This is a genomic window from Microbacterium sp. JZ31, assembly GCF_016805985.1.
Classification (GTDB): Bacteria; Actinomycetota; Actinomycetes; order Actinomycetales; family Microbacteriaceae; genus Microbacterium.
The window spans coordinates 1749340-1803387 of the sequence record NZ_CP017661.1 but is presented as its reverse complement, the minus strand read 5'-3'; the positions used below and the strand labels follow the sequence as shown (position 1 = coordinate 1803387).

Here is a 54048-nt window from a genome sequence, read left to right as displayed (position 1 = left end):
GCTATCTGCTGACGATCGCCGACGCGTTCGAGGAGCAGGGGCTGGATGCGCGGGCGACGTCGCTCAAGGTCGCGATCTGCGGCGCCGAACCGTGGACGAACGAGATGCGGCGCGAGCTGGAACGGCGGATGGACCTCAAGGCCGTCGACATCTACGGCCTGTCCGAGGTGATGGGGCCGGGCGTCGGCCAGGAGGCCGTGGCGACGCAGGACGGGCCGCACATCTGGGAGGACCATTTCCTCCCCGAGGTCATCGACGACGACCTGCAGCACGTGGCGGACGGCGAACGTGGCGAGCTCGTCTTCACGACCCTGACCAAGGAGGCGTTCCCGGTCATCCGGTACCGCACGCGCGACCTCACACGGCTGATGCCCGGATCGGCGTTCCCCGCGATGCGCCGCATCGAGAAGATCACGGGCCGCAACGACGACATGATCATCCTGCGCGGGGTGAACCTCTTCCCGACGCAGATCGAGGAGATCGCGCTCGAGATCGAGCACCTCACGCCGCACTTCGTGCTCGAGCTGACCAAGCGCGGCCGGATGGACGAGCTCACCGTCAAGATCGAGTGCACGCCCGGCATCGAGCGCGCCACGAGCGAGGCGGCCGCACAGATCCTGCAGGCGCGCGTCAAGGAGCGGATCGGCACCACGATCGGCGTCGAGATCGTGCCCACCGGCTCGCTGCCGCGCTCGGAGGGCAAGTACAAGCGCGTGTACGACCTGCGCGCGCGGGAGTGACGCGGGCGCTGCGGCAGGATGGAGCGATGACCACCACGACGGACGCCGCGCCGGCGCGCCGGGGGCGCCCCGGCTACGACCGCGACGGCATGCTCGCGGTGATCGTCGCGGCGTTCAACGACCACGGCTACGACGCGACGTCGCTCGGGATCATCGCCCAGCGCCTCGGGCTGTCGAAGTCGGCCGTGTACCACCACTTCTCGTCCAAGGAGGAGATGCTCGAGCTCGCGCTCGAGAAGGCGCTCGGATCGCTGCAGGAGGTGTTCGACTCACCGGAGGCGAACGACGGACCCGTGGACCTGCGGATCCGTCACGTCCTGCGCGGGGCCGTCACGGTCGCGTGCGAGCAGCTGCCGTACCTGACGCTGCTGCTGCGCCTGCGCGGCAACACCGACGTCGAGCGCGAGGCGATGCGGCGTCGGCGCGAGCTGGACCTGCGCCTGCGCCGGCTGTTCGAGCTCGCGCGCGGCGAGGGTCAGCTCCGCGACGACATGGATCCCGGCGTCGCCGAGCGCCTGACCTTCGGCATGGTCAACTCGATCGTCGAGTGGTACCGCCCGGACGGCCCGCTGAACCCCGACCAGCTCGCCGACGCGGTGGTGGCCTTCGTCCGCAGCGGCCTGCGCGTCAGCGAGGACCGCGACTTCCGCTGATCCCGCCGCGGTGTCCGAGCTCGACGTGCCCCGAAGTGCCGCGATTCCGCGGCGGATTCCGGCACATCGGGCAGACCGCTCAGACGGCGACGGGCAGGGGGGACTTCGACACCAGGGTGAGGACGTCGTAGGTCGCCACGGGCTCGTCCCTCTGGTTCCGCAGGACGGCGTCCCAGTGCACCTCGCCGTACTCGTCGGTCTCGCGCGGGACGATCTGCTTGGCGGTCAGCGTGACGCGGATCCGGTCCCCGGGCGAGACGGGCGTCAGGAAGCGCAGGTTCTCGAGGCCGTAGTTGGCCAGCACGGGACCGGGCTCGGGATCGACGAACAGGCCCGCCGCGAACGACACGAGCAGGTAGCCGTGCGCGACGCGGCCCGGGAAGAACGGGTTCGCGGCCGCGGCGTCCTCGTCCATGTGGGCGTAGAAGGTGTCGCCCGTGAACGCGGCGAAGTGCTCGATGTCCTCGAGCGTGACCTCGCGCTCCTCGGACACGACCTGGTCGCCGATCCGCAGCTCCTCGAGCGACTTGCGGAAGGGATGCACGCCGTCGGACGTCGCCCGCGCGCCCGTGTGCCACACGCCGGTCACGGCCGTGAGCATCTCGGGCGAGCCCTGGATCGCCGTGCGCTGCATGTAGTGGAACACGCTGCGGATGCCGCCGAGCTCCTCGCCGCCGCCCGCGCGACCCGGGCCGCCGTGCACGAGCATCGGCAGGGGAGAGCCGTGCCCGGTCGAGGAGCGCGCGTCGTCGCGGTCGAGCAGCAGCATGCGGCCGTTGGCCGCCGCGGTGCGGCGCGTGAGGTCGGCGACGAAGGCCGGATCGCCGGACGCCACGCTCGTGACGAGCGATCCGCCGCCCCGCACGACGAGCTCCGCCGCCTGCTCGGGTGTCTCGTAGGTCAGCAGGGACGCGACCGGGCCGAAGGCCTCGGTGTCGTGCGCGCGCTCGGCGGTCGCATCGGGGAAGCGCAGCAGGATCGGGGACAGGAACGCGCCCTCCCCGTCCGGCGCCTCCGCCGAGCCGACCACGAGCTCGCCGCCCCCGTCGATGAGCGTGCGCACCTGTCGCAGCACCTCCTCGCGCTGCTCGAGCGATGCCAGGGCGCCCATCGTGACGCCGTCGGAACGCGGGTCGCCCACCACGACCTTGTCGGCGATCCTGCGCCGCACAGCCTCGACGACGTCGTCGGCGAGCGCGGCGGGGACGATCGCGCGCCGGATCGCCGTGCACTTCTGGCCCGCCTTGGCCGTCATCTCGGCGACGAGCTGGCGGACGTACGCTTCGAACTCCGGGGTGCCCGGCGCGGCGTCGGGGCCCAGCACGGACGCGTTGATCGAGTCGGTCTCGGCGTGGAAGATCACGCCACCGCGCTGCACCGCGTCGTGACGGCGCAGCGCGTCGGCGGTCGACGCCGATCCGGTGAAGGACACGATGTCGCCCAAGCGTGTGTGCGCGAACAGCTCGCGCACCGATCCGGTGACGAGCTGCACGGATCCGGCCGGGAGCAGACCCGACTCGACCATGATCCGCACGAGGTGCTCGGTCACGTACGCCGTGGGCGTGGCGGGCTTGATGACGCTCGGCATCCCGGCCAGGAACGCCGGCGCGAGCTTCTCGAGCGGGCCCCACACCGGGAAGTTGAACGCGTTGATCTGCACCGCGACGCCGGGCAGCGTGGTGCGGATGTGGCGTCCGAGGAAGGAGCCGTCCTTCGCGAGCACCTCGAGCGGGCCGTCCAGCTGCACGCGCGTGTGCGGCGACGGCGTGTTCGGCAGCTCGCGTCGGCCCTTGCTGGAGTAGGTGAACAGCACGCCGATGCCGCCCTCGATGTCGACCCAGGAGTCGTTCCTGGTCGCGCCCGTGCGGTACGACAGGTCGTACAGCTCGTCCTTGCGCTCCTGCAGCACGAGGGCGAGCCGCTTCAGGATCAACGCCCGCTGATGGAAGGTGAGCGCACCGAGACTCGCCTGGCCGACCGTGCGGCCGTGCTCGAGCACCGCGCCGAGGTCGAGACCGTCGCTCGACACCGTCGCGACCACCTCGCCCGTGGAAGCGTCGCGCACCTCAGCGCCGGTCGCGGCGTCGGCGGGCTGCCACCAGGCGTCCCGCACGTAGCTCTGCAGCATGCGGCTCATCGTCCGTCCTCCCATTCGTAGAATCCCCGTCCCGTCTTGCGTCCCAGACGCCCCTCGGCGACCATGTCGCGCAGCAGCCGCGGCGGGGCGAACCGCGGACCGAGCTCGCGTTCGAGCTGTTCGGCGATGCCCAGGCGCACGTCGAGGCCGACGAGGTCGGTCGTCTTGAGCGGGCCGGTCGGGTGCCGGTAGCCGAGTTCCATGGCGCGGTCGATGTCGGCGGGCGAGGCGACGCCCTCCTCGACCATCCGGATCGCCTCGATCGCGATCGCGACGCCCAGCCGGCTGGACGCGAAGCCGGGGGAGTCCCTGACCGTGATCGGCGTCTTGCCCAGCGCGCGCGCCCACCCCGCCACGGTGTCCGGCAGCTCCGCCGCGGTCTGCGCCCCCGCGACGATCTCGACGAGCGCCGATGCCGGAACCGGGTTGAAGAAGTGCAGCCCGATCAGACGCGCGGGGCGCTCGAGCGCCTCGGCGAGGAGCGCGAGCGGGATCGACGACGTGTTGGACGCGAGGACCGCGTCGGCCGCGAGCTGCGCCTCCACGCGGGCGAGCGCCTCCCGCTTGAGGTCGAGGTCCTCGGGTACGGCCTCCACGACGAGGCCGTGCAGCCCGAACGCCGCCGGGTCGGTCGCGACAGTCAGCCGGCTGAGCAGCTCGGCCGCACCGCCGGGGAAGCCGCGCGCGATCGACTGACCGATGCCGTGCCGGATGCGCTCCCGCGCGGCGTCCGAGGCCCGGCCGTCGCGCTCGACGACGGTCACGGCGGAGCCGGCCAGGAGGAACGCGTGCGCGATGCCGGCGCCCATGCGTCCGCCGCCGAGCACGCCGACGCGCGCGGGCGTGGTGTCGGTCACGTCGTCCTCCTCCGCTCGAGGAACGCCGTCATCCGGCGCTCCTTCTCGGGGCTGTCGAACAGCACGGCCTGCTCCTCCAGGTCGATCGCAGGATGCGCGTCGCGGGGCGCGAGCAGCGCGCGCTTGGTCGCCTGCGTCGCCGCCGGATCCAGCGCGGCGATGCGCGCGGCGATCCGCTCCGCCTCCTCGACGGCCTGTGCGGGCTCGAGCACGCGCGTCACGAGCCCCACCGCGAGCGCTTCGTCCGCCTCCAGCACGCGCCCCGCGAGCAGGATCTCCGCGGCGAGCGGCTCGCCGACGATCTCACGCAGGCGCCACGTGGCGCCCGCGGCGGCGATGATCCCGAGCCCCGTCTCCGGGTTGCCGATCCTCAGCCGCGGCGTGCCGATCCGGATGTCGGCGGCATAGGCCAGCTCGGCGCCGCCGCCGAGCGCGTAGCCGTCGACGACCGCGATCACCGGCATGGGGAGCGCCCGCACGCGTGCGAAGCAGTGCGTGTTGATGCCCTCGCGCGCGTCGGCGGCCCGCCTCTCGCGCAGCTGCGCGATGTCGGCCCCCGCGGCGAACGTCCCGCCCGCGCCGGTCAGGATCAGCGTGCGCGGGTCGCGCTCGAGCTCGGCGCAGAGGGCGTGCAGCGCGTCGATGAGCTCACGGTCGATCGCATTGCGCTTGGCGGGGCGGTCGAGCGTCGCGCGCACGTGCGTGTCGTGCGTCTCGACGCGCAGGGTCTGGCTCACCCGGGTGACCTCCTCGTCGTCCCGCTCGCATGCCTATTTCCTGACCGATCGGTCGGTTTTGATTCAGGATAGGCGGCGGGCGCGACGGGACGCAAACGCCGCGCCCTACCCTGGAGGCATGACCTCCGCGCGCGCCGGCCGACCGAAGGCCTCGTCGCGCGAGACGCTCGCCGAGGCGGCGAGCGAGCTGTTCCTCGAGAAGGGGTACGAGGCGACCTCGATCGCCGAGATCGCGACCCGCGCCGGCGTCAGCCGCTCGAGCTTCTTCAACTACGCCGCGTCGAAGGGGGCGCTGCTGTGGGGCGGGCTGGACGAGCGCCTCGACGCCCTGGAGCGGGACCTCGAGCACGCCGCGCCGCGCGTGGCGGTGTGCCGGATCGCGGACGGCTTCGCGCCCGATGCGCTCGCCCTCGCGTATGCGAACGCGGAGGCGATGGGGCTCGCCACGGAGCTCGAGCGCGAGGCCGCGCTGCGGCGGGCCCGCGTCGGCCGCGCGGTCGCGCGTGCGCTGCGCGCTCGAGGATCCGACCCGCTCGCGGCCGACGTCGCGGGTGCGGCGTACGGCGGTGCACTGCTCGCGGCCGTCGAGTGCTGGGCGCTGTCGGGCCCCGGCCGCAGCGACCTCTCCGCCACGCTCGTCGCTGCACTCGACGCGATCCGCGACATCCCGCTCGACTGAGGCGCGCGGCCGCTCAGACGGCCTGCAGGAAGCCGGCGTCCGCGCCCTCCGCGATGTGGGCGAGGTGCGGCGGGATCTGCCTGCCCTTCGACCGCATCGACTGCGCCCACAGGCGGCCCGCACGGTACGAGGAGCGCACGAGCGGTCCCGCGAGCACGCCGAGGAAGCCGATGCGCTCGGCCTCGGCCTTGAACGAGACGAACTCCTGCGGCGTGATCCAGCGGGCGACCGGCAGGTGACGCGGCGTCGGGCGCAGGTACTGCGTGATGGTGATGATGTCGCAGCCGGCGTCGTGCAGATCCTGCAGCGCCTCGATCACCTCGTGCGGCTCCTCGCCCATGCCGAGGATCAGGTTCGACTTCGTGATCAGGCCCGCCGCGCGCGCCTGCGTGAGCACGTCGAGCGAGCGCTCGTAGCGGAACGCGGGGCGGATGCGCTTGAAGATGCGCGGCACGGTCTCGACGTTGTGCGCGAACACCTCGGGGCGCGCCTCGAAGATCTGGCCGAGCAGCGCGGGGTCCGCGTTGTGCTCGTTCGCCAGCAGCTCGACGCCCGTGTTCGGGTTGAGCTCATGGATCCGGCGCACGGTCTCGGCGTTGAGCCATGCGCCGGTGTCCGGCAGGTCGTCGCGCGCGACGCTGGTCACGGTGGCGTAGCGCAGGCCCATCCGCTGCACGCTCTCCGCCACGCGGCGCGGCTCGTCCGTGTCGTAGTCGGCCGGCCTGCCCGTGTCGATCTGGCAGAAGTCGCAGCGGCGCGTGCACTGCGATCCGCCGATCAGGAACGTCGCCTCGCGGTCCTCCCAGCACTCGTAGATGTTGGGGCACCCCGCCTCCTGGCACACCGTGTGCAGCTCCTCGCCCTTCACGAGCGACTTCAGCGCCTGGTATTCCGGGCCCTGCTTGGCGACCGTCTTGATCCACTCGGGCTTGCGCTCGATCGGCGTCTGGGCGTTGCGCACCTCGAGTCGCAGGAGCCGGCGCCCGTCCGGGGCGGCCGATCGCTGATCCGTCATGTCGTTCCCTCGCTCGTCCTCGTCGTGTCGGTCCGGCGCGTCATGCCGCGACCGTGGTCTCGAATGCCGCGGTTACCGCGGCCGCCACGGGGCCGAGGAGGTCCCGTGGCGACACGCGCTCACCGCGCACCTGGCTGATCGTCGTCACACCCGCGTCGCGGATGCCGCACGGGACGATCGCGCCGAACGCGTCCAGCGCGTTGTCGCAGTTGATCGCGAAGCCGTGCATCGTCACGCCGCCGGCGACGCGCACGCCGATGGCGGCGATCTTCGCGGGGGCGAGGCCCGCGCGCTCGACCCACACCCCGCTGCGCCCGGCGACCTGCACGCCCTCGACTCCCGCCTCGGCCAGCGCGGCGATCAGCGCGCGCTCGAGGCGCCGCACGTAGCCGACGACGTCGTGCGCATCCGGCAGCCGGATGATCGGATAGCCGACGAGCTGACCCGGGCCGTGCCATGTGATGCGGCCCCCGCGATCCACATCGATCACGGGCGTGCCGTCGGTCGGGCGGTCCTCGGGCTGGGTGCGCACGCCCGCGGTGTAGACGGCCTCGTGCTCGAGCAGCAGCAGGGTGTCCGGGCGTTCGCCCGCGCAGACGTCGGCGTGCACCCGCCGCTGCTGCTCCCACGCATCGAGATAGGGCACGTACGCCGGCGCGAGGCCGACGGGAACGACGTCGAGCATGCGGTCCCCTTCGCAGAGTTTCTGAACTGCGTCCAACAATACGCCCGCCGCCCCGATGCGGGGCAGAGACGGCGCGAGCGGTCCGTTCGCCGGGCGCGCCGCGGGCGCCGGGTCGCGCCGGTAGAATCTGAGGATCATGGCTACCTTCGGCACGCTCTCCGACCGGCTCACAGAGACCTTCCGCAACCTCCGCACGAAGGGCAAGCTCTCCCCGGCCGACGTCGACGGCACCGTCCGCGAGATCCGCCGCGCCCTGCTCGACGCTGACGTCGCGCTCACGGTCGTGAAGGATTTCACCGCGAAGGTGCGCGAGCGCGCCCTGGGCGACGAGGTCAACCGCGCCCTGAACCCCGCGCAGCAGGTCGTGCAGATCGTCAACGAGGAGCTCGTGGGCATCCTCGGCGGGCAGCAGCGCCGCCTGCAGTTCGCCAAGAACCCGCCGACCGTCATCATGCTCGCGGGTCTGCAGGGCTCCGGTAAGACGACCTTCGCCGGCAAGCTCGCGCGCCAGCTCGAGAAGGACGGCCACACGCCGCTGCTGGTCGCCGCCGACCTGCAGCGCCCGAACGCCGTCAACCAGCTGCAGGTCGTCGCCGAGCGGGCGGGCGCCGCGATCTACGCGCCCGAGCCCGGCAACGGCGTGGGCGACCCCGTGCGCGTGTCACGCGACGGCGTCGCGTTCGCCACGCAGAAGCAGCACGACGTGGTCATCATCGACACGGCCGGACGCCTCGGCGTCGACGCGGAGCTCATGAAGCAGGCCGCCGACATCCGCCGCGCCACCAGCCCCGACGAGGTGCTGTTCGTGATCGACGCGATGATCGGTCAGGATGCCGTCAACACGGCGCGCGCATTCCAGGAGGGCGTCGACTTCACGGGCGTCGTGCTGTCGAAGCTCGACGGCGACGCGCGCGGCGGCGCCGCGCTCTCGGTCGCATCCGTCACCGGACGTCCGATCATCTTCGCGTCCACGGGTGAGGGGCTCGACGACATCGAGCCGTTCCACCCCGACCGCATGGCGAGCCGCATCCTCGACCTCGGCGACGTCCTGACCCTGATCGAGCAGGCCCAGCAGGCCTTCGACGAGGAGCAGGCGGCGAAGGTCGCGGAGAAGTTCGCGAAGGACCAGTTCACGCTCGAGGACTTCCTCGAGCAGATGCAGCAGCTCAAGAAGATGGGCTCGATGAAGAAGATGCTCGGCATGCTGCCGGGCATGGGCCAGATGAAGCAGCAGCTGGACGACTTCGACGAGCGAGAGATCGACCGCACGGAGGCCATCATCCGCTCGATGACGCCGGCCGAGCGCAACAACACCAAGCTGCTGAACGGCTCCCGCCGCGCCCGCATCGCGCGCGGATCCGGCATGACGGTGACCGACGTGAACCAGCTCGTCAACCGCTTCGAGCAGGCCGCCAAGATGATGAAGACCGTCGCGCGCGGCGGCACGCCGAGCATCCCCGGCATGGGCCCCACGCCGGGCATGGGCCGCCCGGGCGGCTCGTCCAAGCGCGGCAAGCAGGCGAAGAAGAGCGGATCGCGTTCGGGCAACCCCGCCAAGCGCGCTGCGGAGAACGCCGGTCTCGCGGCGTCCGCGCAGCAGCCGACCGGCTCGGGCTTCGGACTCGGCGCCCAGCAGGCGCCGAGCGAGGCCGATCTGGCCGAGATCCAGAAGCTGTTCGGCGGCGGTCGCTGACCGCGCGCACACGCACGAACGACGACGCCCCGGGAGCCGCAGCTCCCGGGGCGTCGCGCGTGCCGGCGGATCAGCGGACGTCGGCGTCGACCCAGTCCATCGACTTGGTGACGGCCTTGCGCCACAGGCGCAGCTGGCGCTCGACCTCCTCGCCGTCGAGCGACGGCTCCCAGCGCTTGTCCTCCTGCCAGTTGGCGCGCAGGTCGTCCAGGCCCGACCAGAAGCCCACCGCGAGGCCCGCGGCGTAGGCCGCGCCGAGCGCCGTGGTCTCCGCGACCACCGGACGCACCACGGGGACCCCGAGCACGTCGGCCTGGAACTGCATGAGCGCGTCGTTGGCCACCATGCCGCCGTCGACCTTGAGCTCGGACAGGTCCACGCCCGCGTCGGCGTTGACCGCGTCGATCACGTCGCGCGTCTGGAAGGCGACGGCCTCGAGCACCGCGCGGGCGATGTGGCCCTTGTTCGCGTAGCGGGTCAGCCCCACCAGCGCGCCGCGCGCATCCGGCCGCCAGTAGGGCGCGAACAGGCCCGAGAACGCCGGCACGAAGTACACGCCGCCGTTGTCCTCGACCGTCGTCGCGAGTCGCTCGATCTCCGGGGCCGACCCGATGAGCCCGAGCTGATCGCGTAGCCACTGCACGAGCGAGCCCGTGACGGCGATCGAGCCCTCGAGCGCGTAGTGCGTGGGGGCGTCGCCCAGCTTGTAGCCGACCGTCGTGAGCAGACCGTTCTTCGAGTGGACGATCTCCTCGCCCGTGTTGAAGATCAGGAAGTTGCCCGTGCCGTAGGTGTTCTTGCTCTCGCCGGTGTCGAACGCCGCCTGGCCGAACGTCGCGGCCTGCTGGTCGCCGAGGATGCCCGCGATGGGCGTCTCGCGCAGCAGCGAGGAGCTCTCGGCCGTGCCGTAGACCTCGGAGGACGACCGGATGTCGGGCATCATCGAGCGCGGCACGCCGAACACCTCGAGGATGTCGTCGCGCCACTGCAGCGTCTCGAGATCCATGAAGAGGGTGCGCGAGGCGTTCGTGACGTCCGTGGCGTGCACGCCGCCGTCCGTGCCGCCCGTGAGGTTCCACAGCACCCAGCTGTCGGTGGTGCCGAACATCAAGTCGCCGGCCTCGGCCTTGGCGCGTGCGCCGTCGACGTTCTCGAGGATCCACGCGATCTTGGTGCCCGAGAAGTACGTCGCGAGCGGCAGGCCCACGATCGGCTTGAACCGCTCGACGCCGCCGTCCTCCGCGAGCCGGTCGACGATGCTCTGCGTGCGGGTGTCCTGCCACACGATCGCGTTGTAGACCGGCTTGCCGGTCGTGCGGTCCCACACGACGGCGGTCTCGCGCTGGTTCGTGATGCCCACCGCCCCGATGTCGTGCCGCGTCAGGTCGGCCTTCGCGAGCGCGACGCCGATGATCTCCTGCACGTTGCGCCAGATCTCGAGGGGATCGTGCTCGACCCAGCCCGCCTTCGGGAGGATCTGCTCGTGCTCCTTCTGCCCGGTCGAGACGATCGAGCCCTTCTTGTCGAAGATGATGGCGCGACTCGAGGTCGTGCCCTGGTCGATCGCGATGACGTAGTCAGCCATGGGGATTCTCTCCTTCGGGAATTGTTCAGCTGAGGCTCAGAAGCAGGGGAGCGGCCAGGCCGGCGAGCGCGCCGCCGACGAGGGGGCCGACGACCGGCACCCACGAGTAGGCCCAGTCGCTGGAGCCCTTGCCGCGGATGGGCAGGATGGCGTGCGCGATGCGCGGGCCGAGGTCGCGTGCGGGGTTGATCGCGTAGCCGGTCGGGCCGCCGAGGGAGGCGCCGATACCGACGACGAGCAGGGCGACGGGCAGCGCCGTCAGCGGGCCGAGCCCGCCCGGGGTGCCGACCTCGATGTCCCCGTAGTCGGCGAACGCGAAGATCACGAACACGAGCACGAACGTGCCGATCACCTCGGTGGCGAGGTTCCAGCCGTACGAGCGGATCGCGGGGCCGGTCGAGAAGACGCCCAGCTTGGCGCCCGCGTCCGGCTCCTCGTCCAGATGCTGCTTGTACGCGACCCACGCCAGGACGGCTCCGAGGATCGCACCGACGAGCTCGCCCGCGGTGGCGACGAGGAACTGGACGATGTCGATGTCGCCGCGGATCAGCAGGCCGATGCCCACGGCGGGGTTCAGGATCGCGCCGGAGTACGACGAGACGAGCACGCCCGCGAAGACCGCGAGGCCCCATCCCCAGTTGATCATGAGGAAGCCGGTGCCGAAGCCCTTCGCCTTCACCAGGATCGCGTTCGCGACCACGCCCGCACCGAGCAGGATCAGCATCGCGGTGCCGACGAGCTCGGAAAGGAAGTAAAGCCCGAGATTCACATCTTGCATGTCTTCTTCGACCTTTCAGATTCACGCGACATCGCAGTCGCGCCGGGGATCCGAGACGGCGGCACCGCCCCGGAGGATCAGGAGGCTGCTTCGGGAACCGTACCGCCGTGACGCTCGACCAGCAGGGTCCTCGTGGCGGCGAGCTCGCGCTCGCGCGCGGCGTCGTCCCAGTCGAGGAGGGGCGCCAGCGCGTCGGCGAGCTCCTCGAGCGCGGCCGTGGTCGCCCCGCCCGTGAACGCGATCGCCGTCCGGCGCAGCACGACGTCGTGCAGGTGCACGACGTGCTCCCGCTCGACCATCCAGCGCAGCTCGCCCGTCGACACGGGGCTGTGCGTGAGCGGCTCGTCGCCGCCGTGCTCGCGGATGTGCGTCCACACCTGGGCCGCGCGCGTGCCGTAGCGCTCGAGCAGGGTGCCGGCGCGCTCGCCCGCGCCGTCGAGGTGCATCCGCACCCATGCGTCGCGGTCGGTCTTCGTGCGCGGGTAGTCGCGGCCGCCGCCGATCGTCCGGCCGGCGGTGCGCACCCGGCGCGTGCGTCCGAGCAGGCCCAGGACGGTGTCCGACAGCGCCTCGCCGAGCGCGCGGAACGTGGTCCACTTGCCGCCCACGAGGCTGACGAGGGGCGCGCGCGAGGAGCGGTCCACCTCGATCCGGTAGTCGCGGGAGACGAAGCCCGGCGCGGTGTCCTCGTGACGGGGGAGCGGGCGGATGCCGGAGAAGCGGAAGACGATCTGCCCGCGATCGACCGCGATCGTGGGGAACACGTGGTGGATCAGGTCGAAGAAGTAGTCGACCTCCTCCTCCGTGCACACCACGGTCTCGCCCGGCTCCGCGTCGATGTCGGTGGTGCCGACGAGGACGCGTCCCTTGAGCGGGTAGATCAGCACGATGCGCCCGTCGGAGTGCTCGAAGAAGATCTCGCGTCCGCCCGTCGCGGCGAGCAGCTCGGGGTGGTCCAGCACGATGTGCGACCCCTTCGTGCCGCCCATGAAGCGCGTCTGCGTGCCCAGGGCCTCGTTCGTCAGGTCGGTCCACGGACCGGACGCGTTCACGACCACGTCGGCCGTGACCGTGAACTCCGATCCCGTCTCGAGATCGCGCAGCACGACGCCGTCGTCCGAGCGGCCGACCGCCTCGACGTAGTTCAGCGCTACCGCGCCCTCGTGGGCGTCGAGCCCGTCCTGCAGGACGTCGAGCGCGAGGCGCTCTGGGTCGTGCATCGAGGCGTCGAAGTAGGTCGCGGTGTACTTGATGCGCGGATCGAGCTGGGGCAGCTCGGCGAGCGAGCGCTTCCTGCCCAGGAACCGGTGACGCGGCACCATGCCGCCCGCTCGCGAGAACGTGTCGTAGATCGTCAGACCGATCTTGATGAGGAACGCTCCGCGCTCGGTCGGCTTGCCGCTGCGGTGCGTGAGGAACCGCAGCGGCGCCGAAAGGATGCCCGAGAACGTCGAGTAGATCGGGATCGTGGTCCGCAGCGGCTTGACGTAGTGCGGGGCGATCTTGAGCAGCCCGTTGCGCTCCTGCACGGATTCGCGCACGAGGCGGAACTCGCCGTTCTCGAGGTAGCGGATGCCGCCGTGGATCATGTGACTCGAGGCGGCCGAGGCGCCCGAGGCGAAGTCGCCGCGCTCGACGAGCAGCACGTCGACTCCCTGCAGGGCGAGGTCGCGGAACGTCGCGATGCCGTTGATGCCGCCGCCGATCACCAGCACGGCCGGCCGGGCGGAGCGCGCCGTCGTGATCGCGGCTCTCTCCCGTGGGCGGGAACTCGTACTGTCCGTCATCGTGACCCCCTTGCATTGGCGACACGACCAGAATCGCCACGATGAGCACATCCGGTCAACCCGACTGCACAAATGTGCAGAATGGGGGTCTGAGCATGCGGACGGGAGAAGACGGGATGCGCGAGGACAGGGTCTCGGCGGCGCTCGCGGCCGCGCAGATGTACTACATGCAGGACATGACGATGGAGGCGATCGCCGCGGAGCTCGCGGTGTCGCGGTCGTCCGTGTCGCGGCTGCTGGCACTCGCGCGCGAGCGCGGGATCGTCGACATCCGGATCTCCTCGCCGCTGTCAGGCGGCACGGAACTGGAGATGCGCATCCGCGAGCGCTTCCGCGTCACGGCGCAGGTGGTGCCCATCCCGGAGAGCGTGAGCGAGGTCGACCGCCTCGAGCGCGTCGCCATGACCGCCGCGCGGCTGCTCGCGACGTACGTCGACTCGAACATGCTGATCGGCGTCGCGTGGGGATCGACGATCGGCGCCGTGAGCCGGCACCTCACGCCGAAGGAGCTGCACAACGTCACGATCGTCCAGCTCAACGGCGCCGGGAACATGCAGACGACGGGCATCGAGTATGCGAGCGAGATCCTGCAGCGCTTCGGGCAGGCGTACGGAGCACGCGTGCAGCAGTTCCCCGTGCCGGCGTTCTTCGACGACCCGGTCACGCGCGAGGCGATGTGGCGGGAGCGCAGCACGCGCCGCGTGCTCGAGATGCAGGCCCGCATGGACCTGGCGGTGTTCGGCGTCGGCTCACCGACCGCGGACGTGCCCAGCCGCGTGTACGCGGGCGGCTACCTGGATCGCGGTGACTTCCGCAGCCTGGCGGAGGACGGCGCGGTGGGCGACGTCGCGACCGTGTTCTTCCGCGGCGACGGCACGTGGCGCGACATCCGTCTCAACGCGCGCACGACGGGTCCCGCGCTCGACAGGATGCGGCGCGTGCCGCGACGGCTGTGCATCGCGGCCGGCGAGCACAAGGCGCCGGCCCTGCACGGCGCGATCGTGTCGGGCCTCGTGACCGACGTGGTCGTCGACGAGACGCTCGCGCGCGGGCTGCTCGCCGACGCCTGATCAGGCGCCGCCGGCGGTGTCCAGCCGGCCGAGGCCCACGCGCTCGCGCAGCGTCGGACCGTTGCGGAACTCGCGGATCAGCGAGCGCGCGACCTCGCGGAGGTCGCCGTCCGCCGCCTCGGCGACGGCCTGCTGGCGCTGGTAGCTGGCACCGCGATCCAGGATCTCGCCGATCTCCGCGAACTCCTTGGCGCACTTTAGCTCGACCGCGATCGGCGCGAGGCGCTCGAGCGTCTCGCGGACGTGCTCCCGCACCGGCACCTGTGTTCCCTCGCGGTCGACGATCACGTCGGCGTCGAGCCCGTACCGGGCGGCGCGCCACTTGTTCTCGCGCGTGAACCACGGCTGCAGCGCGGGCAGCTCGCGCCCCTCGTCGAGATCGCGCGAGAACGACTCGACGAGCGTCTGCACCAGGGCGGCCATCGCGGCCAGCTCGGGCAGCGTCGACATGCCGTCGCACGCGCGCACCTCGATCGTGCCCCAGTGCGCGGCCGGGCGCACATCCCATCGGATCTCCGTCGCATCGCCGATCACGCCGGTGCGCGTCATGTCGTCGATGTAGGCCTCGTACTGGGCCCAGTTCTCGAGCTGCCAGGGCAGCCCGGTGGTCGGCAGCTGCTGGAACACCAGCGCGCGGTTCGAGGCGTACCCCGTGCGCTCGCCCGCCCAGAACGGGCTCGAGGCCGACAGCGCCTGCAGGTGCGGGATGTACCCCGTGAGCGCGTGGATGATCGGGAACACCTTGTCGACGTGGTCGATGCCGACGTGGATGTGGATGCCCCAGATCATCATGTTGCGGCCCCACCACTGCGTGCGCTCGATGAGCTTCTCGTAGCGGGTCTTCTCGGTGACCTTCTGGTCGAACCAGCGCGCGAACGGGTGGCTGCCCGCGCACATCAGCTCGATGCCCAGCGGATCGGTCTGCGTGCGCACGGCGTCGATCGCGTCGGAGATGTCGTCCACCGCCGCGGCGACGGTGTCGCCGACCCCGCTCGTGAGCTCGATCGTGTTCGTCAGCAGCTCGGCCGTGACGGTGTGCCGTTCGAGGGCGGTCGCCTCCTCGAGAGCGGGGATGATCTCGGGGGCGCGGCCCACGAGATCCCCGGTCTTCTCGTCGGCGAGCATGAGCTCCCACTCGATGCCGACGGTGGAGCGGGCGGACTTGGCGAAAGCGATCGTCATCCGCTCAGTGTGCGGGGCGCGGTCGATGCCCGGCAAGCTGTTCGCGAGGCCCCTCGCGATCTGGCAGAATGGAGGGTCGGACCGGGTGCTCGACCCTCTATCCAGCGCCCAGAGTCCTCCTCTTGAGCTTCCGCCGGTGTGCACCCCACTACCTGGCGACTGGTTCGTCTCGCTTTACACACCACACAGGAGAATCGTGGCTGTCAAGATCCGTCTGAAGCGCCTGGGCAAGATCCGTGCGCCGTACTACCGCATCGTCGTCGCCGACTCGCGCACCAAGCGCGACGGCCGCGTGATCGAGGAGATCGGCAAGTACCACCCGACCGAGGAGCCCTCGTTCATCGAGGTCGACTCGGAGCGTGCGCAGTACTGGCTGTCGGTCGGCGCTCAGCCGACCGAGCAGGTGCGCGCCATCCTCAAGATCACGGGCGACTGGGGCACCTTCAAGGGCGAGAAGGGTGCCACGAGCACCCTGAAGACCCGCGAGGAGAAGTCGGGCTACGTCGCCGACGCCTCGAAGAAGTCGGTCGTCAAGCCGCAGGCCCCGAAGAAGGCCGAGGAGCCCGCCGAGGCTCCCGCCGAGGCCGCCGAGGCCGAGGCCGCCGAGTAATCGTGCTGGCCGCCGCGCTCGAGCACCTCGTCAAGGGGATCGTGGATCACCCGGATGACGTGCGCATCGACTCGTCCACCTCGTCACGCGGGGATGTGCTGGAAGTGCACGTCCACGCGGACGACCGTGGCCGGGTGATCGGGCGCGGCGGCCGTACCGCGAAGGCACTGCGCACCCTCGTCGCCGCGCTGGCGGACGGCAAGCGCGTGCGCGTCGACGTCGCGGACGACTGACGTGGCAGCCGCGAAGCCCGCGAAGAACCAGCTGCGCGTCGGCCGCCTCGTCAAGGCCCACGGGCTCAAGGGCGCCCTCAAGCTCGAGCTGTACACCGACGACCCCGACGGCCGCTTCGTGCCCGGGGCGTCCTTCACGCTCCAGGTGCCCGAGCACTCGCAGTGGCACCGCAAGACCATCACGGTGCGCGAGTTCCGCTGGATGAACCAGCACCCCGTGGTCTTCTTCGAAGGCGTCGACGACCGCAACGCCGCCGACACGCTCGTGCGCGCCATCCTCTGGATCGACGAGGACGAGGACGCGGTTCCCGAGCCCGACGCGTGGTACGACCACCAGCTCGTCGGCCTCGACGTCGTGCGCGACGGATCGGTCGTCGGCAAGGTCGCGCGCGTCGACCACTTCCCGGCCCAGGATCTGCTCGTCGTGAGGTCCGGCGAGGACGAGGTTCTCGTGCCGTTCGTCGCGGCGATCGTGCCCGAGGTCGACATCGAGGGCGGTCGCGTCGTCGTGACCCCGCCCGCCGGCCTCTTCGAGGAGCTGCCGGAGTCGGATCCTGCTCCCGAGGCGGAGACCCCCACGTCTGAGGACTGATCCGATGCGCATCGACATCGTCACGATCTTCCCGTCGTTCTTCGATGTGCTGGACGTCTCGCTGATCGGCAAGGCCCGTGAGAAGGGCCTGCTCGACCTGCGCGTGCACGACCTGCGCCACTGGACGCACGACCGTCACCGCACGGTCGACGACACTCCCTACGGCGGCGGCGCCGGCATGGTGATGAAGCCGGAGCCGTGGGGCGAGGCGCTCGACGACATCCTGGGCGACGACGCCGTGCTCGTGGTGCCCACGCCGTCGGGCGAGGTGTTCCGTCAGCCGCTCGCGCGGGAGCTGGCGCAGGAGGCGCAGCTGGTGTTCGCCTGCGGTCGCTACGAGGGCATCGATCAGCGCGTGATCGACCACTACGCGTCCGTCGGACGCGTGCGGCTCGTGAGCATCGGAGACTACGTGCTCAACGGCGGCGAGGTCGCGTCGATGGCGATGATCGAGGCCGTCACCCGCCTCATCCCGGGCTTCATGGGCAATCCCCAGAGCCTGCTGGAGGAGTCGCACGAGGACGGCCTGCTCGAGTACCCGATCTACACCAAGCCCGCCGTCTGGCGCGGGCTCGAGGTGCCTCCCGTGCTGCTGAGCGGCAACCACGGAGCGGTCGCGGCCTGGCGCCGCGAGCAGAGCATCGAGCGGACGCGCGAGCGCCGCCCCGATCTCCTCTCGTAGCCCGACGGCATGAGCCGGGTCCTCAGGACGGGACCCGCGTCGCCGTGACGACCGCGTGCTTGAACTCCGGCATGGAGGAGACCGGGTCCAGCCTCGCGCTCGTCAGGAGGTTGGCGCTCGCGCCGTCGGGGAAGTGGAACGGCAGGAACACCGTGTCGGGCCGGATGTCGCCGCTCAGCCCGACGCGGGCGTCGACCGCGCCGCGCGGACTCTCGAGCCGCACGACGTCACCGTCGGCGAGCCCCCGGTCGCGCGCGGTCGCGGGGTGCAGCTGCGCCACGAGCTCGGGCTTCGCCTCGACCAGCTCGGCGACGCGCCGGGTCTGCGCGCCCGACTGGTAGTGCTCGAGCAGGCGGCCCGTGACGAGGCTGAGCTCGGTGCCTCGCGGCGTCTCGGGCCCGCGCGAGCGCACCGGGACGAGGCGGGCGCGTCCGTCTGCGTGCGCGAACCGCTCCGCGAACAGCCGCGGCGTGCCCGCGCCGCCGGCGGGGTACGGCCAGTGCGCGGCGACGCCGGTGTCGAGCAGCTCGTGGCTCAGGCCGGAGTAGTCGGCCGGGCCGCCGGCGGAGGCCCGCGCGAGCTCATCGAACACGACCGACGGCTCCAGATCCCACGATCCCGGCGCCGCCATCCGGCGCGCCAGCTCGGCGAGGATCCACAGCTCGCTGCGGGCGCCGGCCGGCGGCTCGACGGCGCGGCGACGCCGCAGCACCCGCCCCTCCAGGTTCGTCATCGTTCCCTCCTCCTCAGCCCACTGCAGGACGGGCAGCACGACGTCCGCGACCCGGGCGGTCTCGGACAGGAAGAAGTCGCTCACGACGAGCAGCTCGAGGCGCGAGAGCGCGTCGCGGACGGACTGCGCGTCGGGGGAGGAGACGACGACGTTCGAGCCGTGCACGAGCAGGGCCCGCACGCCGCCGGGGCGTCCGCTCGACTGCAGCAGCTGCACGGCGGGGATGCCGGGGCCGGGGATGATCGCGGGATCGACGCCCCACACGCCCGCGACGTGCGCGCGTGCGGCGGGGTCGTCGATCCTGCGGTAGCCGGGAAGCTGATCCGCCTTCTGACCGTGTTCGCGTCCGCCCTGGCCGTTGCCCTGACCCGTGAGCGTGCCGTAGCCGCTGCCCGGCGTGCCGGGCAGACCCAGCAGCAGGGCGAGGTTGATCGCGGCGGTCGCGGTGTCGGTGCCGTCGGCGTGCTGCTCGACCCCGCGCCCCGTCAGGACGTACGTGGAGCGGGACGCGGCGAGACGGCGCGCGAGCGCGCGGATCGCCCCGGCGGGGACGCCGGTCGCCTGCTCGGTGCGCTCGGGCCACCACATCGACACCGACCGGCGCAGCGCCTCGAGGCCATGGGCGCGGCGCGCGAGGTAGTCGGCGTCGTGCAGGCGCTCGGCGAGCACGACGTGCGTCAGCCCGAGCAGCAGCGCGAGATCGCTGCCCGGGACCGGCTGCACGTGCAGGCCCGCGCCGTCGGACGTGAGGCGCGCGGTCGTGCTGCGCCGCGGGTCGACGACGATCAGGCCGCCCCGCGCACGGGCGCCCTGCAGGTGCGACACGAACGGCGGCATGGTGTCGCCGACGTTCGATCCGAGCAGCAGGATCGTCTCTGCCGTGTCCAGGTCGGCGAGCGGGAACGGCAGTCCGCGATCGAGGCCGAAGGCCCGGTTCGCGGCCGCTGCCGCCGACGACATGCAGAAGCGGCCGTTGTAGTCGATCCGCGACGTGCGCAGGGCGATCCGGGCGAACTTGCCCAGCTGATACGCCTTCTCGTTCGTCAGTCCGCCGCCACCGAACACGCCGACGGCGTCGCGTCCGCTCTCGTCCTGGATCGCCCGGATCCGGCTCGCGATCAGGTCGAGCGCGTCGTCCCACGTGGTCGCGTGCAGGTCACCGTCGGCACCGCGCACGAGCGGAGCGGTCAGACGGTCGGGCGCGACGAGCAGCTCGGTCGACGTCCAGCCCTTGCGGCACAGCCCGCCACGGTTGGTGGGGAAATCGCGCCCCTCGACCGCAACCGGAAGCCGTGCGCCCGGTGTGGCGGTGAGCGTCATGGCGCACTGCAGCGCGCAGTACGGGCAGTGCGTGTCGGCCGCGGCCATCATGCCGGCGCCGCCTCGCGGGAGCCGAGGAGCTCGGCGATGCGCGCGCGGCAGCCCCCGCACCCCGTGCCCGCGCGCGTGCAGCGCCCGACCTCGGCGACCGTCGCGCAGCCGTCGTCCACGGCGTCCTCGATCGCGCCCGCGGTCACGCCGTTGCACACGCACACGGTGGCGTCCCTGCCCGTGGCGGGCGGGCCGGCGTCCTCCTGAGCGTCGAGCCGCAGCAGCAGCGACCGGTCGGCGGGAAGCTCGGCCCGACGTGCGTACAGCACGCTCAGCTCGGCGGCCGTGCGCGGCAGCCCGACCGCCACGAAGCCCGTCAGCACGCCGCCTTCGGTGACCATCTTCACGTACGTGCCGTGCTGCGGGTCCGCCCACATCGCCACGCCCGGTGCGCTCTCGTCTGCCGGCACGGGGGCGAAGGGATCCGTCGACACGTCGCCCGCCGACACGAGGTCGACCTGCTCCGCCTTGAGCGCCACGACGGCGGGCACCTCCTCCTCGAAGGGCTCCGGCTCCATGCCGTCGAGCTCGGCCGACAGGGAGCGCGCGAGGTGCTCCGCCTGTCGCCAGCCGGGGCCGATGAGGCCGCTGGGGCCGCCGGGCACACGTGCGTCGTGCCGGTGCCTCGGGTCCGCGACGTGCGCGCAGTCGCCGATCGCGTGGATCGCCGGGTCGGTCCACGACCGCAGTCGCTCGTCGACGAGCACGCCGCGGCCGGTGCGCAGCCCCGCCGCCTCGGCGAGCTCGCTGCGTGCGCGCACGCCGCACGACAGCACGAGCAGGTCTCCCTCGATGCGGCGTCCGTCCGAGCTCACGAGCGCGCGGAACCGGCGCGCGCCGTGCTCGTCCTCGCGCGCGATGATCGCCTCGGCGCGGGTGTGCGGCACGACGTGCACGCCGGCCGACGCGAGCGCGGACGCGAGCACCGACGCCGCACCCCGGTCGAGCTGCCGCGGCATCGGCATGGGGCCGAAGTGCGCGATGTGCGGCACCGCCCCCGCGCGTGCGAGCAGCAGCGCCAACTCGATGCCGAGCACGCCCGCCCCCAGCACGACCACGCGCCCGCCGGCGGCGACGACGCGGCGCACGCGCTCGGCGTCCTCCGGCGTGCGCAGCACGCACACTCCTTCTGTCAGGGTGTGCTCCTGCTCCGCGGCGGCCGGCCCGGTCTGCGCGAGCCCGTCGAGGTGGGGGACGATCGCCCGGGCCCCGGTGGCGAGCACAAGACGGTCGTACGGCACGGCGCGCCCGTCGCTCAGCTCGACGACCCTCGCGGCCCGGTCGACGCGGGTCGCGGCGACCCCCGTCAGGATCTCCGCTCCGGCGGCGCGCAGCTCGTCGGGGTCGGCCATCACGAGGTCGTCGCGCTCGATCTCGCCGGCCGCGTACTCGGCCACCAGCACCCGGTTGTAGGGGGCGTGCTGCTCCGCGCCGACGATCGTCAGGAGGATGCGGCCCGCGGCGAGTTCGGGCAGCAGCTCCTCGGCGAAGCGCACGCCGACGGGGCCGAGGCCGACCAGGACGACGCGGACGGGGGCGAGGGGCGCGGACATGCGCGTGCTCAGATCCGGTGCCCGGCGAGCCCGGGGCGCGGCACGAGGTACACGATCGCGGTGATCGCGAGCATGACGGCATAGGCCGCGATGAAGCCCCAGAACGCGGTTGTGTACTCACCGGTCGCCGACTTCGACGCGCCCAGCACCTGGGGGATCACGAAGCCGCCGTACGCCCCGATCGCGGAGATCAGTCCGAGAGCCGCCGCGCCCTTGCGCTGCGAGCTGACCGCGTGCGGATCGCCTGCCGTGGCGGCGCCGCGGGCCGCGAAGATGCTCGGGATCATCCGGTACGTCGCGCCGTTGCCCATCCCGGTGGCGACGAACAGTACGAGGAAGCAGCCGAGGAAGACCCAGAAGCTGCCCAGCGGCAGGGTCAGGATGAGCGCGAGTGTCGCGATGATCATCACCGAGAAGGCCGCGACCGTCATGCGCGCGCCGCCGAACCGGTCGGCGAGCTTCCCGCCGTACGGACGGGACAGCGATCCGACGAGCGCACCGAGGAACGCCAGCTGCAGCGACGCGGCGCCCACCTGGAAGCTCGAGAAGTCGGGGAACTGGTCGGCGATGAGCTTCGGGAACACCCCGGCGAAGCCGATGAACGAGCCGAACGTGCCGATGTACAGCAGCGCCATGACCCACAGGTGCGGCTCGCGCAGCGCGGAGGCCGCGCCTGCGAGGTCGGCCTTGGCGGAGGACAGGTTGTCCATGAAGCGGAACGCGCCCCACATGGCGAGCAGGATGAGCGGGATCCACATCCATCCGGCCAGCTGGAGGTTGAGCGTGCCGGCGGCTCCGAGCGTGACGACGATCGGCACGGCGAGCTGGGCGATCGCGGTGCCGATGTTCCCCCGGCGGCGTTCAGGCCGAGCGCCCAGCCCTTCTCCCGCTGCGGGAAGAAGTAGGTGATGTTCGCCATGGAGCTGGCGAAGTTGCCGCCGCCCACGCCGCCGAGCGCCGCGATCAGCAGCAGCACCCAGAACGGCGTGTCGGCGTTCTGCACCGCGAAGCCGAGCAGTGTGGCCGGGATGAGCAGCAGACCGGCCGACACGATCGTCCAGTTGCGGCCGCCGAACGTCGCGACCGCGAACGTGTACGGGAAGCGCAGGGTCGCGCCCACCAGGCTCGGCAGCGAGATCAGCCAGAAGGACTCGGTCGTCGTGAGCGCGAAGCCGGCGGCGGGAAGCATCACGACGACGATGCTCCACAGCTGCCAGACGATGAAGCCGAGGAACTCGGCGAAGATCGACCAGCGCAGGTTGCGGCGCGCGATCGCCCGTCCGTGCGAAGCCCAGAAGGCGGCGTCCTCGGGGTTCCAGCCGTCGATCCATCGTCCGGGGCGGAGGGTCGGCGACGTCGGGGGCGTCGCGGTTTCGGGGGTGGTGCTCGTGGGGGCGGTGCTCAGGGTGGTGGCCATGGAACTCCTCGGACGGGCAGCGCAGCGGATGTTGCCTCGACCGTAGGAGCCGCGTGTTTCCCCGCCCGGCCGCGGTGGTTACCTCTCCATCACCGTTCGATCACCGGATGCGCGGGGCGCGCGTGGGGGTCCCGTCACACGCCCGAAACAAGCGACCCCGCCGCGCGACGTCCATAGACTCGGGGGCATGGACGAAGCAGGCATCCCGCTGCGGGCGGCGGTCATCACGGTCAGCGACCGGTCGGCGCGCGGCGAACGCGAGGACCTCTCCGGCCCCGAGGCCGTCGCCGCCCTGCGCGTGGGCGGCTTCGACTGCGACGACGCGGTCATCGTGCCGGACGGCGCCGAGAGCGTGGAGCGGGCACTGGTCGCGATGATCACCGCCGGGGCGAGCGTGATCGTCACGACCGGCGGCACGGGCCTCGGCCCCCGCGACGAGACGCCCGAGGGCACGCGCGCCGTGCTCGAGCGCGAGATCCCCGGCATCGCGGAGGAGCTGCGCCGCATCGGGACGGCGGAGAAGCCTGCGGGCATGCTCTCGCGAGGGCTCTCGGGCGTCGCGCGCGGCGCGCTCATCGTGAACCTTCCCGGCTCTCCCGCCGCCGTGCGCAGCGGCATGCCGGTGATCCTGTCGGTCGCGAGGCACGCGGCCGCTCAGCTCGCGGGCGAGGACCACGCGTGAGCGCCGCGCCGCCGGCGGACGTGAGGATCGCGCGGATCTCGGCGGATCCGATCCGGCTCGCCGAGCACGCGGCCGCGATCGACGACCCGCGGATGGGGGCCGAGACGTCGTTCGTCGGTCGCGTGCGCGATCACGACCCGGATGCGCGCGGCGCCGTCGCCGCGCTGGAGTACACCGCGCATCCGGACGCGGAGGCCGCGCTCGGCGCGATCGCATCCCGGGCGTCGGAGGCGCACGGCGCGCTCATCGCGGTCAGTCATCGCATCGGCCGGCTCGAGGTGGGGGAGCCCGCGGTCGTGATCGCGGTCGCCGCGGCGCACCGCGCCGAGGCGTTCGCCGCCTGCCGCGACGTGATCGAGGACATCAAGCGCGAGCTGCCGGTCTGGAAGCGTCAGCTCGAGGCCGACGGCACCGCGGAATGGAAGGGCCTGGGCGGCTGAGTCCGCGCGTCGCCTCCCGGCGTTCATGACGCTGCGCGCAAGAATCGCCGATCCTTCCGAGCTCCGGGTCAGCCGCCCGCGAACGGCGGCAGCACGTCGACCGTCGTGACGCCCGCGAGCGGCGCGTCGTCGTCGCGCCGCTCGCCGTCGACGAGCACGGCGCAGCGGGGCAGGATGCCGCCGAGGCCCGGATACTCCGACGCGAGCGCGGCGCGCAGCTCGCCCAGCGTGCCCTCGGAGCGGTGCTCCTCCGCGCGGCCCGCGGCCTCCTCGGCGGCCGCGAAGTAGCGGATGCGCGTCACGGCTCGCCGCCCCACGACCGGGCCAGCGCGACCACCTCGGCGACCGCGCGCTCGACGTCCTGCGGCGCGCCGCCGGCGCGTCCCGCGGCAAGTCCGGCCAGGAATGCCGTGAGCGGCGCGGCCGGGCGCGCGACGCCGTGCGCGACGTCGCGCGCGAGATCGAGGATCAGCGCGACGGGCACCTGATCCGCATCCAGCCCGAGCCGCTCGCAAGCGGCCACGGTCCACTCGTCCAGCGCCTCGGGCGGCAGGGTGCGTTCGTTGCCGGCCATCAGACCTCCCGTGTCCAGGACCCGCTGCGGCCGCCGGTCTTCGCGACGATCCGCGCGTTCTCGATCGCCGCCGAGCGATCCATGCCCTTCACCATGTCGACGACCGACAGCGCGGCGATCGTCACGGCCGTCAGGGCCTCCATCTCGACGCCCGTGCGGTCGGCCGTCCGCACCGTGGCCTCGATCGCGACGCCGCCGTCCTCGACGGCGAGGTCGACCGTCGCTCCGTGCACGCCGATCACGTGGGCGAGGGGCAGCAGCTCGGCGCACTTCTTCGCGCCCTGGATGCCCGCGATGCGGGCGACCGCGAGCACGTCGCCCTTCGGGACGGAGCCGTCGCGCAGGGCGGCGACCGTGTCGGCGGCCACGCGCACGAACCCGCGGGCGGTCGCCGACCGCACGGTGGGCTGCTTCTCGGTCACGTCGACCATGCGCGCGTGACCGGACGAGTCGAGGTGGGTGAAGCTCATGAGATCAGCATGACATCCACGAGTTCGCCCTCCGCCACGGCCTCGGTTTCGGCGGGGACGACCGCGTACGCCTCGGCGAGACCGAGGCCTGCGGCCAGGTGCGAGCCGGAGCCGCCGGGCGTTGCGGGGCGCACCGTCCAGCGCGCGGGATCGGTGCGGTCGATGCTCGCGGGGAGGAACTGGCGGCGACCGGGCGGCGTGCGCCATCCGGTCGCCGCGGGCAGCCGCAGGATGTCGCGATGCAGCTTGGTGCGGCCCTGCATCGCCAGCAGCGCGGGACGGACGAACGTCTCGAAGGACACGGCGGCGCTCACGGGGTTGCCGGGCAGGCCGAACATCAGGGCGCCGTTCGTCAGCCGCCCGAAGCCCTGCGGCTTGCCGGGCTGCATCGCGACCTTCGTGAACGCGATGTCGCCGTCCAGCACCTGCTTGACCACCTCGTACGCGCCCGCGCTGACGCCGCCCGATGTGAGCACCACGTCCGCCTCGGAGTTCTCGCGGAGTAGGGAGCGCAGCTCGTCCGGGTCGTCCGACACGCAGGTCGCGCGCATGAGCTCGGCGCCCGTGGCGCGCACGAGCCCGGCGAGCAGCGTCGTGTTCGACTCCGGGATCTGGCCGCGCTCGAGGTCGGCGCCGGGCTCGACGAGCTCGCTCCCGGTGGAGATCACGATCACGCGCGGCGGACGCGCCACGACGGCGCGGTCGACGCCCGTCGCCGCGGCCGCCGACAGCTGCAGCGGCCCGAGCTCCGTGCCCGACGGGATGACGACGTCGCCCGCATGCAGGTCCTCGCCGCGGCGCCGGATGTGCGCGCCGGGACCGCGCGGCGCCCGCAACACCGCGATGTCGCCGAGCGAGTCCGCCAGGCCCCCGGCCGTGTCCTCGAACGGCACGATCGCGTCCGCATCGCTCGGCACGGGCGATCCGGTCATGATGCGGGCGGCCTCGCCCTCGCCGAGCGCGGGGTCCTCGGGCGAGCCGGCGGGAAGGTCGGCGACGACCCGCAGGGTGACGGGGGCATCGGGCGAGGCGGCGGCGACATCGGCCGCGCGCACCGCGAAGCCGTCCATCGCGGAGTTGTCGAACACGGGCACGTCCACGCGCGCCCGCACCGGCTCGGCGCACGTGAGACCCGCCGCCGCGGCGAGCGAGAGCGTGATCGCGCCGGTCGGGGCGATGGCCGCCAGCACGTCCGCGAGGTGCTCTTCGACGGTGCGCATCACGATCGGACCGCCTGCACGACGGGGCCGGCCCACGCGAGCATGCCGCCGTCGACCGACACGGCGGGGATCCCGCGCGCGGACAGCAGCGCGGCGGCCTCGGCCGAGCGCACGCCGCTGCGGCACACGACGGCGACGCGGGCACCGTGCGCCGCAGCGCTCAGCCGCGCGGCGACGGCATCCGGATCGCTCCGGATCTCGCCCAGCGGCACATGGCGCGCCCCGTGGATCATCCCCTCGCGCACCTCGTCGTCCTCGCGCACGTCGACGACGAGCGGCGCATCGGACAGGGTCAGCGCGGCGGCGAGGTCCGACGCCGTGAAGCGCACGCGAGGGGCCGGGGCCGGCGCGTCGGCGGGCCGTCCACGCAAAGGCACCTCGTGCTGGCGCGCGCGCAGGCCGTCGATCACGAGGATGCGCCCGAGCAGCGGCTCGCCGATGCCGGCGATGAGCTGGATCGCCTGGGTCGCCATCAGCGCCCCCACCTGCAGGCACAGCGACCCCAGCACGCCGACCTCGGCGCACGTCGGGACGTCGCCGGCGCTGCCCGCGGGGTACAGGTCGGACAGCCGCACGGCCGGGAAGCCGGCGGGCGGATTGGACCAGAACACCGTGACCTGCGCGTCGAACGCCTGCACGGTGCCCCACACCAGCGGAACCCCGAGGTGCTCGCACGCCGCGGCGACGGCCTCGCGCGTGTCAAACGTGTCGCTGCCGTCGAGCACGAGGTCCGCGTCCGCGAGCAGATCGGCGGCGTTGGCGGGCGTGAGCCGCTCGCGCACCGCGTGGACGCGTGCTTCCGGCGCGAGATCGGCCGCCGCGCGCGCGGCGCTCGTCGCCTTGGGGGTGCCGACGTCGCCGAGCCGGTGCATGAGCTGGCGCTGCAGGTTCGACAGCTCGACGACGTCGTCGTCGATCACGGTGAGCGTGCCCACGCCGGCGGCCGCGAGGGCGAGGACGACGGGCGATCCGAGCCCGCCCGCGCCGACGACGGCCACATGGGCGGCGTTGAGGCGGCGCTGGCCGGGTTCCCCGAGCGGCGCCAGCACGTGATGGCGCGCCGTGCGCTCGCGCTCCGCCGCCGACAGCGACGCCGCGGGCTCGACGAGCGGGGGGAGGGCCGACATGCCGACAGCCTACGGCGGCCCGCGCCGTCCGAGGCGCCCGGTTTCCTCCACACGCACGGACGGGCGGGCGGCGGCGCGGTCGCGCGGTGGCCGCCGTGTCAGGATCGGGGAATGCGAAAGATCCGGGTCGCGGCGGTCGCCGCCGGTGCGGCGCTGCTCCTCACGGCTTGCGCACCGGCCGCGCCGGGAGGCGGCATGGCGGGGGAGCTGACCGTGTACGCCGCCGCATCCCTGGGCCCGGCGTTCGAGGACCTCGCCGCGCAGTTCGAGGCGGACAATCCGGGGATCGATGTGCGACCGCTCGTGCTCGACGGATCCCAGGTCCTCGCGACGCAGATCGCCGAGGGGGCGCCCGCGGATGTCTTCGCGAGCGCGGACGAGCAGACGATGGATCGCGTGACGGACCTCGTCCACGCGCCCGCCGTCTTCGCGACGAACACGCTCGCCATCGCGGTGCCGCCCGGCAATCCCGCGGGCATCGAGGGGCTCGCCGACCTCGCCGGAGCGGACGTCACCGTCGTGCTGTGCGCCGCGGAGGTGCCGTGCGGGGCGGCGAGCCGCGCGCTCCTGGATCGCGCGGGCATCGCCTTCGATCCGGCCAGCGAGGAGCAGAACGTCGGCGCCGTGCTGGCGAAGATCGACGCCGCCGAGGCCGATGCGGGCCTCGTCTACCGCACGGACATCCTGCGCGGTGACGTCGACGAGGTGGCGGCCGAGGGCTCCGACGAGGTCGTGAACCGGTACCCGATCGCGGCGCTGCGCGACGCGCGCAATCCCGACGCCGCCGACGCCTTCGTGGCTCTCGTGCGCGGCGAGACGGGACAGCGGATCCTCGCCGAGCACGGCTTCGGCGCGCCGTGACCGGCCTGACGGACGCGGCGCGCCGCCGAGATGAGGGCTCGCAGGTGCGCGCGAGCGCCGATTCACGCGAAGATCGGAAGGTGCAGGACGTGGGGACCCGACCGTGACCGCCCGGCGTGAGGAACGCGACGCGTCCGCGGGCAACCTGCCGCGGATCCTGGCGCTGCCGGCCGTCCTGGCGCTCGCGCTGCTCGTCGTCCCGCTCGCGGGACTGATCGCACGCGCCGACTGGCCGTCGCTGTGGACGGACGTGACGTCCCGCGAGTCGCTCGACGCGCTCGGGCTGTCGCTCGTGACCGGTCTGATCGCCACCGCCGTGTGCCTGGTCCTGGGGCTCCCGCTCGCGATCCTGATCGCGCGCGCACGGCCGGGGATCGCGGCGGTCCTGCGTGTGCTCGTCACCGTGCCGCTCGTGCTGCCGCCCATGGTCGGCGGCGTCGCGCTGCTGTACCTGTTCGGCCGGTCAGCGCCCGCCGGCGCGTGGCTCGCGGGCTGGGGGCTCGGCCTGCCGTTCACGACCGCGGCGGTCGTGGTCGCGCAGGTCTTCGTCGCCCTGCCCTTCCTCGTGCTCGCGGTGGAGGGCGCCGTGCGGGCGGTCGGCGTCGAGTACGAGCGCACCGCGGCGTCGCTGGGCGCCGGACGCTGGGCGACGCTGTGGCGCATCACGCTGCCGCTCGCCGCACCCGGCCTCGTGGCGGGTCTCGTGCTGTGCTTCGCGCGCGCGATCGGCGAGTTCGGCGCGACCGCGCTGTTCGCGGGCAACAACCCCGGCGTGACGCAGACCATGCCGCTCGCGATCTACACGGCCTTCAACGGCTCCGGCGTCGGCGAGGGCCCCGCCGTCGCGCTGTCGCTGCTGCTGCTCGTCACCGCGATCGCGGTGCTGCTGCTCGTGCGCGCCTGGCGCCCGGGGAGCGTCCGGTGAGCGCCTCCGTGCTGCGCGGCCGGCGCGAGACCGCCGGGACGGCGCTCCCGCAGGGCGTGGCCCTTAGCGCCGACCTCGCGGTGCAGCGGGGCGAGTTCCGTCTGGAGGCCGCGCTCACCGTGCCGCAGGGCGAGGTGACCGCCATCATGGGCCCGAGCGGGGCGGGCAAGTCCACGCTGCTGGCGGCGATCGCGGGGGCCGTCCGCCTGACGTCGGGGCGGATCCAGCTCGCGGACGGCGCCGTCGTGACGCGACGCCGCCACCTCCCGACCGCCAAGCGCGGTGTGGTGATGCTCGGACAGGACGCGCGGCTGTTCCCCCATCTGTCGGTGCGCGACAACGTCGCCTTCGGCCTCGTCGTCCGCGGCCTGGCGAAGGATCGCGCGCGCCAGGTGGCCGATGAGTGGCTGTGGCGCGTGGGACTGTCGGGCTCGGGCCCCAACCGCCCGCGCGAGCTGTCGGGCGGACAGCAGCAGCGGGTCGCGCTGGCCCGCGCTCTCGCGGTCGCGCCGCGCCTGCTGCTCCTCGACGAGCCGCTCACGGGACTCGACGCGGAGACGGCGGCGGACACCCGCGCCGTGCTGCACGAGCAGCTGTCGTCGACGCGCACGACGGCACTCGTCGTCACGCACGACGCGTTCGACGCGGCCGCGCTCGCACGCCAGGTGGTCGTGATCGAGGGCGGCCGGGTGATGCAGCGCGGCGCGGTGCGACGCGTCCTGGAGACGCCCGCCACGCAGTTCGTCGCGGCGGTCGCCGGCCTCAATCGCGTGCGCGGCGCCGCGCGGGACGGCCTCTGGCGCGCCGCCGGCGTCGACGGTGACGTCCGGGTCGCCGCCGCCGCACCCGTGGAGGCGCCCGATGCGACGCCGCTCGTGGCCGTGTTCCGTCCCGCGGATGTCCGGCTCGCCCGCGCGGGGGAGAGCACCTGGACGGGCGCGGTGCGCGTGGCCCACGAGGATCCGCACCCGGTGGGCGAATGGCTGGGGAAGGTGACCCGCCTCGAGCCCACGCCGGGCGGTGCTCGTGTGCACACCACGAAGCCGGACGTCGTGGCAGAGGTTCCCGCCGCGCAGCTGGCGGCCCTCGCGCTCGCTCCCGGGGACCCGGTGCGCCTCGCGCTGGATCCTGCCGACGTCCGGCTCCTGCCTGACGAGTGACGCCGGCCCCGCCCCATCCGGTCGCCCGTAGTCTGGATGGATGACGCAGGGGTGCGAGCCATGACCGCCGTGCCGGTCACGATCGGCAGGCGGGCCTCCGCCGCGCCCGTCGCCCCCGGGTCCGGTGCGCTCGTCGACACCTTCGGACGCGTGCATCGCGACCTGCGGGTCTCGCTCACCGATCGGTGCTCGCTGCGCTGCACGTACTGCATGCCCGAGCAGGGGAACGAGTGGCTCGCCAAGACGAGCATCCTCTCGCTCGACGAGATCGAGCGCATCGCGCGCGTGGCCGCCGCGGCCGGCATCACGACCTTCCGGCTGACGGGCGGCGAGCCGCTGCTGCGCACCGACATCGTCGACATCGTGCGCCGTCTCGCCCGCATCGAGGGCCCCGACGGGCCGGTGCAGATCGCGATGACGACGAACGGCATCCGGCTGCGGGAGTCCCTCCCCGGTCTGATCGACGCAGGGCTTGCGCGCCTGAACATCTCGATCGACACGCTGCGGCGCGACCGCTTCCGCGACCTGACGCGTCGCGACAGGCTCGACGACGTGCTCGACGGCATCGCCGCGGCGTCCGAGTCGGGCCTGCGGCCGCTCAAGCTCAATGCCGTCGCGATGCGCGACGTGAACGACGACGAGCTCGTCGACCTCGTGGAGTTCGCGGTCGCGCACGACGCGCAGCTGAGGTTCATCGAGCAGATGCCGCTCGATGCCGGTCACACGTGGTCGCGCGAGCGCATGGTCACGCGGGAGGAGATCCTGTCAGCGCTGTCCGCACGCTGGCGTCTGACCCCCGTGCCGGGGCGCGGGGGAGCACCCGCCGAGACGTGGGTCCTCGACGACGGCCCGCACAGGGTGGGCGTGATCGCGTCGGTCACGGCGCCGTTCTGCGGGGACTGCGATCGCCTCCGCCTCACGGCCGACGGCCAGCTGCGCAACTGCCTGTTCTCGACGAGCGAGTTCGACCTGCTGCCGATCCTGCGCGGCGCATCGGATCAGCTCGACCGCGAGCTCGACGCCATGCTGCGCACCTGCATCCTCCGGAAGCTTCCCGGCCACGCGATCGACGATCCGGCGTTCCTGCAGCCCGCGCGCGGGATGAACGCCATCGGGGGCTGACCGAGCGCGACAATACGCTGGACGCATGAGCACGCACATCGCCGCCCAGCCCGGTCAGATCGCCCCCATCGTCCTGTTCCCCGGCGATCCGCTGCGCGCCAAATGGATCGCGGAGAACTTCCTCGAGGACGCGGAGCTCTACTCCGAGACGCGCGGCATGCTCGGCTTCACGGGTTCCTGGCGGGGGCAGCGGGTGTCGGTGCAGGGATCGGGCATGGGGCAGCCGTCCATGGCCATCTACGCCAACGAGCTCTTCGATGCGTATGACGTCCAGACGGTCGTGCGCGTCGGCTCGTGCGGCGCGCTGACCGAGCGCGTGGGGCTGCGCGACATCATCATCGCGAACGGCGCCTGCACCGATTCCGCCATCAACCGGGTCCGCTTCCACGGGCAGGACTACGCCCCGGTCGCCGACTTCTCGCTCCTGCGTGCCGCTGTCGAGGCGAGCGAGGAGCTGCCCCTCCAGAACCGGGTCCATGTGGGGCTGCTGTTCTCCAGCGACCAGTTCTACAGCACCCGCCCCGAGCTGACGGAGCCGCTCGTGGCGCACGGCGCGCTCGCGGTGGAGATGGAGACGAGCGGGCTGTACACCCTCGCCGCGTACCGGCAGCGGCGAGCGCTGAGCATCTGCACGGTGTCCGACCACCTGGTCACGGGCGAGGAGACGACGGCCCTCGAGCGGGAGCAGACGTTCGCCGACATGATCGAGATCGCGCTGCGGGCGGCGACGGCCTAGGAGGACGCGCGGCCGGCGGCGAGCCTGATCCCGCGCCGCCGCCTATGCCGCCATCACGGCGGGAAGGGCCGCGCGGTAGCGCTCGGCGATCACCCGCGCGACGCGCTCGTCCGCTCCGAGCGGCGCGGTGACGACGTCCGCTCCGGACGCGGCGATCTCGTTCGCGAAGTAGCCGGGAGCCAGCACATAGCTCGCGGCGACCACGCGCCGCGCGCCGGCCGCACGGGCGGCCGACACGGCGGCGGGGATCCGCGGATCGGCTCCCGCCGCGTAGCCCACCGTGACGGGATGCGGCAGCCTCGGGGCGAGCAGGTCGCGCATGCGCTCGACGTGCTCGGCAGCAGCGGGGCGCGACGAGCCGGCCGCCGCGAGGACGACGTGATCGCCGTCGCGCAGGCCCGCCTGGTGCAGGCGCGCGACGAGCGTCTCGGCGAGCAGCGGATGCGGGCCGAGCGGGTCCGTCGCCACCACGTCGTCGCGCGTTCGCGCCGCACGGGCGATGTCGACGCCCGTGTGGAATCCGGCCGACAGCAGCAGCGGCACGATCACCCCGGGCCCCTCCACCCGCGCGACGACGTCGTCGATCGACGGCTCCTGCACGTCGACGAAGGCCTCGGCGATCTCCGCCTCCGGCAGCAGCTGCTGCACGTGCGCGATCAGGGCGTGGATGGCGTCGCGCCCCTCGGGGAAGCGGGTGCCGTGCGAGCAGGCGATGAGCGTCACGCCGGATCCTCCACATTCAGTCGATAGCCGCGCTTCACGACGGTCTTGATCACGTCCGCCCCGCCGAGCGCTTCGCGCAGCCGTGCGACCGCCATCTCGACGGCGTGCGGGCTCTGTCCCGAGCGCGGCAGCACGCGCTGCAGCGCCGCGCGCGACACCACGCCGCCACCCGCCGCGAACAGCGCGGCGAGCACATCGGCCCCCGTCGGCGACAGCGGGATGAAGCGTCCGTCGAGCACGGCGCCGGCGCTGCGCAGCTCGAGCCGGCCGGCGGCGGTGTCGTGCGACGGCGCGTGCCCGCCGCCGAAGTACGTCACGACGGCCCGCACGAGCGAGCCGAGGCGTCCCCGCTCGGCGATCAGCGTCTCGATGTCCGCGGCCACGAGCGGCTCGGCGGTGACGGGGCCGACGGCGGTCATCAGCAGGCGCCGCGACGCCGCGCGCGCGCGGATGTCCTCCAGCGCGTCCGCGCGTCGGGCCTCGGCGAGCCAGCCGGCCGCGCCGGGTGCCGAGGTGAACAGCACCGCGTCGTACTCGCCCCGTGCGGCCGCGAGCACCGAGCGGCGCACGACCGCCGGATCCGGCGGCGGACCCCAGCGGTAGACCGTCAGGCTCACGACGTCCGCGCCGTGGGACGAGAACAGCTCGTCGAGCCCGTCGGCGCCGGATCCGTGATGCTGCACGGCGATCCGCCTGCCCGCGACGCCCTCGGCCACGAGGTACTCGCCGAGCTCGGCGGCGGTCTCCGACTCGGCCACCCAGTCGGCCGTGAGCCCCGCCTGCTGGATCGCGCCCCGCGCCTTGGGCCCGCGCGCGACGAGCTGCGCGCCCGCGAAGGCACGAGCGAGGTCGTCAGCGAGGCCGGCCTCCTCGGCCGCCTCGATCCAGCCGCGGAAGCCGACGCCGGTCGTGGCGACGACCACGTCGGGCGGGTCGTCGATCAGCTCGCGCGTGCGGGCGATCAGCGTGGCGTCGTCGATGTGCGATTCGATGGTGAGCGCGGCCGCCTGCTGCACGGTCGCGCCATGTCGCTCGAGCGCCGCGGTCAGCTCGCTCGAGCGCCGGTCGACGGCGATCAGGATCGTGCACCCCGCGAGCGCGGAGGAGAGCAGACGCGGAGTCCCGGGCGGGGACGCGGGGGAGGTGACGGGCGCGGGGGTCATGGCTTCGCTAGCGGTCGGCGGTGGAGCGACGCGGCGGCATCAGCCCGCGGCGGCATGCTCCGGGGCAGGCACGGGAAGGAGCAGGTCGGGTCGCGCGACCTCGCCGATCACGATCACGGCGGGATTCCGCACCCCCGCGGCGCGCGCGTGGGCGACCGCGTCGGCGAGCGTCGTGCGGGTCGTGCGCTGCTGCGGTGCGTGCCCGCTCTCCACGATCGCGACCGGCCGCGAACCGGGAGCGCCCGCCGCGAGCGCGCCCGCCACGATCCGCTCGAGCGCGGCCACGCCCATCAGGACGACGGTCGTCACGGTGTCGTCGGCGAGGGCCGCGAGGGTTCCCGAGCCGAGCTCCGCCTGCCCGTTGACGACGTGCATCGCTCCCGACACGCCCCGCTGCGTGACCGGGATCCCCGCGGCCTGCGGCACGGCGACGGCGCTCGTCGGCGCGGGCACGACCTCCACGGCCACGCCGGCCTCGAGACACGCCGTGACCTCCTCGCCGCCGCGACCGAACACGAACGGATCGCCGCCCTTGAGTCGCACGACGCGGCGTCCCGCGCGCGCGTGCGCCACGATCAGCGCGTTGATCTCGTGCTGCGGCACGGGGTGCAGCCCCGGCTGCTTGCCGACGTCGATCACCTCGACGTCGGGGTCCAGCTCGCGCAGGACGTCGACCGCGCCCAGGCGGTCGGCGATCACGACGTCGGCCTCGGCGAGCAGCCGCCGGGCGCGCACGGTCATCAGGTCGACGGGGCCGGGACCGCCGCCCACCAGCGCGACGCGGCCGCGCGCGGTGTCGCGCACCCTGCGCACCGGCAGCGCACCGCGCTCGAGCAGGCCCGCGATCGCGTTGCGGACGCGCGCGGCCCGCCGCGGATCGACGCCCGCGTCGGAGGACACCGCGACCACCACGTCGCCCGAGCGCGTCTCCGCGGTCAGGCGCGCGGAGCCGTGCGCGCCGTCGGACGCGTTCACGCAGAAGACCCGCGCGCGCTCGCACCAGGCGGCGACGTCGGCGTCGACGCGGGCGCTGCCCGTCGCGGTGTGCACGAGCCACGCCCCCTCCAGGTCCCGCTCGCGCACGCCTCGCCGGATCCAGGCGAGCCCGTGCCGCTCGACGAGCGCGGAGGTCTCGGCGGACAGCGCGGGCGCGACGATGCGGATGGCCGCGCCCTCCTCGATCAGGCGCGGCAGGCGGCGCGCCGCGACGGATCCGCCGCCGACGAACAGCACGTCGCGACCGGCGAGCGTGAGACCGAACATCGTGGTCATCGCCTCTCCTCCCACTTGACGAGCACTTCTCCGTCGCGCACCGCGACCGGCCAGACGGCGATGTCGCGCGGGTCCCTGCCCTGCGTCTCCACGACCATTCCGGTGCGGAGGTCCCACGCCTGCTTGTGCAGGGGCGAGGCGATCGTGGGGATCTCCTCACGGACATCCGGATCGCGCGACGCGTCGTGCGCCGAGTCTGACAGCGGCGTGTTTCCGGACGGTTGTGACGTGTTTCCGAGTGATTTCGTCCCCACGATCCCGCGGGAGAGGACGTGCGCGCCGCCGTAGGGGTCATAGTTCGACACGGCGCGCACCGTGCCGTCCGCGAGGAGGAACAACGCGATCTGCGTCGTGCCGCCCATCAGCGCGGCGCGCCCGCGCTCGACCTCCAGGTCGGACACGCGGCACACGCGCACCCACCCGCGCGGCGCGCTCTGCCGTGGCGCCTCGGCAGCGGTGCCGGTGCCGACCGGCTGCTCGGCGATGGTCTGCTCGGCGATGGTCATCGGCGCACCTCCAGCGTGGTTCCGGCGATCAGGACCGCTCCGCTCGCGGCCGCCTCGCGCTCCTCGGGGAAGGCGGGGCGCACCTGCCCGCGCTCCGGCACGTAGGCGAGCGAGGGATCCGGCGCGTCGGGAGCGTTGACGAACGAGGCGAAGCGCTTGAGCTTCTCCGGGTCGCGCAGCGTCGCGGCCCACTCGTCCTCGTAGCCCGCGACGTGCCGGGCCATCTGCGCATCCAGGTCCGCGCAGATCCCGAGGCCGTCCTCGAAGATCACGCGTCGCAGCTCCTCGATGCCGCCCTCGAGCTCCTCGAACCAGGGTGCCGTGCGCTGCAGGCGGTCGGCGGTGCGGATGTAGTACATGAAGAAGCGGTCGATCGCCGTGATGAGCTCGTCGTCCGACAGCCCCTCGGCGAGCAGCTGCGCGTGGCGCGGCGTGAAGCCGCCGTTGCCGCCGACGTACATGTTCCAGCCGTTCTCGGTCGCGATCACGCCGACGTCCTTGCCGCGCGCTTCGGCGCACTCCCGCGCGCAGCCCGAGACGCCGAGCTTGAACTTGTGCGGTGCGCGCAGGCCGCGGTAGCGCAGCTCCAGCCGGACGGCCATGCCGACCGAGTCGAGCACGCCGTAGCGGCACCACGTCGAGCCGACGCACGACTTCACCGTGCGCAGCGACTTGCCGTACGCGTGACCCGACTCGAAGCCCGCGTCGACGAGGCGCTGCCAGATCAGGGGGAGCTGCTCCAGCCGCGCGCCGAACATGTCGACCCGCTGTCCGCCCGTGATCTTGGTGTACAGCCCGAAGTCCTTCGCGATCTGCCCGACCGCGATCAGGCCCTCCGGGGTCACCTCGCCGCCCGGCATGCGCGGCACGACCGAGTACGAGCCGTCCTTCTGCAGGTTCGCCATGACGTGGTCGTTCGTGTCCTGCAGCGTCGCGTTCTCGCCCTCGAGCACGTGCGCTCCGACGAGGCCGGACAGGATGCTCGCGATCGCGGGCTTGCAGACGTCGCAGCCGCGGCCGCGGCCGAAGCGCTCGATGATCGCGCTGAAGGTCTCGAGCCCGGACACCCGGATGGCGTCGAACAGCTGTCGACGCGACAGGTCGAAGTGCTCGCACATCGCGTTGCTGACGGTCTGGCCGAGCGACGCCAGCTCCTTGCCGACGAGCTTCTTCACCATCGTGAAGCAGGAGCCGCACGTCGCGCCGGCCTTCGTGCAGGTCTTGACCTGGGTCGCGTCCGTGCAGCCGTCCTCGTGCACGGCGCCGCGGATCCGCCCCGCCGTGACGGACGAGCACGAGCACACGATCGCGTCGTCTGGCAGGTCGCCGGCGGGAGCCTCGACGCCGTCCGCCGGCATCAGGTACGCGGCGGGGTCGGCGCCCAGCGCACTGCCGACGAGCGGGCGCAGCGAGCCGTACGCCGACGCGTCGCCGACGAGGATGCCGCCGAGCAGCGTCTGGGCGTCGTCCGACAGCACGAGCTTCTTGTAGACCCCGGACACCGGATCGGCGTAGACCACGTCGAGCGCGCCGGGGGTCGTCGCGAAGGCGTCGCCGAAGCTCGCGACGTCCACGCCCGACAGCTTGAGCTTCGTCGCATCGTCGTAACCCGGGAAGGCGGCACCGCCGCCCAGCAGGCGGTCCGCCGCGACCTCGGCCATGGCATAGCCGGGCGCGACGAGGCCGACCGTGCGGCCCTCGTAGGCGGCCACCTCGCCGATCGCCAGGATCGCCGGATCGCTCGTCGTGCATCCGGCGTCGATCGCGACGCCGCCGTACGGGCCGAGCTCGAGCCCGGCCTCGCGCCCCAGCTCATCTCGCGGACGCACGCCGACCGTGAAGACCACGACGTCCGTGCGGGCGTAGCCGCCGTCGCGGAACTCCAGGCCCGTCACGTGCCCCGACCGGTCCTGGTCCAGACGCGTCGTGCGGCTCTCGGTGCGCACGGCGATCCCGCGGCTCTCGATCAGGCGACGCAGGGTCGTGCCTCCGGCAAGGTCGAGCTGCGCGGACATCAGACGATCGGACGACTGCACGACGGTCGCGTCGACGTCGAGGCCCTGCAGCGCGCCCGCGGCCTCCAGGCCGAGCAGCCCGCCGCCGATCACGGTGCCGGCGAGCGGGCGTCCGAGCTGCGCCGAGCGCCGGCCGACGAACTCCCGCAGCGCGGCGACGTCATCGAGCGTGCGGTAGACGAACGTGCCGGCAAGGTCGGCGCCGTCCACCCCGGGCCGCGCGGCGTACGAGCCGGTCGCCAGCACGAGCGCGTCGTAGTCGATCGTGCGACGCGAGCGCGTCGTGACCGTCTTCGCCTCGCGGTCGATCCGGATCGCGGGATCTCCCGCGACGAACGACACGCGCTCGTCGTCGAGCGGTGCCGGCTCGAGCGTCAGGTCGTCGGGTGACGCCCCCGAGAAGTAGCTCGTGAGGCCGACGCGGTCGTACGGGCGCCGCCCCTCGTCGCCGATCACGGTCACGGCGAGCCGGGGCGCGTCGCCGGCTCGGCTGAGCAGGCTCTCGACGAAGCGGTGCGCGACCATGCCGGCGCCGACGACGACGATGCGGCGAAGGGATGCGAGCGAGGCGGTCATGCGCCCACGCTAGGAAGCGCGTGTTTCGACGCCCCGCGGCCTTCCGTTACCCCGAGCGAACGATTCCCTCACCACCCGGGGCGGCCCGATGTGAGGTCGCGGTTCACACGGGCTGCGAGACCTGATCCGCGCGGCGGGACATCAACGTGCGGCGATGACTCGCGACGCGCGTGAGGTCTCGCGGCGGCGGGGTGTCCCGGCGGTCCGGTGGTTCCGCGGTGCCGTCGACCGCGGCCTCGATGTCAGAGGCCGCTGCGGTCGGTGAGGACGATCGGGCCGTCCTCCGTGATCGCGATCGTGTGCTCGGAGTGCGCTCCGCGCGAGCCGTCCGCGCTGCGCAGCGTCCAGCCGTCCGGATCGGTGACGAGCTCGTCCGTCGTCTGCAGGAACCACGGCTCGATCGCCACCACGAGGCCCGGCTTGAGCGGGAAGCCGCGGCCGGGACGGCCGTCGTTCGCGATGTGCGGGTCGCCGTGCATCTCGCGGCCGACGCCGTGGCCACCGAAGTCGGTGTTGATGCGGAGCCCCTCGGCGTGGGCGACGGCGGCGATCGCGGCCGAGATGTCCCCCGTGCGGTTGCCGACCGTCGCGGCGTCGATGGCCGCGGCCAGCGCGCGCTCGGTCGTGTCGATCAGCGCGAGGTCCTCCTCGCGTGGCGTGCCGACGACGAAGGAGACCGCCGAATCGGCGACCCACCCGTTCAGGGAGACGGCGAAATCGAGAGTGACGAGGTCGCCGTCGCGCAGGTCGTAGTCGTGGGGGAGGCCGTGCAGCACCGCATCGTTGACGGACGTGCAGATCACCTTGCCGAACGGGCTCGCACCGAACGAGGGGTGGTAGTCGATGTAGCAGGACTCGGCGCCGGCCTTGCGGATCAGCTCGTGAGCACGTCGGTCGATCGCGAGGAGGTTCGTGCCGACCTTCGTCTCGTGGCGCAGGGTCTCGAGGGTCTCCGCGACGAACCGGCCGACGGGCCGGAACTGCTCGATCTCGGCGGGCGTGCGCAGTTCGATCATGGGGGTCCTCTCGGGTCGGCCTCCATTCTCACCGATGGAGCCCGATACCTTCCTCAACGCTGTGTCTTCTCTATGGTCTCGCCCACGCGGACGGGCCTCGGCATAGCATCGCGGTATGGCGCTTCGACGCATCTTCTCCCGCTGGCTGTGGCCCTCGGCCTTCCTGCTGCCCGTGTGGCTGCTGGTCGGATGGGGCATCTCGGGTGCCGGCGGCTGGGCGTTCCTCTGGGTGCTGTTCGTCGCGCTGCCCTCGGTGTTCATCGCGCAGTCGGCGTTCACGCTGCTCAACCGCGCACGACCGTCAGTGCGGCGCACGGGCGAGGTGTCCTGGATCGACTTCGCCGCCTTCGGCGTGTGGCACGTCCTGACGATCGCCGTCGGCCTGTTCAACGAGGCCTGGTTCGGACTGACGCTGGCGCTTGCGATCGTGGCGGCCCTCGGCGTCCTGTGGCTCCAGCTCTGGCAGCTGTGGCGCGAGGCCGCGCTCACGCGTCGCACATCCGCGAGCGGCGTGATCGTCGTCAACGAGCGCTTCTGAACTCGGCGCGGCACCCCGGACGGGCGTTTGGCGGCGCGTTCGGGGCATGGCATAATGGATCCTTGTGCCGTGGCCGGTGCAGCTGTCGCTGTGCCCGCTTCGCCGCTCTGCCTCAGGGGAGCCGAGGGTCATCAGACCTCACGACACGCGCAGACATATCCATGAACCCATCGCGGCCGACCTGTGGCAGCCGCAGGAAGTGATCAGACATGCACATCCTCGACGCCGTCGACGCGGCCTCGCTCCGCTCAGACATCCCCGTCTTCGGTCCCGGTGACACCGTCAAGGTGCACGTGAACATCATCGAGGGCAACCGCTCGCGCATCCAGGTGTTCCAGGGCGTCGTCATCGCTCGTCAGGGCGACGGCGTGCGCGAGACCTTCACGGTCCGCAAGATCAGCTTCCAGGTCGGCGTGGAGCGCACCTTCCCGGTGCACTCGCCGGTCATCGACCACATCGAGGTCGTGACCCGCGGTGACGTGCGCCGCGCCAAGCTCTACTACCTGCGCAGCCTGCGCGGCAAGAAGGCCAAGATCAAGGAGAAGCGCGGCTGAGCCCACGCCTCCTCCACGGAACCCCGCGACCGGATGGTCGCGGGGTTCCGTGTTTTCCGGCGTCCCGGGCGGCGAGGACGTCGGCCCTGTCTTCGGCACGCCGTGCATCCTTCGGGCCCGGATATGCGACCCTGGAGGGAGCGCTCCGGGACCGGCGCGCGCAGGAGAAGGAACCGATGAGCACCGATCCCACCGCGTCTGCGGCCCCATCGTTTCGACGCGGACGGCGTGAGGCGGAGCAGGCCGCAGCGGCGTCTCGCCGCTCGCGCGGCTGGGTCGCCTTTCTGCGGGACGTCGTGGTCATCATCGTCATCGCGGTGGTCGTGTCGTTCCTCGTGAAGACCTTCGTCGTCCGGTCGTTCTTCATCCCGTCCGCGTCGATGGAGGACACGCTCATCGTCGACGACCGGATCCTCGTCGACGAGCTGACGCCGGACTGGACCGGCTATTCGCGCGGCGACGTCGTCGTCTTCCGCGATCCGGGCGGATGGCTCGACCCCATGCCGCAGCCGGAGCACACGCCGTTCGAGGCAGCCGTCGACTGGGTGCTGAGCCTCGTCGGGCTGTCCGCGTCCGACTCGGATGACCACCTCGTCAAGCGCATCATCGGTCTGCCGGGCGACCACGTCGTGTGCTGCAACGCGCTCGGGCAGGTGTCGATCAACGGCGTCCCCGTCGACGAGCTCGACTACCTGAAGCTTCCGCCGGGCGACACAGAGGCGTCCGAGGATCCGTTCGACGTCACGGTGCCCGAAGGCTCGCTCTGGGTCATGGGCGACAACCGCGACAGGTCACGGGACTCGCGCTACAACACGGAACAGCCGGGGGAGGGCTTCGTCCCCCTCGACAACGTCGTCGGCAAGGTCTTCCTGCGCACGTGGCCGTTCGACCGCTTCGGCGGGATCGATGGGCGCCACGAGGTCTTCGCGGGCGTGCCCGAGCCGGAGGGGGCCGCGGGCTGATGGCCGTCGCGGTGCCGACGCTGTCGCTCGAGCGCAGGCTGCTGCGGGAGACGCCGCTGGTGTTCGCGTGCGACGAGGTCGGGCGCGGCGCCCTGGCGGGGCCGGTGGCGGTGGGAGCCTCCGTGGTCGACGCCGCCTCCGCACGCCGTCGTGTCCCTGTGGGGCTGCGCGACTCGAAGCTCGTGCCCGAGCCGCGGCGCGCGGAGGTGGCCGAGCGGGCCGCGGGATGGGTGCGCGCCAGCGCCGTCGGCTGGGCCGAGTCCGAGGAGATCGACGAGATCGGCATCATGCGCGCCCTCGGTCTCGCGGCCGTCCGCGCCCTGGCCGCCCTCGAGGAGCTCGGCTTCGCGCCGGCTGCGGGCGTCGTGCTCCTGGACGGCAACCACGACTACATCAATCCCGTCTCCGGGGCGCGGCTGCCCGTGCGTCCCGTGATCAAGGCCGACCGCGACTGCGCGTCGGCGTCCGCGGCGTCGGTGATCGCGAAGGTCGCGCGGGACGCCCGGATGGTCACCCTGCACGACGATCACCCGGCCTACGAGTGGCACAGCAACAAGGGCTACGCGAGCCCGACGCACCGCGCCGCGATCCGCGAGCTCGGGCTGAGCGCGCACCACCGTCGCTCCTGGGCGATCGCGGACGCGCCCACGCTGTTCTGACGCGGTGCGGCCGCGTCGTCCGGCGGTCATAGGATGGTCTCACCATGGATGACGAGGTCTTCGACGACTATGACCGCGAACTCGAGCTGGCGCTCTACCGCGAATACCGAGACGTCGTCTCGCAGTTCCAGTACGTGATCGAGACGGAGCGGCGCTTCTACCTGGCGAACGACGTCAGCGTCGTGCGCCACGACACCGAGCACGACTTCTACTTCGAGCTGACGATGACGGACGTCTGGGTCTGGGACATCTACCGCGCGGACCGCTTCGTGAAGTCGGTGCGCGTGCTGACGTTCAAGGACGTCAACATCGAGGAGCTGTCCCGCCGCGACTTCCAGCTTCCCGAGGAGCTCTCGCTCGACGGCAAGTGACCCTCAGTCGCGCAGCGGCGATCCGGCGACGTCGAATCGGAAGCCGCCGAACTCGCCCGACAGCAGCGGACGGGCGGACGCGATGGACGCCTGCACCTCCGGCAGCGCGAGCGATGCGCGATGCGCGTCGGCGCTCTCCCACAGCTCCATGACGAAGACGGTGTCGGGCTGGTCGTCGGACACCCCGACCTCGTAGAGCAGGCACCCGGCTTCCGCGAGCCGGTCGCTGCGCTGCGTCAGGATCGCGACGAGCTCATCGCGTCGGCCGCTCTCGGTTCCCAGTGTTCCCACGTTCGCGAAGGTCATGGCCGGAGGCTAGCGCGGGCCGTGGACGTCGGCCGCTGAGCCTCGTCCACAGCGACTCGGTCGGCGGACCTTGTTCGGGATCGGCGCGACGAGTGAGCGCCGGCACCCGGCGTCCCGACACGCTCGAGGCATGGCACGCAAGGACGAACTCGGACGGGCGGGAGAGGACCGCGCGGCCTCCTACCTGAGGGGCCGCGGCTACGAGATACTCGATCGCAACTGGCGCTGCCCCGACGGCGAGATCGACATCGTCGCGGCGTGCGGCGACCGGGTGGTCGCGGTGGAGGTGAAGACGCGCAGCGGCATCGCCTACGGGCATCCGTTCAGCGCGATCGACGACATCAAGCTCGCGCGGATGTGGCGGCTCGCGCTCGCCTGGGCCGCCGCGCATCCGGATGCCGTGCGGCGCGGCCGGATGAGCGTGGACGCGATCGCCGTTCTCGGGCGGGATCCCCGCAGCGGCACCCTCGAGCACCTCGAGGGGCTGCGGTGAGGGTCTCGCGGACCTGGGCGGTCGCGCTCACGGGGCTGCGAGGGAGCTCGTCGAGGTCGAGGCCGACATCACGGCGCAGAAGCCGGAGTTCCGCATCATGGGCCTCGGCGACAAGGCGCTCGGCGAGGCGCAGCGGCGGGTCATGAACGCGTGCGAGAACAGCGAGATGCGCCTTCCCGACGGCGCGTCACCGTGAACCTCTCACCCGCGGGGCTTCCCAAGCAGGGCACGTCGTTCGACGTGGCGATCACGGTCGCGTCGCTCGCGATCGACGGCTTCGTCCTGCCGGATTCGCTCGCGCGCACGGTCCACATCGGCGAACTGGGGCTCGACGGCCGGCTGCGCCCCGTGCCGGGCGTCCTGCCGGCCGTCCATGCCGCGGCGAGCCGCGGCTTCAAGCGGTTCGTCGTCCCGCACGCCAACCTCGCCGAGCTGGTGCCGGGGATCGAGGTGCTGGGCGCGGTGTCGCTCGCAGAGGTGGCGCGCTGGCACGGCGCCGACATAGAGGTGCCCGACCTCGAGCCGTGCCGGGCGAGGCGTGGCACGGGCGCACCGGCGATCCGCTCGACCTGGCGGAGATCGTCGGGCAGCCCGCGGCCGTCGAGGCGCTGATCACCGCCGCGGCGGGTGGACACCACCTGCTGACGTCGGGACCACCCGGCGCCGGGAAGACGATGCTCGCGCGCCGGCTCCCCGGCATCCTGCCCCCGCTCGACGACGAGGCGGCGCTCGAGGTGGCGTCGCTGCGCTCGCTGGCGGGCGAGACCGTCGTCGCGCTCGACCGTACGCCGCCGTTCGAGGCGCCGCACCATTCCGCATCGATTGCGGCGCTGGTCGGCGGCGGATCGCGTACGGCCCGGCCGGGCGCGATCGCCCGGGCGAGCCGCGGCGTGCTGTTCGTCGACGAGGCGGCCGAGGCCCCCGCCGGCGTGCTCGACGCGCTGCGCCAGCCGCTCGAGCAGGGGCGCATCGAGATCCACCGTGCGGGCTTCCGCACGGAGTTCCCCGCCCGCTTCCAGCTCGTGCTCGCGACGAACCCGTGTCCGTGCGGCGAATACGGCGTGCGCGGCGGCACGTGCGTCTGCGCACCGAGCGTGGTGCGGCGCTATCTCGCCAAGCTGTCGGGCCCGCTGCTCGACCGGATGGACATCGATCTGCGCCTGCAGAGGGTTGCGTCCTCGCGGATGGACGAGTCGCCCAGCGTGTCGACGGCGCAGGCGCGTGAGCGCGTGGCGGCGGCGCGGGAGCGCGCGGCGCGGAGGCTGTGCGGGACGCCCTGGCGGCTGAACGCCGACGTGCCCGGCGCGTGGCTGCGGCAGGGGCCGCGCCCGGTAGCCCGTGAGGCGCGTCGAGCCGTGGAGGCCGCGCTGCAGCGCGGCGCGATCACGCTGCGCGGGTACGACCGGATCCTGCGGGTGCGCAAGAGCGAGTTTTCTCGCTTTTCCAGTCTCGCGCGTGCTGAGGAAACGATGACGGAGAAGCTGAGCGGGTTTGAACGCTGCGGGGTCTGCCTCGCAATGGTCGAGTCGCCAAGATTGACGGTACGCCGGTCGGTTTTGAGCGACACCGAGCACCCGGCATGGGAGAGTGGTGCCGGAATGGCACCCAACCTGTGCAGAAGGGCAAGAAGGCCCACCGGGGTAAGTCCGTGCGGGCGAGCAGCGAAGGGTTGCCGACGCTCGGTAGGCGATGAGAACGCTACGCGTATGCGAAGTTCCCAGACGCGTGGCAACTCCTCTCGGTGCGCGCGTGAAGAGCGGCTGACTGAACAGCCGATTGATGCGGAGCAAGTCGCGCTGCACTGACTCGAGCGGCGCACGTGCGACGCTCTCCGTATGGATCTCGAAGTTGTGCGTGGGCTCGCGCCATCGGACCGGTGGATCTTCGTTCGTGGGCGTATCGCGACGGAAGCCGTGCATATGGATGCTGCGTTGAGTGGCGTGCATGCTGCTTTGAGGGATCGCCAGGACCGGGAGGCGCTACTCGAGGCGCCGGAGAGTTGGGGCTCCAAGATGCGGGAGTGCAACGCTCGTCTCTCCGCCCGCTCGGTGCCTGCGCCTCTGCACGCAGCGATGGAACATGCGTTGCAGGACGCCGCACTCGCCTGGTACGAGCGGAATCGGTACATGCATGATCTGTTGGTGGACCGCCTGGACGTCGATGACGCTCCTCCGGAGTTGGCGGAAACTCGGGCGGATGATGCTCGCTATCGGCTCCGACTCTCCCGCAAGAAGGATGTTCCCGAGAGCGTTTCAGTGTCGTTCGACGAAGCCGTCGAGTTGGTCTGCAAGCTTGTAGCCGCGACGTGGCGACTGCGCGCTACTCGATACTGCCTGTCCAACCTCTCGAGTGTCTGGCGGAGCATGCTGTTGGGCGCCGTGGAAGGGGAGTGGGACGGCACCGCGAGCTGGGTCTCTTCTTCGGACAGGGACGAAGAGCAGTGACGGCGACCAGTACGATCGCGCTCATGGATGCGATCACTCCTCGGGATCTCGCCAGGGAGCTCGGACACGTCGAGCAGCGTCGTGGAGCGAAGATCCGCAAGTACCTGCGCGCCAAGTATCCCGATCACGTGAAGAACCAACTGTGGGAACTGACTCCCGAGCAGGCTGATGATGTACGGCGACACTTCCGGCGCAGCTGACCTGTTCGATGCCGGCGCGCAGCCGCGGTGCCCGTCCTGCAACGTGATGATGCGGCCCACTGAGCGCGGCGACGAGTGCCCCGAGTGCGGACAGTTCGAGCCCTACGACGAAGTGCAGCCGCCGGCCGCTGATGGTCCCGCGATCGCCGGGTTCTAATGCCCTTCACCGTACGCAGCAGTGTTCGCCAAGTTGTCCACCGTGTGAAGGTGCCAAGTCGAGAGGTGGTGAGCCTCGCCATGACGACAGCTCTCTACGGGATTGCCACCAAGCCGATTCGAGTGAGCGCGGGTAACAAGTAATGGGGCGCCATCAGCGCGAGCTTGCGCTAGTTGCCGAAGCGAATTCAGCAGCGGATCAGTTGAGTGAGAAGCTACTGGGTCGCGCTGACGTCTGGCGCTGGTCCTTGCCGGTGGGCGAGCCGGACGCTCTCGCCCTGCGCGACTACATCGTCAGTACCCCCGAAGCGGTCAAGCGCAACCTGCGTCAGGCTGCCGTGTCATTGTCTCTCTACCGTGGGATGCGCACAGCTCAGGGCTCGGACATGGCGAACAGCGTGCGGCGCTCCGGCACCCCGTGGGGTGATCGGGATTTGGCAGTGCGCGTACGGGAGCGACTCGACGAACTCAACGTCCATCAACTCGCTTTCTTCGCGTCGCTCGGCGCGGCGATTGACGGCCTCGCCGCCATCGCGATTGGAGTGTCCGGAGTCGGTATCCCAGTGATTCGCGCGGATGTGGGAAGCATCTTCGCGCGGCCCTTCGAGCCCACGTGGGACACGAGCGACCGCCTGCGCAGGGCGCTCCGTCAGACTGAAGGCACGCCACTACATGACTTGCAAACTAAGGCCGTGTCTGGATTCCGTGTCGGGCTGAAGGGCGCAGGACCTTCGGGGTGGCTGGACTGGTTGCTTGACCAGCGCAACGCTCTGGTCCACCGCGCGCCTCGGACCGTCTTCACCAACACAGTCGTTGTGAAGGGACGGCACCGGTTCGACGAATTGCCGCCTCGGCGACCTGAACAATCAGACATCGAAGCATTGCGGCGAGCCAGCGATGGCGGGATCCCTGACTTCTACTTGACCGAGGACATGCTGACGACAGCGGAGGGGCTGCTCAACTCGGTAGCCCGAGCAACGGTGGCGAGCTGCGCAGTGTTCTGGTCTGCTTGGGAAAGGCGAGAAGTAGAGCATCCTGATATCGACTGGCGTAAGCAATGGCGCGAGTTCAGTTCCGACCCGAGATTCGAGGGGTACGCCCCGGGGACGTCAGTCCTGAACCCAAAGGGAGGCCAGTTGCATCTGAGCCCGACGCTGCTCCGCCGATTTCAGAACGCGGACATCTTGGACACTCGCCCTCCCGCCTAACCTCACGGGTCAGGGTTGCTTGCCGAAGGCGCCCGCCGACGGACTGCCGAGCGCCAGACGACCGTGTTGAGCGTGCCACGATCGCCATACCACTCGATCATGACCACGCGATCGTTAGACCCACGGGCGACACCTTCGACGCGCTCAGCGGCCTTGTGAGGCCAGGAGATCCACGCCCACACGGGTTGAGGGTCGCGGTGCCATTCGATCGACTGCGGGCCGTACGCCGCCTGTGGGAGGGTGCAGGGAGCGATTGCCGCCATCACCACGTCGAGCATCTGCTCGCTGACCTTCGCACTACCCATGGCCGGATCTCCACTTCTCCGGCCGATATGAGATTACACTTCCGCTTGTCCTGACGCCTCGTCGTGAGATTGTGGCGACGACGGGGTAGGCGATATGCCATAGTCGCAGCTATGAGCGCATGGGTGGACCAGTTCTTCGAGGCGGCACAAACCGCCGCGGGTGGAGTCATCCGGCGGAGCGTGGCTGACGTCGTTCGGCGCGGAGCGCTTCCCGAGATCATTCAGCGGGCAGAAGCTATGGGGTGGCATGTCATCGAGACTGGCGACCAGATAGTCGTGTTGTGCCACCCCGGGGCGATGCGCATCCACTTGTAGCAGATCAACGACGCGTGTCCGTGGTTGGCTTCGCTACCCGACGTCAGTGCTCGCCGCTGTCTTCTTTACGGTCGCTCCGGCGCGAGGTGACGACCAGAACTCCAAGCATGGCCACACAAGCCAACGTAAAGACCATGAACACCCAGACCGCGTCCAGCGGATTCGTCATGACGGGAGCAGGGGCCCGACCAAGCGCCGCGAGGATCGTTTGCGCGATGAGATCAAGCGTACCGAACAAGGTGAACGCGAGAACCACGAGCAAGGCGAGTACCATCCCGTAGAAATTGATGCGCCCGGCCTCAGTCTGCCACTCCAGACGGGCCGCGTCTTTCACCAATTCTGTGAGGGCGCCAAAGAATTGACTGAGCGCACCGGGTTCCTTCTCCGTCACGAGCGCTTACGTCGAATCCGGTCCCGCGAGCCAGCGGATACTAAAGTCGCGGCTAGCACCACGGTCCCCAGGATACCCATCAGGACTGCGGCGGGCGAAAGTAGGGTGCCGGTGCTGAGCGCGACGCCACTCATAACACCCCAAACAAGGGCTAGCATCAGGAGGCCGAACCAGAGCCCTCGATATGTCCTCGAGACGTAGTAGCCGCGCATCGTTTCCCTACCTGTCTCCTGATGCGCCCTCACGGCAATGCTGTCATTACGCGATGGTGAAACCTTGACATGGCGCGCCGCCGATCCCAAGTCGTTGATGTCAGCCTCGACCCACTGGCCGGCACGCATGGCCTGCATGAACAGTAGATGGTTCTCGTTCCACGAATAGTCCGACACAGACTTCCGTATACCCAACATGTCGGAAGCTTCGGGAGAGGGCGAAATCCATCGATATTCGTCATCGAAATGCGAATAGGCGGCGGTTGTGTGCGCATGGCGAAGAAGGTTCTTGCGCTGCTGGCGATCCGCTGACGAGGATTGAACACGGTGATCCGAAATTGTGCTCATTCGGGGGTCTCCTCTCGCTCTTCTTCTTCGGTCAAATTCCACATCAGGATTCCTGCCGACTCAAGCTTCTCCTGTAGCGCCTGCGCACGTAATAGCGCAGCGTCGACGGCGTCTCGTAGTGATCGGAGATCAGTGATGTCCAGAGCGACAGATACCCGCTCCTCGGTGTCGGGTGCGGTCGGAACGTAGGAATCGATCACCAGCGGAAATGTGGGCAAGACCGCGGCGCCCGGCCCGCCTGACCAGTCGATAGGAGTCAAGTCCAGGCCAATCGAAACCTGAGAGACGAACTGACCTCGGGTTTGAGCGGCGTGTAGCGCTCCTGCCGCCATAGAAATAGCAGGCCGTGAGATGAGTCGCCTGGCCTTCTCCCGCAGAGCGCCCTCTTCGTCATCCGGGTACGTGCGTTGGGCAGCCAGGTCTTCGATCGCCTGGCTTCCCGGGCTTCCAGCCCCTAGCCATCCACCGATGTAGCCGAGGATTGCACCGAGCGCTTCATTGATCAGTCGGCGGTTCAGGCTAGGCGCCGCCCCCTGAATAGCCGAAACGAGAGCGTCCCGTCCAAGCAGTGGCTCCCCGAGTGCCTGGATGACTGCCTCGATCTCCTCATCGGGCGCCCCCAGAAAGTGACGAACAGCCAACCATGGATCACGCTGTTGCACAGTAGGACCATCCCCGTTCGACATGACCACAGCATATGGGGAGTCGGCGGGGCATGGACGATGATTGGCGAGCGCGAAGCTTCCTCTTACGCGCCGCGCGGGGGACGGTGCGCGCCACCCGCCTCCGGTTCATCCTCTTCGATTTCCGTGGTCGCCACGTGGAAGCCAGTGAGAACGAACAGTCCGGCCACGCTCGCGCCGAACAGAGCCCAGGCCATCACGGCCGCCACGCCCGCGAGTCCCTCCCTCTGAACTCCGAAGATTGTGAGCGGTAGTCCGACGACCGCGGCCACGGCGGTCGACTGGGCGATTTGCCGGAACAGCCCGGACCGCCTCGCCTTCATCGTCAGGTTGCGTCGCTCCGCGATGAACGCGAGGAGCACGAGCGGGAATACCGCGCTCAAGACTGCGCAGGTCTCTCCAGACATCTCCACCGGCTTACTCCTGCTCAGGGATGTCGGACTGGCGCACGATCCGGATCGGGAAGTCCCGTGTGCCGCGCACCCGCATCCGCAACTCGAACATGTGCGTGATCGCCCGCAGGAACTCGTACGGGTCTACGTCGTGCACGAGGAACTCCGTCGCGGGGATCTCGCCGCCATTCGCCTCCGCGATGCGCGGGTAGACGTCACCCCCATCGAGCATGTCCTCGCGATGGACCGCAATGACGTGAAGCTCGTGCCGCGTCTCGCCCCCGCCGATGTCGAATCCAATGACGGACCACTCGTCGGGATCCAGCCCGACGACATGCTCTGGGGTCTTGCCTGTCATCTTTTCGTCTAGTTGAGCTGTGCCGTTCCAGTCCGGGTAGGTGACCTCGGCGTCACGCCAAATGAAGCCGTCGCTCATGACCCAGGCGCCACATCGTAAACGGCGCGCTCGACGCCCTCTATAGCGGTCTTGATTTCCTTCAAGAGCTTCGTCTGCTCACGCATCTCGTTGAGGATCTGCCGAACGTCGTAGTCGCTAGCCACCGATTGACCTTTCCTTGATTGTGCCGATGAGCCGAATGCTCGCACGAGGCTCCGACATAAGAGCCGCACCACCGGGCCGTTCAGTAGATGAGTCGCTGCTTACCGCGAGAAGGCGGAAGGCCCCGTAGTGCCCGGAGCGCGAGGGCTGCAGCGATGAGGGGTGAGACGTCGGCCCCGTCGATGCCGACGAGCTTCCATCCCTTCCCGTCGTCGAACGTTGATCGGGTCGCTGCAGCGGCAGCCGCGTCCAACGTGGGTCGTTGTGCACCGCGTGGCCCTCCCGGACCTGACGCACGAGCGCTTCGCACGCCAGCGTCAGGTCACGACCCGTGGCTAGTTCCACACGACGCCGGCGCTCGGCATCGCTGATACCTACTTCACGGAGGTCCGGAGTCAGGTCGCCGGTACGGGCCGGATCCAAGACGACCTTGATATGCGCCGTCTCTTCTCGAACCTCGCCGAGCACCCTAGCCACCCACTCGAGGCCGGGACCAGCATCGAGGACTCGTATGCCGACGCGGTTGCCCACGAGCGGAACCATCTCGGTGAGGGTGGTCATCTCGGCATTGAACGTGCAGTCGACGCCGATGACGCGCACGTCCCCGTGCTTGAACGAGTACGCCTCATCCCGCTCCGGCCAGTTCTCCTCAGGCAAATGCCCGGCAGCCCACTGCGACTCGTCGAGGGCGAGAGCTCGATCACCGGAGCGGCCCCACTCGCCGAGACGCTCACGCCGGAACACATCCGGCCGGGCCTGCAGCGCGTTCAACTCGTCAACAATCTTGTCCTCTCGGATCACCGTTCCCAGCGACGGATTGGTCTTCGCCCACACCGCTGATTCGGTCAGCGCATCCTCGCGCGACGCGGACCACTCGGATCCCTGAACACCGCGGGCACGCCGCCGCCCTCGGTCGCCCGCTCGGCGCGGTGCCGGGGCCGGTCACGAGCGCGACCTCGGAGGGCTGTCATCGCCTCATGCGCGAATTCGACGCGACGTGTGTGACGAGTGCGTCGGACGTGCGAGAGCTGATCGGGGAGTGGGACGCGCGGGAGGCGGGACGCCGGGGCGAGGACCGCCCGCGTCCGGAGACGATCCGCGTGCTCGACGGGCTCGGCACCCGCGCGTGGCGCACGCTCGACGACATCGCCCGCCGCTGCGGCATGTCGCTGTCCGAGGTGCAGGCCGAGCTCGGGCTGCTCGAGCTCGATGGCCGGATCGAGTCGTCGCTCGAGGGAGGGCGACTCGGACGGACGGGGTGAGCATGCGACGAGGACGCGGCGACGATGCATGCACCCACACCCGCAACGGCCCACGGATGAGCTCCCCGCGGCCGCCCCCGCCGATGCCTGAGCGCGCGCCGCCTGCGCCGGCGCGTTCGCGTGCGCCGCCTAGGCCGGCTGACGCGTGAACAGACCGGGGTAGTCGAGCACCATCCCGTCGGCGTCGACGAGGATCTCCCGCTCGAAGTCGCTGTCGAGCGACTCGTAGAGGTACCGGTCGGCCGTCAGGCGCGTGTAGCGCTGCGGGTCGGGCAGCACCGCGAGCGAGGGGCTGGCGACATAGGCGGTGACGATCTCGACCTCGCCGCCGACCGGGATATCCAGGCGCCGGATCGGCAGGGTGTTGGTGAACGGGCTGAACGACAGATCGATGTCGACGGCATCGCCCAGGTCGGGCCGCACCATCCGGTTCTCCGTCCACCAGCCCGATGCGTCGTGACGCAGCTCGAGGGAGCGGCCGTCGCCGGTCTCGACCCGCAGCGCGCGGAAGACCCACTCCGCATCCAGCACGGCCTCGTACTCGTAGGTCGTGTCCGCGAGCTCGACCCGAGCGCGCGCCCGCACGGATCCGTGCTGGGTGAGCGAGAGCCGCTCGAGGCTCGGCCCGCGCGTCCCCGACCAGACGTACTCGGTCGTCTCCATTGCGCCATCCTGCCCGCCGCGAGCGATCGCGGCCACGGGTTGACGGGCGGGTCGCGCGCCGGATCGCCCCGGCGCGCGCGAAGCTGGAGACGTGCTGATCTCCCGCGCGACCGAGGCGTTCGCCACGCACCTCGAGAAGGTGCGCCGGCTCTCGCCCGCGACCGTGCGCGCGTATCGCAACGACCTGCGCGGGCTCGTCCAGGTCACGGGGGACATCGAGCTCGCCGACATCGACCTCGAGCACCTGCGCGAGTGGCTGTGGCAGGCGACGAAGCGCGGCGACGAGCGATCCACGGTCGCGCGGCGCACGTCGTCGGCGCGCACCTTCTTCCGCTGGGCGCACGAGGAGGACCTGGTCCCGGTCGACCCCAGCCTGCGCCTCGTGGCCCCCAAGCGCGGCCGCACGCTGCCGCACGTCGCGACGGCCGATGCGCTGCGCGACGTCCTGGACAGGCTCGAGCGCAGGGCGCAGGACGGCGACCCGGTCGCGCTGCGCGACCACGCCGTGCTCGAGGTGCTGTACGGGTCGGGCATCCGCGTGTCCGAGCTATGCGGGCTCGACGTCGACGACGCCGACCTCGACCGCGGCACGGTGCGCGTGCTGGGCAAGGGGGCCAAGGAGCGCGTCGTGCCGTTCGGGGCGCCCGCCCAGCGCGCCCTCGGCGCCTACCTGACGCGCGCCCGACCGGCTCTCGCCGCTCGGGGCAGCGGATCATCCGGACCGGCGCTCTTCCTCGGTATCCGCGGCGGACGGCTGGGCGCCCGCGCCGCGTACGACCTCGTCACCCGCGAGGTGGGCCCCGCCGTGGGCTCGAGCGCCGTCGGGCCGCACACGCTGCGGCACTCGGCCGCGACGCACCTCCTCGACGGCGGCGCCGACCTGCGTGCGGTGCAGGAGTTGCTCGGGCACGCGAGCCTCGGCACCACGCAGATCTACACGCACGTGTCGTCCGAGCGCCTCGCCGCCGCCTACCGGCTCGCCCACCCTCGCGCCTGACCCCGACGCGTCAGCAGCACGGCAGCAGCACCGCGCGCGGCACGCCGCCGAGCAGCAGCAGCGGGTTGACGTACTCGCCGTTCAGCCGCACCCCGAGGTGCAGCGATCCGGGCGCCGCGTGGCCGCCTGCCGCCACCTGACCGACCACGTCGCCGCGCGAGACCGCATCGCCGGGGGAGAGGTCGGACAGCACGGGCTCCAGCGTCGTGACGAGTCCCCCGCCGTGGTCGATCGTGAGCAGCGGCCGGTCGACGACCGTGCCCGAGAACGCGACGGTCCCGGATGCGGGCGCGAGCGCATCCGATCCGACCTCGGCGGCCACGTCCACGCCGCGGTGGCCGGGGCCGTAGGCGTGCGCGGCGCGACGTACGGCGCCACGAGCCGTACGCCGCCCGGCACGGGCCAGATCCAGACCTCCGCCGTCTCGATGCGCGACTCCGGAGCGGGCGCAGCGGCGGCCCCCGCCGGCGCGACCAGCAGGATCGCGCCGGCGCGCAGGGACGTCAGGACGCGGCGGGCCAGGGCACTCATGCCATCAGCGTGCAGCCGCTGGCGCCATATGGCGGCTGGATCCCCCGGCGAGCGAGTCGCGGCGGGGTCGTCCGGGGCTGTGGACGACAGGACGAACGCCGGATGAACGCCGCTCGCCGCGG

The 54048-nt window shown here is 71.6% G+C and carries 61 protein-coding genes and 1 pseudogene (1 of these 62 only partly in view); 29 read left to right on the top strand and 33 right to left on the bottom strand.

The features are described 5' to 3' along the window. Together paaK and BJP60_RS08665 are read left to right on the top strand one after the other, a co-directional pair. On the top strand, positions 1–740 hold the 3' portion of the coding sequence (paaK, locus tag BJP60_RS08670; RefSeq protein WP_203135392.1) for a phenylacetate--CoA ligase PaaK. Its footprint begins 580 nt before the window's first position; 740 of the gene's 1320 nt are visible here — the last part of the coding sequence; its start codon lies off the left edge, out of view; its stop codon occupies positions 738–740. A 26-nt stretch (positions 741–766) separates the two neighbouring features. Beyond that, entirely contained in the window at positions 767–1393 is a 627-nt protein-coding gene (locus tag BJP60_RS08665; RefSeq protein WP_203135391.1) for a TetR/AcrR family transcriptional regulator, read from the top strand. Between the two features lie 79 nt (positions 1394–1472). Here the strand turns inward: BJP60_RS08665 and paaZ are convergent, their stop codons facing one another. From paaZ to BJP60_RS08650, 3 genes are read right to left on the bottom strand one after another with little or no spacing between them, the layout of a single operon-like run. Beyond that, positions 1473–3530 carry a phenylacetic acid degradation bifunctional protein PaaZ gene (gene paaZ / locus BJP60_RS08660; protein ID WP_203135390.1) on the bottom strand — a complete coding sequence of 686 codons (2058 nt, stop codon included), beginning with the start codon at positions 3528–3530 and terminating at the stop codon, positions 1473–1475. Next, positions 3527–4387: a 3-hydroxyacyl-CoA dehydrogenase family protein gene (locus tag BJP60_RS08655; protein WP_203135389.1), complete on the bottom strand. Its 861-nt coding sequence runs from the start codon at positions 4385–4387 to the stop codon at positions 3527–3529. The genes paaZ and BJP60_RS08655 overlap by 4 nt, the downstream gene beginning before the upstream one ends. Beyond that, positions 4384–5124: an enoyl-CoA hydratase/isomerase family protein gene (locus BJP60_RS08650; RefSeq protein ID WP_203135388.1), complete on the bottom strand. Its 741-nt coding sequence runs from the start codon at positions 5122–5124 to the stop codon at positions 4384–4386. The genes BJP60_RS08655 and BJP60_RS08650 overlap by 4 nt, the downstream gene beginning before the upstream one ends. 118 nt (positions 5125–5242) lie before the next feature. On the opposite strand from BJP60_RS08650, the gene BJP60_RS08645 reads away from it, so the two are divergent. Continuing rightward, on the top strand, positions 5243–5803 hold the full coding sequence (locus tag BJP60_RS08645) for a TetR/AcrR family transcriptional regulator (RefSeq protein WP_203135387.1): 561 nt from the start codon (positions 5243–5245) through the stop codon (positions 5801–5803). Between the two features lie 13 nt (positions 5804–5816). On the opposite strand, the gene lipA is transcribed toward BJP60_RS08645, so the two are convergent. Then, the gene (lipA, locus tag BJP60_RS08640; protein WP_203135386.1) at positions 5817–6818 is read right to left on the bottom strand and encodes a lipoyl synthase; all 1002 of its coding nucleotides are present in this window, start codon (positions 6816–6818) and stop codon (positions 5817–5819) included. A gap of 40 nt (positions 6819–6858) precedes the next feature. After that, complete coding sequence (gene lipB, locus BJP60_RS08635; protein ID WP_203135385.1) at positions 6859–7503, bottom strand: lipoyl(octanoyl) transferase LipB; 645 nt, start codon at positions 7501–7503, stop codon at positions 6859–6861. Between the two features lie 136 nt (positions 7504–7639). Here lipB and ffh point away from each other — a divergent pair, with 136 nt between their 5' ends. Beyond that, positions 7640–9196, top strand: a complete 1557-nt coding sequence (ffh, locus tag BJP60_RS08630; protein ID WP_203135384.1) for a signal recognition particle protein — start codon at positions 7640–7642, stop codon at positions 9194–9196. Positions 9197–9266: 70 nt separating this feature from the next. On the opposite strand, the gene glpK is transcribed toward ffh, so the two are convergent. The 3 genes from glpK to BJP60_RS08615 form a co-directional block, all read right to left on the bottom strand. Next, on the bottom strand, positions 9267–10781 hold the full coding sequence (gene glpK, locus BJP60_RS08625) for a glycerol kinase GlpK (protein WP_203135383.1): 1515 nt from the start codon (positions 10779–10781) through the stop codon (positions 9267–9269). Between the two features lie 25 nt (positions 10782–10806). Further along, positions 10807–11559 carry an MIP/aquaporin family protein gene (locus BJP60_RS08620; RefSeq protein ID WP_203135382.1) on the bottom strand — a complete coding sequence of 251 codons (753 nt, stop codon included), beginning with the start codon at positions 11557–11559 and terminating at the stop codon, positions 10807–10809. A 77-nt stretch (positions 11560–11636) separates the two neighbouring features. Next, entirely contained in the window at positions 11637–13346 is a 1710-nt protein-coding gene (locus BJP60_RS08615; RefSeq protein ID WP_203135381.1) for a glycerol-3-phosphate dehydrogenase/oxidase, read from the bottom strand. Between the two features lie 116 nt (positions 13347–13462). On the opposite strand from BJP60_RS08615, the gene BJP60_RS08610 reads away from it, so the two are divergent. Further along, positions 13463–14416: a sugar-binding transcriptional regulator gene (locus BJP60_RS08610; RefSeq protein ID WP_203135380.1), complete on the top strand. Its 954-nt coding sequence runs from the start codon at positions 13463–13465 to the stop codon at positions 14414–14416. On the opposite strand, the gene BJP60_RS08605 is transcribed toward BJP60_RS08610, so the two are convergent. Next, the gene (locus tag BJP60_RS08605; RefSeq protein WP_203135379.1) at positions 14417–15598 is read right to left on the bottom strand and encodes a glutamate--cysteine ligase; all 1182 of its coding nucleotides are present in this window, start codon (positions 15596–15598) and stop codon (positions 14417–14419) included. Positions 15599–15794: 196 nt separating this feature from the next. On the opposite strand from BJP60_RS08605, the gene rpsP reads away from it, so the two are divergent. From rpsP to trmD, 4 genes are read left to right on the top strand one after another with little or no spacing between them, the layout of a single operon-like run. Then, a complete protein-coding gene (rpsP, locus tag BJP60_RS08600) occupies positions 15795–16208 on the top strand; it encodes a 30S ribosomal protein S16 (RefSeq protein ID WP_203135378.1) in 414 nt (137 codons plus the stop codon). Between the two features lie 2 nt (positions 16209–16210). After that, complete coding sequence (locus BJP60_RS08595; RefSeq protein ID WP_203135377.1) at positions 16211–16441, top strand: RNA-binding protein; 231 nt, start codon at positions 16211–16213, stop codon at positions 16439–16441. 1 nt (position 16442) lies between these two features. Further along, positions 16443–17033 carry a ribosome maturation factor RimM gene (gene rimM / locus BJP60_RS08590; RefSeq protein ID WP_203135376.1) on the top strand — a complete coding sequence of 197 codons (591 nt, stop codon included), beginning with the start codon at positions 16443–16445 and terminating at the stop codon, positions 17031–17033. A 4-nt stretch (positions 17034–17037) separates the two neighbouring features. Further along, positions 17038–17715, top strand: a complete 678-nt coding sequence (trmD, locus tag BJP60_RS08585; protein ID WP_203135375.1) for a tRNA (guanosine(37)-N1)-methyltransferase TrmD — start codon at positions 17038–17040, stop codon at positions 17713–17715. Positions 17716–17737: 22 nt separating this feature from the next. Here the strand turns inward: trmD and BJP60_RS08580 are convergent, their stop codons facing one another. The 3 genes and pseudogenes from BJP60_RS08580 to BJP60_RS08570 form a co-directional block, all read right to left on the bottom strand. After that, positions 17738–19819, bottom strand: coding sequence for a molybdopterin oxidoreductase family protein (locus BJP60_RS08580; protein WP_203135374.1), 2082 nt, complete (start codon positions 19817–19819; stop codon positions 17738–17740). After that, positions 19816–21372, bottom strand: a complete 1557-nt coding sequence (locus tag BJP60_RS08575; protein WP_203135373.1) for an FAD-dependent oxidoreductase — start codon at positions 21370–21372, stop codon at positions 19816–19818. Before BJP60_RS08575 ends, BJP60_RS08580 begins: the two co-directional genes overlap by 4 nt. A gap of 8 nt (positions 21373–21380) precedes the next feature. Then, a pseudogene (locus BJP60_RS08570) lies at positions 21381–22789 on the bottom strand (MFS transporter). 187 nt (positions 22790–22976) lie between these two features. On the opposite strand from BJP60_RS08570, the gene BJP60_RS08565 reads away from it, so the two are divergent. Both BJP60_RS08565 and BJP60_RS08560 read left to right on the top strand, forming a co-directional pair. After that, positions 22977–23471 (top strand): MogA/MoaB family molybdenum cofactor biosynthesis protein, encoded by a 495-nt coding sequence (locus tag BJP60_RS08565; RefSeq protein WP_203135372.1) that lies wholly within the window; start codon positions 22977–22979, stop codon positions 23469–23471. Continuing rightward, positions 23468–23911: a molybdenum cofactor biosynthesis protein MoaE gene (locus BJP60_RS08560; RefSeq protein WP_203135371.1), complete on the top strand. Its 444-nt coding sequence runs from the start codon at positions 23468–23470 to the stop codon at positions 23909–23911. Before BJP60_RS08565 ends, BJP60_RS08560 begins: the two co-directional genes overlap by 4 nt. A 68-nt stretch (positions 23912–23979) precedes the next feature. Here BJP60_RS08560 and BJP60_RS08555 read toward each other — a convergent pair whose 3' ends face one another. From BJP60_RS08555 to BJP60_RS08535, 5 genes are read right to left on the bottom strand one after another with little or no spacing between them, the layout of a single operon-like run. Then, the gene (locus BJP60_RS08555; RefSeq protein WP_203135370.1) at positions 23980–24213 is read right to left on the bottom strand and encodes a MoaD/ThiS family protein; all 234 of its coding nucleotides are present in this window, start codon (positions 24211–24213) and stop codon (positions 23980–23982) included. After that, positions 24210–24485 (bottom strand): DUF6457 domain-containing protein, encoded by a 276-nt coding sequence (locus BJP60_RS08550; protein ID WP_203135369.1) that lies wholly within the window; start codon positions 24483–24485, stop codon positions 24210–24212. The genes BJP60_RS08555 and BJP60_RS08550 overlap by 4 nt, the downstream gene beginning before the upstream one ends. Continuing rightward, positions 24485–24955 (bottom strand): cyclic pyranopterin monophosphate synthase MoaC, encoded by a 471-nt coding sequence (gene moaC, locus BJP60_RS08545; RefSeq protein ID WP_203135368.1) that lies wholly within the window; start codon positions 24953–24955, stop codon positions 24485–24487. Before moaC ends, BJP60_RS08550 begins: the two co-directional genes overlap by 1 nt. Next, on the bottom strand, positions 24952–26175 hold the full coding sequence (locus tag BJP60_RS08540; RefSeq protein ID WP_203135367.1) for a molybdopterin molybdotransferase MoeA: 1224 nt from the start codon (positions 26173–26175) through the stop codon (positions 24952–24954). The genes moaC and BJP60_RS08540 overlap by 4 nt, the downstream gene beginning before the upstream one ends. Beyond that, a complete protein-coding gene (locus BJP60_RS08535) occupies positions 26175–27302 on the bottom strand; it encodes a ThiF family adenylyltransferase (RefSeq protein WP_203135366.1) in 1128 nt (375 codons plus the stop codon). Before BJP60_RS08535 ends, BJP60_RS08540 begins: the two co-directional genes overlap by 1 nt. 111 nt (positions 27303–27413) lie before the next feature. Between BJP60_RS08535 and modA the strand changes: the two genes are divergently transcribed. From modA to deoD, 5 genes are all read left to right on the top strand, one after another. Continuing rightward, the gene (gene modA / locus BJP60_RS08530) at positions 27414–28163 is read left to right on the top strand and encodes a molybdate ABC transporter substrate-binding protein (RefSeq protein WP_203135365.1); all 750 of its coding nucleotides are present in this window, start codon (positions 27414–27416) and stop codon (positions 28161–28163) included. Positions 28164–28266: 103 nt separating this feature from the next. Further along, positions 28267–29088, top strand: coding sequence for an ABC transporter permease (locus tag BJP60_RS08525; protein WP_203135364.1), 822 nt, complete (start codon positions 28267–28269; stop codon positions 29086–29088). After that, on the top strand, positions 29085–30248 hold the full coding sequence (locus BJP60_RS08520) for a sulfate/molybdate ABC transporter ATP-binding protein (RefSeq protein ID WP_238439355.1): 1164 nt from the start codon (positions 29085–29087) through the stop codon (positions 30246–30248). Before BJP60_RS08525 ends, BJP60_RS08520 begins: the two co-directional genes overlap by 4 nt. 60 nt (positions 30249–30308) lie before the next feature. Continuing rightward, the gene (gene moaA, locus BJP60_RS08515) at positions 30309–31370 is read left to right on the top strand and encodes a GTP 3',8-cyclase MoaA (protein ID WP_203135363.1); all 1062 of its coding nucleotides are present in this window, start codon (positions 30309–30311) and stop codon (positions 31368–31370) included. Positions 31371–31395: 25 nt separating this feature from the next. After that, positions 31396–32106 (top strand): purine-nucleoside phosphorylase, encoded by a 711-nt coding sequence (gene deoD, locus BJP60_RS08510; RefSeq protein WP_203135362.1) that lies wholly within the window; start codon positions 31396–31398, stop codon positions 32104–32106. Between the two features lie 42 nt (positions 32107–32148). On the opposite strand, the gene BJP60_RS08505 is transcribed toward deoD, so the two are convergent. The 6 genes from BJP60_RS08505 to map form a co-directional block, all read right to left on the bottom strand. Beyond that, a complete protein-coding gene (locus BJP60_RS08505; RefSeq protein ID WP_203135361.1) occupies positions 32149–32829 on the bottom strand; it encodes a sirohydrochlorin chelatase in 681 nt (226 codons plus the stop codon). Beyond that, positions 32826–33992, bottom strand: a complete 1167-nt coding sequence (locus BJP60_RS08500; protein WP_203135360.1) for a uroporphyrinogen-III synthase — start codon at positions 33990–33992, stop codon at positions 32826–32828. The genes BJP60_RS08505 and BJP60_RS08500 overlap by 4 nt, the downstream gene beginning before the upstream one ends. A gap of 39 nt (positions 33993–34031) precedes the next feature. After that, entirely contained in the window at positions 34032–35264 is a 1233-nt protein-coding gene (gene cobA / locus BJP60_RS08495) for a uroporphyrinogen-III C-methyltransferase (protein WP_203135359.1), read from the bottom strand. Beyond that, positions 35261–35770 (bottom strand): nitrite reductase (NAD(P)H) small subunit, encoded by a 510-nt coding sequence (locus BJP60_RS08490; protein ID WP_203135358.1) that lies wholly within the window; start codon positions 35768–35770, stop codon positions 35261–35263. The genes cobA and BJP60_RS08490 overlap by 4 nt, the downstream gene beginning before the upstream one ends. Beyond that, positions 35767–38361: a nitrite reductase large subunit NirB gene (gene nirB, locus BJP60_RS08485; RefSeq protein ID WP_203135357.1), complete on the bottom strand. Its 2595-nt coding sequence runs from the start codon at positions 38359–38361 to the stop codon at positions 35767–35769. The genes BJP60_RS08490 and nirB overlap by 4 nt, the downstream gene beginning before the upstream one ends. Before the next feature lie 242 nt (positions 38362–38603). Continuing rightward, positions 38604–39377 carry a type I methionyl aminopeptidase gene (gene map, locus BJP60_RS08480; RefSeq protein ID WP_203135356.1) on the bottom strand — a complete coding sequence of 258 codons (774 nt, stop codon included), beginning with the start codon at positions 39375–39377 and terminating at the stop codon, positions 38604–38606. Positions 39378–39492: 115 nt separating this feature from the next. On the opposite strand from map, the gene BJP60_RS08475 reads away from it, so the two are divergent. From BJP60_RS08475 to BJP60_RS08455, 5 genes are all read left to right on the top strand, one after another. After that, positions 39493–39915, top strand: a complete 423-nt coding sequence (locus BJP60_RS08475; RefSeq protein WP_203135355.1) for an MFS transporter permease — start codon at positions 39493–39495, stop codon at positions 39913–39915. Between the two features lie 209 nt (positions 39916–40124). Continuing rightward, the gene (gene rplS / locus BJP60_RS08470) at positions 40125–40469 is read left to right on the top strand and encodes a 50S ribosomal protein L19 (RefSeq protein WP_203135354.1); all 345 of its coding nucleotides are present in this window, start codon (positions 40125–40127) and stop codon (positions 40467–40469) included. A gap of 176 nt (positions 40470–40645) precedes the next feature. Continuing rightward, positions 40646–41431, top strand: coding sequence for a signal peptidase I (lepB, locus tag BJP60_RS08465; protein ID WP_203135353.1), 786 nt, complete (start codon positions 40646–40648; stop codon positions 41429–41431). Further along, positions 41431–42090: a ribonuclease HII gene (locus BJP60_RS08460; RefSeq protein WP_203135352.1), complete on the top strand. Its 660-nt coding sequence runs from the start codon at positions 41431–41433 to the stop codon at positions 42088–42090. The genes lepB and BJP60_RS08460 overlap by 1 nt, the downstream gene beginning before the upstream one ends. Before the next feature lie 44 nt (positions 42091–42134). Next, a complete protein-coding gene (locus tag BJP60_RS08455; RefSeq protein ID WP_134745171.1) occupies positions 42135–42461 on the top strand; it encodes a DUF2469 domain-containing protein in 327 nt (108 codons plus the stop codon). A 3-nt stretch (positions 42462–42464) separates the two neighbouring features. Here BJP60_RS08455 and BJP60_RS08450 read toward each other — a convergent pair whose 3' ends face one another. Beyond that, complete coding sequence (locus tag BJP60_RS08450) at positions 42465–42767, bottom strand: putative quinol monooxygenase (protein ID WP_203135351.1); 303 nt, start codon at positions 42765–42767, stop codon at positions 42465–42467. Positions 42768–42897: 130 nt separating this feature from the next. Here BJP60_RS08450 and BJP60_RS08445 point away from each other — a divergent pair, with 130 nt between their 5' ends. The 6 genes from BJP60_RS08445 to BJP60_RS08425 all read left to right on the top strand — a co-directional run bounded on the left by BJP60_RS08445 (position 42898) and on the right by BJP60_RS08425 (position 47268). Then, positions 42898–43260, top strand: a complete 363-nt coding sequence (locus BJP60_RS08445; protein ID WP_203135350.1) for a YraN family protein — start codon at positions 42898–42900, stop codon at positions 43258–43260. Between the two features lie 192 nt (positions 43261–43452). After that, positions 43453–43872: a magnesium chelatase domain-containing protein gene (locus tag BJP60_RS15260; protein WP_238439354.1), complete on the top strand. Its 420-nt coding sequence runs from the start codon at positions 43453–43455 to the stop codon at positions 43870–43872. Then, positions 43785–45065: an ATP-binding protein gene (locus BJP60_RS08440; protein WP_238439353.1), complete on the top strand. Its 1281-nt coding sequence runs from the start codon at positions 43785–43787 to the stop codon at positions 45063–45065. The genes BJP60_RS15260 and BJP60_RS08440 overlap by 88 nt, the downstream gene beginning before the upstream one ends. 30 nt (positions 45066–45095) lie before the next feature. Further along, positions 45096–45704, top strand: coding sequence for a hypothetical protein (locus tag BJP60_RS08435; protein ID WP_203135349.1), 609 nt, complete (start codon positions 45096–45098; stop codon positions 45702–45704). Positions 45705–45727: 23 nt separating this feature from the next. Next, positions 45728–45904, top strand: coding sequence for a hypothetical protein (locus BJP60_RS08430; RefSeq protein ID WP_203135348.1), 177 nt, complete (start codon positions 45728–45730; stop codon positions 45902–45904). Positions 45905–46203: 299 nt separating this feature from the next. Then, positions 46204–47268 carry a hypothetical protein gene (locus tag BJP60_RS08425; RefSeq protein WP_203135347.1) on the top strand — a complete coding sequence of 355 codons (1065 nt, stop codon included), beginning with the start codon at positions 46204–46206 and terminating at the stop codon, positions 47266–47268. A 2-nt stretch (positions 47269–47270) separates the two neighbouring features. On the opposite strand, the gene BJP60_RS08420 is transcribed toward BJP60_RS08425, so the two are convergent. From BJP60_RS08420 to BJP60_RS08390, 7 genes are all read right to left on the bottom strand, one after another. Further along, positions 47271–47573, bottom strand: coding sequence for a hypothetical protein (locus tag BJP60_RS08420; protein WP_203135346.1), 303 nt, complete (start codon positions 47571–47573; stop codon positions 47271–47273). A gap of 358 nt (positions 47574–47931) precedes the next feature. After that, positions 47932–48279 (bottom strand): hypothetical protein, encoded by a 348-nt coding sequence (locus tag BJP60_RS08415; RefSeq protein ID WP_203135345.1) that lies wholly within the window; start codon positions 48277–48279, stop codon positions 47932–47934. Then, positions 48276–48839, bottom strand: coding sequence for a hypothetical protein (locus BJP60_RS08410; protein WP_203135344.1), 564 nt, complete (start codon positions 48837–48839; stop codon positions 48276–48278). Before BJP60_RS08410 ends, BJP60_RS08415 begins: the two co-directional genes overlap by 4 nt. Beyond that, complete coding sequence (locus BJP60_RS08405; protein ID WP_203135343.1) at positions 48836–49525, bottom strand: hypothetical protein; 690 nt, start codon at positions 49523–49525, stop codon at positions 48836–48838. Before BJP60_RS08405 ends, BJP60_RS08410 begins: the two co-directional genes overlap by 4 nt. A gap of 62 nt (positions 49526–49587) precedes the next feature. After that, entirely contained in the window at positions 49588–49929 is a 342-nt protein-coding gene (locus tag BJP60_RS08400; protein ID WP_203135342.1) for a hypothetical protein, read from the bottom strand. A 10-nt stretch (positions 49930–49939) separates the two neighbouring features. Next, positions 49940–50350: a hypothetical protein gene (locus tag BJP60_RS08395; RefSeq protein WP_203135341.1), complete on the bottom strand. Its 411-nt coding sequence runs from the start codon at positions 50348–50350 to the stop codon at positions 49940–49942. A 117-nt stretch (positions 50351–50467) separates the two neighbouring features. Continuing rightward, positions 50468–51307, bottom strand: a complete 840-nt coding sequence (locus tag BJP60_RS08390) for a hypothetical protein (protein WP_203135340.1) — start codon at positions 51305–51307, stop codon at positions 50468–50470. A gap of 143 nt (positions 51308–51450) precedes the next feature. Here BJP60_RS08390 and BJP60_RS08385 point away from each other — a divergent pair, with 143 nt between their 5' ends. Continuing rightward, positions 51451–51735 carry a hypothetical protein gene (locus BJP60_RS08385; protein WP_203135339.1) on the top strand — a complete coding sequence of 95 codons (285 nt, stop codon included), beginning with the start codon at positions 51451–51453 and terminating at the stop codon, positions 51733–51735. Between the two features lie 129 nt (positions 51736–51864). Here the strand turns inward: BJP60_RS08385 and BJP60_RS08380 are convergent, their stop codons facing one another. Further along, positions 51865–52398: a putative glycolipid-binding domain-containing protein gene (locus BJP60_RS08380; protein ID WP_203135338.1), complete on the bottom strand. Its 534-nt coding sequence runs from the start codon at positions 52396–52398 to the stop codon at positions 51865–51867. 91 nt (positions 52399–52489) lie between these two features. On the opposite strand from BJP60_RS08380, the gene BJP60_RS08375 reads away from it, so the two are divergent. Beyond that, positions 52490–53395: a tyrosine recombinase XerC gene (locus BJP60_RS08375; protein ID WP_203135337.1), complete on the top strand. Its 906-nt coding sequence runs from the start codon at positions 52490–52492 to the stop codon at positions 53393–53395. A gap of 10 nt (positions 53396–53405) precedes the next feature. Here BJP60_RS08375 and BJP60_RS15255 read toward each other — a convergent pair whose 3' ends face one another. Further along, a complete protein-coding gene (locus BJP60_RS15255; RefSeq protein WP_238439352.1) occupies positions 53406–53717 on the bottom strand; it encodes a M23 family metallopeptidase in 312 nt (103 codons plus the stop codon). Positions 53718–54048 lie beyond the last annotated feature (331 nt).

Coding starts and splice junctions, on each gene's coding strand:
- modA (WP_203135365.1), top strand. CDS start 27,414: ATGCGAAAGATCCGGGTCGCGGCGGTCGCCGCCGGTGCGGCGCTGCTC.
- BJP60_RS08605 (WP_203135379.1), bottom strand. CDS start 15,598: ATGACGATCGCTTTCGCCAAGTCCGCCCGCTCCACCGTCGGCATCGAG.
- BJP60_RS08620 (WP_203135382.1), bottom strand. CDS start 11,559: ATGCAAGATGTGAATCTCGGGCTTTACTTCCTTTCCGAGCTCGTCGGC.
- BJP60_RS08490 (WP_203135358.1), bottom strand. CDS start 35,770: ATGACCATCGCCGAGCAGACCATCGCCGAGCAGCCGGTCGGCACCGGC.
- nirB (WP_203135357.1), bottom strand. CDS start 38,361: ATGACCGCCTCGCTCGCATCCCTTCGCCGCATCGTCGTCGTCGGCGCC.
- BJP60_RS08380 (WP_203135338.1), bottom strand. CDS start 52,398: ATGGAGACGACCGAGTACGTCTGGTCGGGGACGCGCGGGCCGAGCCTC.
- BJP60_RS08405 (WP_203135343.1), bottom strand. CDS start 49,525: ATGTCGAACGGGGATGGTCCTACTGTGCAACAGCGTGATCCATGGTTG.
- rplS (WP_203135354.1), top strand. CDS start 40,125: ATGCACATCCTCGACGCCGTCGACGCGGCCTCGCTCCGCTCAGACATC.
- BJP60_RS08385 (WP_203135339.1), top strand. CDS start 51,451: ATGCGCGAATTCGACGCGACGTGTGTGACGAGTGCGTCGGACGTGCGA.
- BJP60_RS08550 (WP_203135369.1), bottom strand. CDS start 24,485: ATGGCCGGCAACGAACGCACCCTGCCGCCCGAGGCGCTGGACGAGTGG.
- moaC (WP_203135368.1), bottom strand. CDS start 24,955: ATGAGCTTCACCCACCTCGACTCGTCCGGTCACGCGCGCATGGTCGAC.
- ffh (WP_203135384.1), top strand. CDS start 7,640: ATGGCTACCTTCGGCACGCTCTCCGACCGGCTCACAGAGACCTTCCGC.
- BJP60_RS08535 (WP_203135366.1), bottom strand. CDS start 27,302: ATGTCGGCCCTCCCCCCGCTCGTCGAGCCCGCGGCGTCGCTGTCGGCG.
- lepB (WP_203135353.1), top strand. CDS start 40,646: ATGAGCACCGATCCCACCGCGTCTGCGGCCCCATCGTTTCGACGCGGA.
- lipB (WP_203135385.1), bottom strand. CDS start 7,503: ATGCTCGACGTCGTTCCCGTCGGCCTCGCGCCGGCGTACGTGCCCTAT.
- BJP60_RS08665 (WP_203135391.1), top strand. CDS start 767: ATGACCACCACGACGGACGCCGCGCCGGCGCGCCGGGGGCGCCCCGGC.
- BJP60_RS08565 (WP_203135372.1), top strand. CDS start 22,977: ATGGACGAAGCAGGCATCCCGCTGCGGGCGGCGGTCATCACGGTCAGC.
- BJP60_RS08610 (WP_203135380.1), top strand. CDS start 13,463: ATGCGCGAGGACAGGGTCTCGGCGGCGCTCGCGGCCGCGCAGATGTAC.
- deoD (WP_203135362.1), top strand. CDS start 31,396: ATGAGCACGCACATCGCCGCCCAGCCCGGTCAGATCGCCCCCATCGTC.
- paaZ (WP_203135390.1), bottom strand. CDS start 3,530: ATGAGCCGCATGCTGCAGAGCTACGTGCGGGACGCCTGGTGGCAGCCC.
- BJP60_RS08450 (WP_203135351.1), bottom strand. CDS start 42,767: ATGACCTTCGCGAACGTGGGAACACTGGGAACCGAGAGCGGCCGACGC.
- BJP60_RS08460 (WP_203135352.1), top strand. CDS start 41,431: ATGGCCGTCGCGGTGCCGACGCTGTCGCTCGAGCGCAGGCTGCTGCGG.
- BJP60_RS08395 (WP_203135341.1), bottom strand. CDS start 50,350: ATGAGCGACGGCTTCATTTGGCGTGACGCCGAGGTCACCTACCCGGAC.
- map (WP_203135356.1), bottom strand. CDS start 39,377: ATGATCGAACTGCGCACGCCCGCCGAGATCGAGCAGTTCCGGCCCGTC.
- cobA (WP_203135359.1), bottom strand. CDS start 35,264: ATGACCACGATGTTCGGTCTCACGCTCGCCGGTCGCGACGTGCTGTTC.
- glpK (WP_203135383.1), bottom strand. CDS start 10,781: ATGGCTGACTACGTCATCGCGATCGACCAGGGCACGACCTCGAGTCGC.
- BJP60_RS08425 (WP_203135347.1), top strand. CDS start 46,204: ATGGGGCGCCATCAGCGCGAGCTTGCGCTAGTTGCCGAAGCGAATTCA.
- moaA (WP_203135363.1), top strand. CDS start 30,309: ATGACCGCCGTGCCGGTCACGATCGGCAGGCGGGCCTCCGCCGCGCCC.
- BJP60_RS08500 (WP_203135360.1), bottom strand. CDS start 33,992: ATGACCCCCGCGCCCGTCACCTCCCCCGCGTCCCCGCCCGGGACTCCG.
- BJP60_RS08645 (WP_203135387.1), top strand. CDS start 5,243: ATGACCTCCGCGCGCGCCGGCCGACCGAAGGCCTCGTCGCGCGAGACG.
- BJP60_RS08435 (WP_203135349.1), top strand. CDS start 45,096: ATGGATCTCGAAGTTGTGCGTGGGCTCGCGCCATCGGACCGGTGGATC.
- BJP60_RS08455 (WP_134745171.1), top strand. CDS start 42,135: ATGGATGACGAGGTCTTCGACGACTATGACCGCGAACTCGAGCTGGCG.
- BJP60_RS08410 (WP_203135344.1), bottom strand. CDS start 48,839: ATGAGCACAATTTCGGATCACCGTGTTCAATCCTCGTCAGCGGATCGC.
- BJP60_RS08420 (WP_203135346.1), bottom strand. CDS start 47,573: ATGGGTAGTGCGAAGGTCAGCGAGCAGATGCTCGACGTGGTGATGGCG.
- BJP60_RS08400 (WP_203135342.1), bottom strand. CDS start 49,929: ATGTCTGGAGAGACCTGCGCAGTCTTGAGCGCGGTATTCCCGCTCGTG.
- BJP60_RS08430 (WP_203135348.1), top strand. CDS start 45,728: ATGGATGCGATCACTCCTCGGGATCTCGCCAGGGAGCTCGGACACGTC.
- trmD (WP_203135375.1), top strand. CDS start 17,038: ATGCGCATCGACATCGTCACGATCTTCCCGTCGTTCTTCGATGTGCTG.
- BJP60_RS08580 (WP_203135374.1), bottom strand. CDS start 19,819: ATGATGGCCGCGGCCGACACGCACTGCCCGTACTGCGCGCTGCAGTGC.
- lipA (WP_203135386.1), bottom strand. CDS start 6,818: ATGACGGATCAGCGATCGGCCGCCCCGGACGGGCGCCGGCTCCTGCGA.
- BJP60_RS08445 (WP_203135350.1), top strand. CDS start 42,898: ATGGCACGCAAGGACGAACTCGGACGGGCGGGAGAGGACCGCGCGGCC.
- BJP60_RS08615 (WP_203135381.1), bottom strand. CDS start 13,346: ATGACGGACAGTACGAGTTCCCGCCCACGGGAGAGAGCCGCGATCACG.
- BJP60_RS08575 (WP_203135373.1), bottom strand. CDS start 21,372: ATGTCCGCGCCCCTCGCCCCCGTCCGCGTCGTCCTGGTCGGCCTCGGC.
- BJP60_RS08540 (WP_203135367.1), bottom strand. CDS start 26,175: ATGCGCACCGTCGAAGAGCACCTCGCGGACGTGCTGGCGGCCATCGCC.
- BJP60_RS08475 (WP_203135355.1), top strand. CDS start 39,493: ATGGCGCTTCGACGCATCTTCTCCCGCTGGCTGTGGCCCTCGGCCTTC.